Source organism: Paenibacillus tyrphae (genome assembly GCF_000722545.1).
Classification (GTDB): domain Bacteria; phylum Bacillota; class Bacilli; order Paenibacillales; family NBRC-103111; genus Paenibacillus_G; species Paenibacillus_G tyrfis.
On the sequence record NZ_JNVM01000021.1, the window covers coordinates 170563 to 228233 of the forward strand.

Genomic DNA, 57671 nt, shown 5'->3' on the forward strand with positions numbered 1-57671 from the left:
TTCCCGAAACAGCTGCGCAGGCACCGCCCCGCCTGATGTCGTCAAATAATGGGTCTTGTCCGTCTGATCGTACCCAAGCCAAATCGCGGCGGTCAGCTCGGGGGTGAAGCCCACGAACCAGGCATCCTTAGCACCGTTCCGGCCGATCGCCCCGAATTCGGCCGTTGCGGGCAGCTGCGTCGTCCCCGTCTTGCCTGCAGCGGGACGGCCGCTGAGCGCGGCGGCTATCCCCGTACCCTGTGCGACAGTCTCTTGAAGCAGCCTCGTCAACGTATAGGCGTAGACCGGCTCCGTCAGCTTGGTCGGCTGCGGCTTGACCTCGACGAGCGTATGGCCGTCCTTGGTCGTAATTTTGGTGATGGCGTGGGCTTTCTGCATCATGCCATCGTTTGCTATGGCGCCGTACGCCTGCGCCATCTGCAAGGGCGAGACGCCTTCGGACAAGCCGCCGAGCGCGAGGCTTAAGTTGCGGTCCGCCGGAGGCAGAGCGATCCCGGCTTTACGCACGTAGTTCATCCCGGCGTCGATGCCGATTTCATTCAGCAGCCAGACCGCCGGAATATTCCACGAACGGATCACGGCCTCCCGAAGCGAGACTTGTCCTCTCGTCTGTGCGTCCCAATCTTTAGGACGGTAACCCGAAATGTCGAGCTCCCCGTCATACAAGATCGACTCTGGCGTATAGCCAAGCTCAAGCGCAGGCCCGTAGACCGCCAGCGGCTTAAACGACGAGCCGGGCTGCCGCTTCAGCTCGGTGGCCCGGTTGAAGCCGCGATAGGTCTGATCCCCTCGCGCACCGACGATTGCGCGGATGCCGCCGGTTCGCTGGTCCAACACGACCGCTCCGCTCTGCACCGGGCGGTCAGGAGGACTTTGCGGGAAGAGCGCATCGGTGCGGTACACCTCTTCCGCCGCCTGCTGCACCTTAAGGTCCATTGCGGTATAAATCCGCAGGCCGTGCGTCAAAATCTGCTGCTCCGTAAAGCCGTAAAGCTTCTCGGCCTCATCCATGACGTAGTCGACGTAAGAAGGGTGCCGCCCCTTCAGCGACTCTCCGTTGTTCGGCTTTAACGCAATCGGCTCGGCGACGGCCTTGTCGTAGGCGGCATCGCTGATGAAATGCTGCTCTTTCATCAGCGACAGCACGAGGTTTCGCCGCTCCAGCGTCTTGTCCGGATGCCGCACCGGAGAGTAGAGAGAAGGGGCTTTGGGCAGACCGGCCAGCACGGCTGACTCGGCAAGCGTCAGCTGCTGAACGGATTTGCCGAAGTATTGCTGCGCCGCCCCTTCGACGCCCCAGCGCCCTTCGCCGAAGTAAATGCTGTTCAGATACAGTTCCAAAATTTCGTCTTTGCTGTAAGCAAAGTTGATTTTTATCGCGTACCCGAGCTCCTTGAACTTGCGGTTGAACGATTTGTCCGAGTCGAGAAACAAATTTTTGGCAAGCTGCTGCGTGATCGTGCTGCCGCCTTCCTCCATCGCTCCGGCTTTCAAGTCGCGGATCAGCGCGCGGCCGATCGACCATACGTCGAAACCGGCGTGATCGTAAAAACGCCGGTCTTCTACCGCAACGACGGCATTCCGCAAATCCAGCGGAATTTGGCCGAGCGGCACCGGGACGATTCGGGACGAGGACAGCTGCGCCACCGGCTGTCCACCGGCGTCCATGACGAAGCTCGGCTCGGGGAGCGGATGCTCCAGCTTGCTGATATCCAAATCGCGCACCCATACGGCGGCGGCGCCAAGACCAGCCACTCCTGCTACAAAACAGAGCAGCCCTGCCGTCCACAGCCACCGCCGCCCCCGGTAACGACGCGCCTTCTTCGTCTCTCGTGCCGCCGTGCCGCCGCTGCCCGGTACAGGCTCCCGTGCCTCACGTGGCACAGCACGGGGATCGCTCGCTGCGTATTCCCGTTCCTTTCGCACCGCTCCGCCACCGTCACCCGGCGCAGACTTTCGCACCGCATTAGCCGCCTGTCTGCGGCTCGGATCATCCTGCCCCGCGCTGCCGGCTCTGCGCCACGTGGACCGGGCGGCCTGCCTAGCTTCGTCCGCCGCTCGGCTCCCTCCGCCGGAGGCTCTATACGACTGCCCTTCGCGTACACCCTCACGTTTCGGCGAAGAGCCTGTACCTGGCTTTGCTTTCGGCCTCCAACGAAACATCCGGGATAAGCTCATGGCTGGTAGTCCCCCTTTTTGTTTGCCACGGAATGTTCGCTGCTTCAGCGTAAAATATCAATGCTAATAATATTCGCGCCGGATGCCTTGTTTCGGCAGGTGGACAAGCAAAAAAGGAGCTTCCGAAGGAAGCTCCAACAGGCAGTTGAGAAAGTGGTTAATATAAAAATAGAGATAAATACGGAGGTGGGGTATCTACTGGAGGAGCGCTAGCGTTCGCCTTTGTCTGCGGGAAATATCCGCTGTTAAGCGGCTTTAATCAAAATTTCCCGCCGACAACAGCGACCGGAAGTAGATACCCCACCCCCTCGTAACACCTCTATTACCTCAACTGACCACTTTCTCAACCAGCTCCGAAGTCTCCGAAGGAAGCTCTAAGCGGGGGGATCTCATTGCAAAGGGTCCGGCATCATGCCCTTTTCCATTACCTGCGAATTCGTCGGGAGGCTTGCCATCACTTTGCCAAGCTGTCGGACCTCCTTCTCGTTATTGGCCATCTTGCCGTTCATCGCTTTGCCGATCGGCGTCGACTCGGTCGGTTTTGTCTTGGCCGGGCCGTATTCCATATATTGCTGCAGCTCCGCCAACATCTCTTGGGCAGCGGCGGTCGCCGAAACGGGTATATTGTCCTGCGCGACGAAACCGGCCTCGTTCAAGTCAATGTGCGTCTGACCGTTCTCCTGCGTGTGCGTATAGATACGGTACGGATATTCCTGCAGCGAAGCGGAATCGCGAAACGTCAATTCGTACGTGCTTCCTTCCCGGGACGGCAGTTCGGTGAATCCCATCGTTTTGAGTGTAGCGTGCACGTGGGAAAAGGGCTTGGTGATCGACGGCAGCGTTTTTTTACGGGACATAGAGCAACACTCCTCGATTCGTTATTTTCCGTCGGACGGTGTGACACATCCGTGTCCCCCTTTATTACACCGTATTGGATAAGGATGAAACTTTGTATGGTACAAGATCGTCATTTTTATTCGAACAAGTATAGAGCAACTGGGGGTGTTGGTATGCGCGGCAGATCGCTGCGGTTTATTTTATTTCTTATGGTGGCGGTGACCTTATCGGCTCTGGTGTACGGGTACGCGTTTTCCAATAACAATAGCTTTGTCGGTTCCAGCATTGACGAGCAGTTTCCCGTGCCGGCAGAGGCGCGCAAATCGGACGTTCCGTTCTCCAATCCGGGAGTCGTCTATGTCCGCTACAACATGAAAGGGATCGAAGAAAAGGAAAGTATTCCCGACTTCTACGCGAATGAGATTCGCAAGTGGGGGTGGAAGGAAGATAAAGAGGAGCAGGTAGGGGCCCTTCGTGTTTTTGTCAAGGACGGCAAAACGATGAATGTAACGACGCACAGCGGCTTTTTCACTTTGTTTACCAAAAAAAGCACAGCGGTTGCGGGTGCGCCGCACACCGCGGTTTCCAAGCCGCAAAGCCCGCCGAAGCAGTAAAAACCCCCGTACGGCCAATTTCGCTTTTCCGGAGCTTGTCCGTCAGGAGAAGCGCATGGCAGGCGCAAGGGGGCTAGCGTTCGGTTCAACAGGCGGCTTTAATCGACGAGCGGAAGCGAATACCGCGCGAATCCTTCGCCTTCGTAGTTGTATCGCTCGCATATCGTGTAGGTACGGTCGCCGGCGCTTGTTTGAAGTCCCTTTTCGCGCAAATGCGTTTCGACTGCTTGGCCGGCCGCCTCGAAGTTTCCGTCTTTATTCGCCACGACGACGCACCGGTGCGCCGGGACAGTCAGGCGGAGGAACCATTCGGGAATGTCGTCGTACGATTCGACCTCCATGCAAAGGATGTATACGTGCGTGTCCGGATGGCTCTGCGACGGTCCGTGCGGCCACAGGCCGTAATGAATTTGAGGGTTCACGATATGGGGCAAATGCTTGGCGGAGGACAGCAGCGCTTCTTTGGCGTGCCGATACTTGCCTCCCATGTCGTTCAAGCCGATGCACGGAATGCCGATCAGCTTCAACTCCTTGTGCTCCACCATAACAGGCTCCATCTCCGGGAGCTTTGCCGCGTTTTCGATCATACGATTTTCGCCTCTTTTCCTTGTTATTTTCCAAACACAATAAACAAGCAATTATGACTTCACACGTTCCCGCTCCGGCTTCGCCAGAGGCCCCTTCTTTTTCGCAGAGCGCCTCTTGAATTTTTTTGCAACGAAAAACCCGCATGGTATAATGGAGCGATAAAGTCAGGACAAGCGGAGTGAGAACGATGAGAATCAACAAATATATCAGCGAAACGGGAATTTGCTCCCGGCGCGAAGCGGATCAGTTGACTGAGGGAAAGCGCGTCACGATTAACGGCCAGCTGGCCGAGCTCGGAAGCCAGGTGAGCGAAGGAGACGACGTGCGGATCGACGGAAAACCGATCAGCGAGAAGAAAAAGCACGTCTACATTGCGCTCCATAAGCCGGTAGGCATCACCAGCACGACGGAACGGCATGTCCGCGGCAATATCGTGGATTTTGTGGGACACCGCGAGCGCATTTTCCCGATCGGACGGCTGGATAAAGATTCCGAAGGATTGATTTTGCTTACGAATGACGGCGATATCGTCAATAAAATATTACGCTCCGAGCACGAGCATGATAAGGAATACATCGTGACCGTGAACAAACCGGTCACGCCGATGTTTTTGCAGGGAATGGCGAGCGGCGTGCGGATTCTCGGGACCGTCACCAAACCGTGCAAAGTGAGCAGCATCGACGACCGGACGTTTCGGATCGTGCTGACGCAAGGGCTGAACCGTCAAATCCGCCGGATGAGCACCGCCTTCGGCTACGAGGTGCGCCGGTTGAAGCGGGTGCGCATTATGAACATCAAGCTGGCCGGTTTGCCGGTGGGGCAGTGGCGCGATCTGACCCCGGAAGAGCTGGACAAGCTGATGAGCGCCATCGGACATCAGCCGTAAGTTTTATGCTACACGTTGAATTTGTAGCCGATCCCCCGCACGGTATGGATGTATTTCGGATCGGTGGGGTTCGGTTCGATCTTCTTGCGCAGGTTGCTGATGTGAACGAGCAGCGTGCGCGTGTCGCCGTTGCTGTCCACGCCCCAGGTCATTTTATACAGCTGTTCGAGTGGGAGCACCTTGCCGGGCGAGCGGGCGAGATGCAGCAGCAGATCGAATTCCTTGGAAGACAGCGGCACGAGCCCACCGCTTGCTTTCACGGTCCGGCTGAGCAGATCGATCTCCAGTCCCGGAAACGACAGGTATTGAGAATCTTCCTTGTGCTGCTCAAGCAGCTGGCTGCGGCGCAGATGCGCTTTGACCCGGGCGACGAGCTGGCCGGGACTGAACGGCTTCGTAATGTAATCGTCCCCTCCGATGCTGAACCCCAGAATGATATCCATATCCTCGCTTTTGCAGCTCAGAAATAAAATCGGCGTATTATAGGACTTGCGGATCTGCCGGCATACTTCGATGCCGTCCATTTCGGGAAGCAAAATGTCGAGAATCACCAAATCCGGACGGTGCTCCCGCACCATCGCAAGCGCTTCAGCCCCATTCCCGGAATATAGTACGTCATACCCCTCCTTCCGCAAGTAGAGACTGATTAATTCGACAATCTCGGCTTCATCGTCGACGATGAGTATTTTTTCTCCAGGCATCGATTTCTCCTCCAAAAGATGATGCGGCGAAACATGATGTTTCTTTGAAACTATCAGAATCATACCCCGCCGGACTCGATACTGGATTCTGATATGGCAGCACAAACGTCCCGAAATCCCCCAAAGGTGAGCCGTTTATCCCGGTTTCCAAATAATGCAGTTTAAGGTACGATATTAGCAGAGAGGCCCATTTGAGCAACAGGAAAGAAAGTGGTATCGATTTCCAGAAACTATTTCTATTATAAATGGTTTTGGGTGTTTATTTCCATAGTTTTATTGGCCGCCGCGATTGCCGGTGTCGGTTATTATAGTTCCGCTGCCGGGAAGTCCGCGCCCCGTGCCGTTCAAGGCATCATGGATCTGGAGGGCTACGGCTTGGAATCGTATGGAACGGTCCAACTGAACGGCGAATGGGATATGCACTGGATGCGCCTCCTGACGCCGGAAGAGTTGGCTTCCCCGGAGCATGCTGCGGTGGAGCAGGCGACTCCGATTGTTCTCCCCGAGGTATGGAATCGTGTCCTTGTGGACGGCGTGCAGCCGGGCGGTTCGGGTCATGCGACCTTTCACTTAAAAGTGAAGTTGGATGGCCCCGCTTCCGATCTGGGGCTGAAGCTGCCATATATCCGTACGGCCTACAAGGCTTGGGTGAACGGCGAACCGGTCGCAAGCAGCGGCACGGTCGGAGAAGACATTCTGACTTCCAAGCCGCAATATACCCCGAATTTGATCCGGTTCCGTCATCCGGGCGGTCCGCTGGATATCGTCATTCAGGTTTCTAATTACCATCACCGGCTCGGGGGCATCTGGAAACCGGTCGAGCTCGGCTCATGGAGCGCGCTCGACAGCAAGCTCCGGAGAGAGCTTGCGATCGAGACGCTTGTGGTAGGAAGCCTGCTGTCGATGGGGCTGTATCACATCGGATTGATTGCGCTGAGGCGCCAAGAGAAAGGATCGCTTTATTTCGGCCTTTTTTGCTTGTTGATCGGCATACGGGCCTTCTTTACGGGCGAAGGCGTGATGTATTATTTTGTCCCCGAGGTGCATTGGCTGACGGAGCTGCGTATCGAGTACGTATGCTTTTACATGGGCGTGCCCGCCATGATCATGTTCATGCACTCGCTTTACCCGTTGGAGGTGCGTTCCGGCATTGTCCGGCTTATCTTGGCGCTCGGCGTAGCGTTCTCAGCCGCGGCATTTCTGATCCCTCCCCCGTGGGTGACCTATACGACACCGGCGTTCCAGCTCATTACACTGCTCACCAGCGGCTACCTGCTGTTCGGCCTGGGCCGCGCCGTGCTTCGCAAAAGAGACGGGGCGCTGTTCGCCGCGATTGGCGCGAGCGCTTACGTCGCCACGGTGATGCTGGACATTATGTACTATAACCAGTGGATCAAGCTCGGCGAGGTATCGTCGTACGGACTGCTTGTCTGCGTGTTCATGACCTCGTTCATTTTGAGCTCGAAGTCGGCCAAGGCTTACGTGGAAGTGGAGACGCTATCGCGGCAAATGCGCGAGATGAACACCGGTCTGGAGCATAAAATTCGCGAGCGGACCGCCGAACTGGAACGCATCAACCGCAGTCTGGAGCGGATGAACGACGACTTGGCGCGGATGGAAACGTCAAGGCGGCACCTGCTCAGCAATATCTCGCACGATCTGGGAACGCCGATGACGCTGATCCAAGGGTACGTGGAAGCGCTCATCGACGGTGTCGTCTCGCAGCCCGAACAGCAGCAAAAGTATTTAAAGCTCATCCATAACCGGATCACGGGCTTGAACCGGCTCATCGCGGATTTGTTCCAGCTCTCGAAGCTGGAGGCCAGACAGATGGATTTCGATATCCAGCCGGTGAGCACGGACGATTTTATCCGTTATTTCGACGAGCGCTATGAGCTGGAACTGGCCGGCGCCGGGCTCAAGTTCGAGACGGTCGCCTACTCGCTGCGGCCCGAAGCCCACCGGCAGGCCATCGTCAAAATCGACGTGGATCGGATCGATCAGGTGCTGACCAACGTCATTTACAACGCGGTCAAGCATACGCTCCGCGGCGGGTTGATCCAGCTTCATTTTATCGTGGACGAGCATTCGCTTGTCGTGCAGGTGCAGGATAACGGCTCGGGCATCGATCCGGAAGACTTGCCGTATATTTTCGACCGATTCTACAAGAAAGACAAGTCCCGCAACACGGCCGGCGGCGGCAGCGGCCTCGGGCTGGCCATCGCCAAGGAGATCATCGACTACCATGGGGGCCGGATCTGGGCACAAAGCCGCGTCGGTCAAGGCGCCTGCATCGCCTTCATGCTGCCCCTCGCGAAAGGGGGTGAATAGAGACTCGGACGTCAGCGGCGAACCGCTGCGAATCGAATTCGCGAAGCTTAATCGCCGGAGCCCGGAGGATGCAGCAGCGAGCTGCGGTAATCGGTCGGCGAGAGCTGGTAATGCCGCTTGAACTGCTTCGAAAAGTACAGCGGGTCCTGGAAGCCGACCGAAGATGCAATCTGCTCCACGGTCAGCTCCGGGCGCTCCCGCAGCAGATGGCGCGCTTTGTCGAGCCGGAGCCGGAGCAGGAACGTCACGGGCGTCAGCCCGGTCTGCCGCTTGAACAGCGTTGAGAGATAAGCGCGGTTGTAGCCGAGCGACTCGGCCATCAGCTCGATCGTGATCGGCTCCGCATACTGCTTGGATAAATATTGCAGCGCTCGCTGCACCGTTTGCCCTGCGGTGGTCGCCTGCTCCGGCTCGTTCGCGCGAAGGGGGCGAAGCGCTTCCGCGAACTCGGCGAACAGCAGGTGCAGGCAGCCGTTCGCTTTCAGATTGGCGCCTGCGCCGCGGTGTTGAAACGCCAGCTGCACTTGGCGGAACAGGACGCCGATCGAGCGCTTTCGCCCGGTATGGACGACCGGCTGCTGCGAGCTCAGGCCCGTATCCTGCAGCAATTGCTCCGCGAGCCGTCCTTCGAAGGCGACCCAGCGGTAGTGCCACGGGTCAAGCGTATCGGCCATGTAATTGACCAGCTTGCCCGGCTCGATCAGGAAGCTGTCTCCAGCGCCGAGCTCGTAGGTCTGTCCCTGGCAGACGTAGGTGCCTTTGCCGGATAACACATGATGCAGCAAATAATAATCGACCACCTTCGGTCCGGGCTTATGACCCGGCTTCGTCTGGCTGTGGCCAGCGAACAGGACGGTCAAAGGGCTGTCTTCCGGCGTGGGGTACGGGTTGGATACGACAAAGTAGGTATCGGGACGTTTGGCAGGCCCGGACACGGCGCGACTCGCCTCCTTTTGGGGATATCGCCCTGAATACGTTCAGTATAGCACAACCGAGGATGTCTGCGCGTTCATAATCTAACATTTTTCCATGCCATCCTGACATCGTTCCATAGTGAAAACCGGTTGTCCGGGCTATACTTGAAGCAAAAGCTTACTATTGAAATTCGTTATATCGAACGTGTCTTCTTAAATCCATAACGAGGTGAACCGTCATGACGGAAGTCAAAGCATTGCAGGAGCAGTTTGTCGAGCTGTACGGAGATAGCTCCAATCCTATCCGGGCGTTTCATGCGCCGGGGCGCGTCAATCTGATCGGGGAACATACCGACTACAACGGAGGCTACGTTTTCCCGGCCGCTCTGACGTTCGGCACGACGATGCTGATCCGGAAGCGGGAGGACGATCAGGTGGGATTTGCTTCCACCAACTTTCCGCTGCGCAAGCATATTTCCATTCAGCAGGTCGAATTCCGCTCCGAAGACGATTGGATCAATTACCCGAAGGGCATCATTCGCGAGCTGCAAAAGCGGGGGCTATCCGTCGGCGGTTACGATATTTTGTACAGCGGGGCGATTCCGAACGGCTCCGGCCTTTCCTCTTCGGCTTCTATCGAAGTGGTGACGGCTTACGGCCTGCTCACGATGGAAGGGCAGCCGACGGACAAGGTGGAGATCGCGCTGCTGTCGCAAAAGGCCGAGAACGAGTTCATTGGCGTGCAGTGCGGCATCATGGATCAATTTGCGGTAGCGATGGGCAAGAAGGAGCATGCGATTCTGCTCATGTGCGATACGCTGGAATACAAGCACGTGCCGTTCGTCAGCGGCGAATACAAGCTGGTGATCGGCAACACGAACAAAAAGCGCGGGCTCGTCGATTCGGCCTACAATGAACGCCGTTCACAGTGCGAGCAGGCGGTGAAGGATTTGGCTGCCGAATATCCCGAGCTGACGCTGCTAGGCCAGCTGTCGCTGGAGCAGTACCGGAGCGCGCAGCATCTGATCCCGGACGAAACGGTGCGCAAGCGGGCGCAGCACGTCGTCGAGGAGATCGACCGGGTGCTTCAGTCCATCGAGGTGCTGGAACGGGGAGACTTGGCGGCGTTCGGCCAGCTGATGATCGGCTCGCATAACTCGCTGCGCGACTTGTACGAGGTGACCGGCGTCGAGCTTGACACGATGGTGGAAGCGGCGCTCGCCGTTCCCGGCGTGCTTGGCTCGCGGATGACGGGAGCCGGCTTCGGCGGTTGCACGGTATCCTTAGTGCATCAAGATAGCGTGGAGCGGTTTGTCGGCGAAGTGGGCCGCGTGTATAAGGAGAAGACCGGCTTGACCGCAGACTTCTATGTGTGCGACATTGGGAATGGCGTGCAGGAGCTGCAGCTTTAGGCATGATCGTCCGGCGATGAACGGACCGAAGTCTGATGATAAGCACGGAGGGAACGGAATCGTTCTGGAGAAGCTTCAGCGATCGGAAGAACGATCCGTTCGCGCAGTTGCGGTATTCGGAACGGACCGAACCCATAAATACATTTGATTGGCGGAAGGAGAGGCTTGACTATGGCTATTATGGTAACCGGAGGCGCGGGCTACATCGGCTCGCATACGGTAGCGGAGCTGCTGGCAAAAGGCGAAGAGGTGGTTGTCGTCGACAACTTGCAGCAGGGACACCGGGAGGCGGTGCTCGGCGGCAAGCTGTACGTCGGGGACATTCGCGATGCGGACTTTTTAGACACGGTATTCCGCGAAAACGACATCGACGCAGTCATTCATTTTGCAGCGAGCTCGCTCGTCGGCGAAAGTATGCAGCTGCCCGGCAAATATTATCATAACAACGTTTACGGGACGCTCTGCCTGCTGGAGAAGATGAACGAATACGGCGTCAAAAAAATCGTGTTCTCGTCCACGGCGGCGACGTACGGCGAGCCCGAGAACGTTCCGATTCTGGAAACGGACCGGACGCTGCCGACGAACGCATACGGCGAAACGAAGCTCGCCATGGAGAAGATGATGCGTTGGTTCGATACCGCGCACGGCATCAAATACGTCTCGCTGCGCTATTTCAACGCGGCCGGTGCGCACGAAAGCGGCCGGATCGGCGAAGACCATTCGCCGGAGACCCATCTGGTGCCGATCATTCTGCAGGTAGCGCTTGGCAAGCGCGCGCATATCTCGATTTTCGGCGACGACTATGCGACGCCGGACGGCACGTGCATCCGCGACTACATCCATGTAACCGATCTGGCAGACGCGCACATCTTGGCGGTGGAAAAGCTTCGCGCCGGCGGGGATAGCAGCGTGTACAATCTCGGCAACGGCAAAGGCTTCTCCGTCAAAGAAGTGATCGACATCGCTCGCGAAGTGACGGGACATGCGATTCCGGCGGTCGTCGAAGCTCGCAGAGCCGGAGACCCGGCGGTGCTTGTCGCCTCCTCGGAGCGTGGCAGAACAGAGCTTGGCTGGCAGCCGAAGCGGGACAGCCTGCAGCAAATCATCGCCTCCGCATGGGCTTGGCATCAAGCGAATCCGGACGGCTACGGCAAGTAAAATCACGGGTGCAGGCGTTCGGGCCGAAGGCCGGCCGATCCGAAGGAGTGGAGAACAATGGAACAGAGACAGAAAAATACGGCTTTCGGCTCCCCCGACCGGAAGGCGGCCTACCGGATCGAACGGCTGCTTCAGTTCGGTCTGAAGCGCGGACTGCTGGAGCCGCTGGATGTGTATGCGGCCCGCAACGGGCTGCTCGATCTGCTGCGAATCGGCGAGCCGTACGAGGGCGAGCTGACCGAGCCGATGGCGGACAGCGCAGTGGAGCTGCTGGAGCCGCTGCTTGATTACGCGGCCGAGTCGGGCCTGCTCGAAGAGAACAACATGACGGTGCGCGATCTGCTGGATGCCCGTTTGATGGGGCAGCTCATGCCTCGGGCATCCGAGCTTGTGCAACGGTTCTGGATGACCGCGAAGTCTACAGACATCGAAGCGGCGACGGACGCCTTTTACAACCTGTGCATCGATTCGAACTATATCCGGATGGACCGGATCAATAAAAACATGTATTGGCTTGCGCCGACGGAATATGGCGATATAGAAATTACTGTAAACCTGTCGAAGCCGGAGAAAGACCCGAAAGAAATTGCGATGCTCCGAAATGCGCCGCAAAGCCATTACCCCAAATGCCTGCTGTGCATCGAAAACGTGGGCTACGCCGGCAGACTCAATCATCCTGCGCGGCAGAACCTGCGGGTCATTCCGGTTGAACTGGCCGGGGAAACGTGGTACTTTCAATATTCGCCTTACGTGTATTACAACGAGCACAGCATCATTTTCGATCGGGAGCACCGGCCGATGAAGACGTCGAAGGAGACGTTCGTGCGTCTGCTTGATTTCACGGAGCGCTTCCCGCATTATTTCATCGGCTCAAATGCCGACTTGCCGATTGTCGGCGGCTCGATCCTGAACCACGATCATTTTCAAGGCGGACGGCACAAGTTTCCGATGGAAAAGGCGGTCGTCGAAGAAAGCTTCAGTCATCCGGATTATGCCGGTGTGAAGATCGGTATCGTCAAATGGCCGATGTCGGTCATCCGCCTCTCCACGCCTAACCGCGATCAGTTGTTGAAGCTTGCCACGGCGATTCTGGACGCGTGGAAGTCTTACAGCGACCCGTCGCAAGATATCTTCGCGTTTACGGAGCAGGGGGGCGTCCAGGTGCCGCACAATACGATCACCCCCATTGCCCGCAATAATGCGAGCGGGGAATATGAGCTTGATCTGGTGCTGCGCAACAACCGGACCAGCGAGGAGCATCCCGACGGCATTTTTCACCCGCACAAGGAGCTTCACCACATCAAGAAAGAGAACATCGGCTTGATTGAGGTGATGGGGCTCGCCGTGCTGCCGGGTCGTCTTAAGGACGAGCTGGAGCTGGCATCCAGACTGCTGACCGGGGAAGAGAAGCTGGATGGGAAGATTACGCGCGATCCGTCGCATCCGCTGCACAAGCACGCCAAATGGCTGGAGGAGCTTATTGCCCGTTACGGTACGGCTATGCCGGAAGAGGACGCGAGGCAAGCGCTGCAAACGGAGACGGGCCGCAAGTTCGCGGACGTGCTGCGCGACGCTGGCGTGTACAAGCGCAGCGAGCAGGGAATGGAACGGTTCCGGGCGTTTTTGCGGCATCTCGGCGTGCAGGCTTAATGCGGGAACAAGGAACAGTTGTCGGGCAATTTTTTCGGTTCATTCCAGCATTGAGTAATTTAATTTTGCCCTTATTTGCTATAGAGGAACTAGGGTGATTTAAGTTTGTCGAAAAATGTTTGCTTCCCTCAAAATCGGGCCATTAGCGCACTATAGGTTCGTTATTTGTAGAGGAACGTGAATTTTGGACGAGATAAGGCAGGATTAGTTCCGCTAACATTCCCCAAGACAAGCTGGACCACTACAGCTTAATCTAAAAAGACCCCCATCCGGGCACCGTGTTGACGGAGCGCCGAGTGGGGGTCTTGCCACTTCTTCATCGAATTGGGGCTGGGGCTATCCCGCTCGGGAGCCTTCGTCGCCGGAAGGCCGGCGCGTTTTCGGTTCGATCTCGATCAGATCGGGCTTCCGGGTGATCTCTTCGACCTCAATGCCGTTTTTGGCGAGCGTGTTAGTCAAGAAATTTTCATCCTGTGCCGGGAAAATGTACGACGGATGCCGATCGGTGTTGCTTAGCAACTGCTCGGCCACCAGCAGCAGCTTATCCATCGAGAACGGCTTGCGCAAAAACTTCTCGATATCTTTCTCGTGATAATCCTGCGGCGGCTCCAGAGCCGTGGATACGATAACCGGGGTCCGGTAAAACTTCGGATGGCGATACAACTCGCCGATGAAATCCCAGCCGTTCTTCGTTCCCTCCAAATGAATGTCCACGATACACAGTCTCGGACCGCCCTCTTCGATCCGATGCATGGCCAGAATGCCTTCCTCGGCTGAGCGCACATGCATCGTCGGGATATGCAGCTTGGCGAGCGCCACTTGAATCAGCTTCGCCAAATTATCGTCGTCCTCCAAAATCATGATGCTGTTGTCCGCCGTACCGACTCGGTAAGCTTGGAGCGTCACGGTGAAGGTCGAGCCCGCACCCATCTCCGATTCGAACGCGACTGCCCCTTCGTGGCCTTCGACGATTTCACGCACGATGGACAGCCCAAGGCCTGTTCCGCCGATCTGCCTGCGGTCGGAATTGTCGACTCGGTAAAATTTGGAAAATAACTTATCCTTGGCTTCCTCCGGGATGCCGAGGCCGTAATCCTGAACAAGGAATTGCACGGCTTGGCCATCCTGCCGGAGCGTCAGATCGACGCGGTCCGCCTGAGGCGAATATTTGATCGCGTTGCTGAGCAGGTTGTGCGCGACCTGCTTCAGCCGGTCCGCATCGCCGCGCACCCACACTTCATGCTGCGGCAGATGCAGCGAGAGGTCGTGGCTTTGCTTGCCCCGCCACTGGTCGACCACCTCCTGCAGCAATCCTCCCAGCTCCACCGGGGCAAAATGATAAATTTGCTTGCCGGATTCCATCCGCTGCAGATCCAAAAAGTCGTTGATCAGCGTCGAAAGCCGGGTCGCCTCTTTATAGACGGTTTGCAGGTAACGCTGCTGCTTCTCCGGCGTAAGCTGGCGGTTGAGCAAAATCTCGATAAAACCGAGGACGCTCGCAAGCGGCGTCCGCAGCTCGTGCGAGACGATGCTGATGAATTCGTTTTTCATTTCGTCGACTTTCTCTTCCTCGGTCCGGTCGCGGAACACGAACAGGAAGCCGAGCTCCTCGTCGTGACGTTCGACCATCACTCGGATGGCGTACAGCTCCACATATCTTTGTTGCTCCTCCCCGTCGGTGAAGGAGAAGCGTTCCGTCAGCTTGTTCAAGTCGCCGTGCAGCAGACCGCGAATCGATTGGGAAACGCGGGCGAAGCTCGGCGAGCTATCGAGCAGCTCCTGACTGATCTCGGTGATCGATTCGCCGGTGCGTCCGCTAAGCCGAAGGAAATCGTTCATGCGATGATTGAAAAACATCAGCTTTCCTGATGCATCGCACATCATCATGCCCTCGTGAGTCGATTCGAGGATGTTGTTGATCAGGTCGCGCTGCTCCTCCATCGCCGCCTTCTCCTGTTGAAGCTGCTCGTAGAGCGCCTCCAGACGGGCGGATTGACGGCGGCGCTCCTCGTTCATCTGCTGCGCCAGGAAGGCAAGTCCGAACTGGCGGATGAGGCCTTTGGCCAGCCTCGTTTTTTGCTCGTCCGGCGAAGTTAGATAGCCGGTCAGCAGCAGGAAGCCGGTTGCTTCGTGCTCATCGTTGAACATCGGATAATAGCGGTCTACCGCGTGGGTGATGCCTTGATGGAAGCCGCCTTCCTGCGTGGTGGCTTGACGCACGGATTCCAGCGGCATTTTCTCCTTCAGAACGCGCCGTGCGGTGCCGAACAGCTCGCTTTCCAGCATCGTGGGCAGCGTCGACGGATAGCCAATGGAATAAGCGATCTGATAAGACGCTTCCGCCCCGCCGTCATCCGGCGTTTTCAAGACAAGCAAAGCCGCGTTAAGATGCAGCGATTCCAGCAGCGCCGGGAGGGCAGCGTTCAAAAAGTCGGCCATGTCCGTCGAGCCGGTCAGCTTTTCCTGATAGCTGCTGATGGTCTCCAGCTCCAGCTCGCGCTGAGACAGCTTCTCCAGCGTCGCTTCCTGCTCCTCCTGCTGGGCAACGATCTCTTCGTTCTGCACCTCCAAGCTTTCCGCCATGAACCGGTACGTTTCTTCACTTTTGCGCAGCTTGGCTTCCGCCTGATTGGCCCGGTTGAAAATGAAGAACGAGAACAGGCCGACGACAATGGCGATCCCGCCTCCGATGAAAACGATAACGCGCGCCCGTTTCTCTGCGGTTTGTGCCGATGTATACGCTTCCGTTGCAATGAACTCGATCTCGGCGGTCAGCTTCGTATGAATTTGGCGAAAGCGGTCCATCTGGTTTTTGCCCATGGATACCCGCTTGATCGCGTCAGGCAGCTTCCCGTCGCGGATCAGCTCGATTTGGCTGGCATAATGCTCTTGCAGCCGCTGAATTTGCGGGATCGCGTCGCCTTCCATGACGCTGCGCAGGCCGGGGTATTTTTTCTGAAACGCAGCCATGGCGAGCAAGTCGTCCTGAAGCTGCGCTTTGCCGAAGTCGTAGGGCTCCAGGTATTTCTCATCTTGCGTTACTTCGTAGCCCCGCAGCCCGGATTCCATATTGACCAGATCGACCAGCAAGCTTTCGGACAAATTGTTTAGCGGAATCACTTCGTTAACGACGCTCTTCAGTTCCTCCTCCGTACTGGAGGATGCGATAAAGCTGGAGACGCTGATCATGACGAGCAGGGAAATCACGACGATCACGTAACCCAGTGAAATTTTCGATCGAGTCATGTTCATGGCAGAGCCACCTTTTCGGCATATAGACATTCTTTTTTTGTACGTTCCTAGTTCGACAAAAGCTGGGTAAATCCTCTACAGCGAACGGTGCTTTTTGAGCGGGAACGCGAAAAAAATACCGCTGCTTTGCCGGAAAAGAGCGGCTAATGACGGCATGAGTCGAAGGGTGTCAGGAAGCTTTGCATTCCTATTGTCTTTGGGGTCCTGAAGCGAAGAGAAAAAAAGGGAGCGGCTTGCCGCAGGTCTTCGTTTCCTGCCGGCGAGCCGTATTTTAGATGAAGCGGCGGAGCGGCTCAGGCGCGCTCCACCCATTCGCTGCGCAAGGAGAATAGATCTCTTAAGTCGTCCGTCGACAGCTCGGTGATCCACTGCTCGCCGGTGCCGACGATTTGCTGGCTCAGTCCGAGCTTCTTGTCGATCATCTCGTCGATGCGTTCCTCCAGCGTCCCCAGCGTGACGAATTTGTGCACCTGCACATGGCGCGTCTGGCCGATCCGGAAGGCACGGTCCGTCGCCTGGTTTTCCACCGCAGGATTCCACCAGCGGTCGAAATGGAACACGTGATTCGCCGCGGTCAGATTAAGTCCGGTGCCGCCGGCTTTGAGCGACAGCAGGAAAATGCCCGAATCGTCTTCCGCCGGCGGCACTTCGCCTTGGAACGTTTCGATCATGCGGTCCCGCTCCGCCTTGGAGCTGCCTCCGTGAAGAAAGGGCACCTTGCCTCCGAACTCTTCTTGCAGCACCCGCTGCAGCAAATGTCCGGTCTCCACGAATTGGGTGAAAATGAGGCACTTGTCGCCTTCCTGCCGCAGCTCCTGCACCATTTCCAGCAGCCGTTCGACCTTGTTCGACCGTTCGCGCCACGGCGGACGGACGGCATCCTTGGCGAGCAGCGCCGGATGGTTGCAGATCTGCTTTAGCTTCGTCAGCGCGGCGAGAATCATCCCGCGGCGCTCCATGGCCGACAGCTTGTCGATCCGCTCGAACATGTCTTGAATATAGTTCTCGTACAGCGTCGCCTGCTCGGCTGTGAGCGAGACGTATGTTTTGTACTCGTACTTTTCCGGCAGATCGAGCTGAATGGACGGGTCCTTCTTGACGCGCCGCAGCAGAAAGGGTCGGATCAGCCGCTGCACCTTGGCGATGAGCTCCTTGTCCTGCGTACGCTCGATGGCGCCGACGTACCGCTGGGTGAAATCGCGCAGCGTGCCGAGATAGCCCGGGTTGAGAAAATCGAAGATCGACCACAACTCGGTCAGCCGGTTCTCGATCGGGGTCCCGGTCAGGGCGATCCGGTGCCGTCCGGCAAGCTTGCGGATCGATTGCGCCTGCTTCGTGTAGGCGTTCTTAATGTTCTGCGCTTCGTCGAGGCAGATCGATTCCCACGAAACGGAGCCTAGCTCCGCTTCGTCCAGATGCGACAGCGTGTACGTCGTCAGCACGAGGTCGCTTTCGCTGCAGCTCTCGGCGAAGCCGTTTCCTTTGGCCCGTGCCGGCCCGTAATGCAGATGCACGCGCAGGTCCGGCGCGAAGCGCTGCAGTTCCTTCTGCCAGTTGCCCAGCACGGACGTCGGGCAGATCAGCAGGGAAGGGGCGGTTTCGCCCGTCTGCGGCGTGGCGGCCGCTTGGGGATCGGCGGCCAGCCGCTGCTCCTGGAGATGCAGCAAATACGTGATCATCTGGATCGTCTTGCCGAGCCCCATGTCGTCGGCCAGACAGCCGCCGAGGCCGCATTCGCGCAAGAACACGAGCCACGAGATGCCTTCCACCTGATACGGCCGCAGCTTGCCGCGGAAGCTGTCCGGCGGCTCCAGCAGCGGAGGGCGCTTCGCGTGGTTGAGCAGATCGACAAGCTCTTGAAGCTGCTCGTCAAGCTCGACTTCCATGTTGATCGTACGGTGGAAGTCTTTGTCCTCTTCGCCTTCGCTGGAGCCGAGGAGATGAAGCTCCAGCACGTCCCGGAACGACAGCCCCTGCTTCTTCTCCACCTGATGCATGACGCGCTGGAGCTGGGCGAGATGAACCGGATCGAGCTGCACCCATTGCCCGCGGATCTGCACGAGCCGGCGGTTCTGCTCCAGCAGCTCGCGAAATTCGGCTTCGGTCAGCTCGACGTCGCCCAGCGCGATTTTCCAATCGAACTGCATGAGCTGATTCAGACCGAACATCGACTGCGGGCCGGAGCCGACCGATGATTTGATCTTCGCTTTGAGGCGCGGACGCCATCTGCGGATGCGTTCCCACCATGCGGGCAGGATGACCGAATAGCCCGCTTCCATCAGGCGCAGGCTGCCTTTGGCCAGCAGCTCCCACGCCTCGTCCGGCGTCAGCGTGCTGCGCAGCCCGGCTTCGCCCTCGGCCAGCCACGGCAGCATGCGCCGCCATTTTGCCGCATCTCGCGCTGCGCGGCCGAGATGCGCGCGCCACTCGGCGGGGAGCGCCTCAGCTGCTGCGGCCGCCAAGGCCTCGCTATCCGCGGGCGCTTCCGCTTGCGGTTCAGGCGGCGCTATGCCGCCTGCCGCCTCGCTCGCGGCCTCGTCCGTGGCCGTCCCGCCGGACTCCGGCTCCGCCGCGGCCCAACCGGCGACGGCGGACGGGGCCACCTCGCGCTGCACGTCCTTGTCGCTGCGGTCCTGCAGCACGACGCGAAGCGGCCAAGCGCCGCCGGACTCCGCCGGCTCTTCGAGCTTCAGGCACGTGCGGAACGGCGTGCCGTCGGACTGCCAGCCGATGGAGATGAGCCAGTCCTCCTCGTCCATCCACAGCTCGGCCGCTTGCCCACCCCCGCGTCCAAGCAGCGGAAACGAGCGCTCCAGCTGCTCCAGACTCTGGCGCATGACGCCGTCCTCCTGAATCCACGCCGGGATGAGCAGGTCCAGCCAATGCTGCGCAACCGGCGAGGCGGACCAGGCCGCTGCCGACTCGGGCAGCTGCAGCTTCCAGCCGAGCTCTCCGGCCTTCCACTTCGCGAAATCCGGCATGAAGCGGCCGTGCGTCAGCGCTTCCTTGACATGGGGCGCAAGCTGCGTCAGCTCCTTCAGCTCGTGGCCGAAGGCGAGCCGTTGATGCCGAACGACGCCCGGCGCCGCAAAATAGTCAAGCGCTTCCAGCACAGGCAGCAGCAATCCTTCGACGTTTTGCGACTCGACGACTTCGATGAACGTTCCGTAGAAAGAAGGCTCGTGCCAAGCGAACAGCCAGTCCCGCAAATCATAAGCGTCGCAGACGCCACCGTTATAGCGGGCGCCCCACAGGAAGAAGCCGCCCTGCGGCGCCCAACGCACATGGACGTGGGTGAGGCCCGTATCGGTCATGGAATCCATTTTCCTTTCCTCAGCTCTTCCTGCAGCGCGCGCAGGCGCGAATATTTCATCGCCAGCCGGTAAATGAAATCTTCCCAGTCGTTCGACCGGTTCACTTTTTTGTATAGGGTGTGCAGCTTTTTCAGCAAACGCACGGCGTTTTTGTAGGCCGTCCGGTTTTTCTCCGCGATGCAACGCTCTACCGCCTGGTGAAACAGAGGCAGCATCAGCGACGGGTCGTGCTTTTCGACTGCTTGCAAATCCAGCGAGTACAAATCCAGCGGCGAGACGCGATTCGAGAGCTGCAAATCGATCCAAGCCTTGTAGCGCTGCGCCTTCATCAAGTAAGCCGTATAGAAATGGTATGTCCGCGGCAGAAGCGCGATCATAACCGACACCCACTCGCCGTCGTCGGTCTGCTGCTGCACCGCTTCCATCCAATATTGGCAAAACTGCCGTAGCTCCTCCTGCTGAGCCCGCTGCACGACCGGCAATAGCCAGCGCAGCCAAGCCAGCATCCGGTCCCACGCTTTTTCTTCGTAGCAGCGGTGCAGATAGAGGAAGTAGTCCCGCGCTTCCCGCTTGGACAGCGCTTCGAGCTTCTGCCGCGCCGCGTCGTCGTCGCCTTCGATCACGTCAAAATGCGCCTCCGCCAGCAGCAGCGCATCCCGCCGCCTCGGCATCAGATCGGGCGATTCCAGCATGAGCCGCAGCCGGGCGCGTTCCTCCGCCACCCAAGCGGGGTAGCTTGTCATCCGCCACCAGACGCTGCGGTAGACGGTAGACCACGACAAAGGCGATTCCTTCCCTGACAGCGCTGCTTCCGCCAGCAGACCGAGCGTCTCCTTCCAGGGAGCCGAAGCTTTTTCCGCCAGCAGGGCGACATCGAGCCGGGGCACAAGCCGCAGCAGCTCCTCCAGACATTGACGGCCGACCGTTCGGCAGCCCGTTTCGATATAGTAAGAAAGGTAAGACGTTTTCGTCTCCTGATAAAATTGTTCGATTTTCCGCATCACGAAGAACAGCACATGAAGCGAGTACAGCCCCCGCAGCGGCTGCTCCCAGCCTTCGCCGTAGGGCAGCAGCTTTTCCTTGACCGCACTGTAGAACAGCTCGATCGACTGCTGCTGGTTAAGGGAAAAGCCGTAAAACTGCTGGTCGAAAAACTTCTGCCACTGGGCCGGCGTCTGATCCGGAGCCGGAGGCTCGAACCGGTCCTGCCGCTTCTCCGCGGCCTTGGAGACCGCCGTCTGCTTGGCCTGCTGCCGCGAACGCACGGCGATCGCCTGCTTGAGGTGCTGCAGCAGCAGCTCAGGACGGCCGAACGGCGCGTACAGAGCGAAAGCGACTGCGGCCATATGCTTGCAGTTGTCCCCGTCCGGGCAGCTGCATTCGCTTTTGCCGAACTGGTCCAGATCGAGAATCACTTCGTAGCGCTTCGTACCGCGCACCAAAGCATGTACTTCCACGCCATGCTTCAGCTCCAGCTCCGCCACTTGTCCCTTGTGGTAATAAGCCCATCCGCGCTCAAGCCTGGCCGGGTCGAAAGTGTCGCGCAGATGCCCGATCAGTTCATTTATTCGATTTTTCGGAATCTGCAGCTTCAGCATGTTTCGCCCACCGCCCTTTTTGTCTATCCTTATAGTGTACCAGATTTTGCATCGAAATGCGTGCCGGATCAAGGCCGAAATGCGACTTTTTTTCCTCGTATACGGCTTTATTGCTGCGGTTGCGGGCGGTCCGGTTTCCGAGTACAATGAGTCAAAAGGATTGCCAAACATGATTGCCGTTGCCGTCCGCCCGGCCGCGAGCCGCCGTCTCTTCGGAGAGCATGAATATACGGACAAGGGCGAATCAGATACGCGGAAACGATGGTGGCAATGGGAAAGGCGGAGAATGATGGGCATTAAATTCGGCAGGGAATACCGAGATATTATCTACGATTTCACGAATGCGCTGCAAGAAATCGAACGGTGCCACGAATTTCTGGAAATGTCGGCCGAGGACTGGGGCGAATTGAACGAAGGCGAGCGGAAGGAGTGCATCAAGACGCTGGCCGACGACTTGTTCTACGGGCTCGGAACGGAAGTGCAGATGAGCGTCGGCGACTGCACCGTTACGCACGACCCGAAGCGGCATGTCATCCGCATTGATCAAGGGGAAGCGCTAACAAGGGTCATACACTTGGTATAAGAGGGGCGGCAGGGTATGGGGAGCAAGCTGATGGCGGAAGAAGTGAAGGCGAGGCTGTCCGGTCTTGAGGGCTGGACGGTGGAAGAGGGGAAGTGGCTGGTGAAAAAATACCGCTTCCCCGCCTTCACAGGCAGTATCGCGTTTGTGAACCGGATCGCTGACATCGCAGAGGCCATGAACCATCACCCGATGATCGCCATCGATTATCGGATGGTGACGCTCCGTCTGACATCGTGGAATGCGGGCGGGTTGACGGAGCTCGATTTCGCGAGCGTCGCCCGGTATGACGAGGCTTACGCTGGAAGCGCAGACGAGCGCACGCCGTAGCGCTTACTTTAGCCTCCCGCCTCTGCGATGGCTGCAAGCACGCGTGCGCGTACTTCGGCCGGCAGCGGCTGCCGCAAGGCGGCCTCCAGCAGGTCCCGCCGAACGCCCTGCCGCTTCAAGCAGGCTTCGATGAGGTCGACTTTACCGCCTCGTCCGGGCATAAGCATGTACAGCACGAACCAATCTTCCAGCGGCGTCAGCGGGACGGAGACGCCCTCCAGCGGCTCGACCCGTGTGTTTGCGTCCATGCGCCAGTCCAACCGGTATTCGCCTTCCGCATGCCGGATGCTGAGCAAGCCCATGACATCGACTTCCGTACCGAGTATGGTGTAATGGGTGAAGTATTTGGTGCAGAACGGTTCCTTCGGCTGCAGCACCTCGTACGTTCCGAGCCGGCTTAGCAGCTCATGCGTCCGCAGCGCATCGTGCTCCGCGACGAGCAGATCGATGTCGTTGGGGCGGTCGATGAGCCCGTGGAACCAGAGCATGGACGATCCTCCAAGCCCCCACTCAATAGCGTTTCGGTTCAGAATGTCTGCGATCCGGACCAGCGCTTCTTTTTTCATTCGATGATCTCCGATCTTAGCTCGATTGATTCAAAAATTCGCGAATTTGCTTCATATGATGCCGGTCATGCCAGACGAAATCCGGGATGTACTCCGAGATGACGAACGGCTTGCCATCCAAGTCCGGAAACGAACGGCGGAACTCCGTGTCGGGCAACCCTTCCAGTGTATCCGCAAGCCGGCTGCGCCATAATACGAGCTCCTCCACAAGCTTGCCGCCGGATTGATCCCGCCCATACTGCGCCGCCCTGGCGTTAAACACGTCAAAATCCAGATGCTTCAGTGTCAGCGGCTTGCCTTCCGCGATTTTGCCGACCGCCGATTCATAGAAATACTGGTCCCACAGCAGCAGATGCCCGGCCACTTCTTTCATCGTCCACTTGCCTGGCGCCATAGGCTTGTCCCATGTCCGCTCGTCCACGCTGTTAATTTCCTCCGCAAAAGCGAGCAGCCCGCGAAACTCGGCAAGCAGCTCGGCCTTCGGTCGTACGTCATTCCCCATTGTCTTCTCCTCCTTCGTTAATCGTGCCTGTCCATACCATGCAGTGAAACTCGCCGGACCCTTCCGGCGTCGGGCGTTCATACGTATCCGTGATGACAAAGCCTGCCCGCTCGTAGGTCCGGATGGCCCGCTGATTCCACGTCAACACTTCCAGATCGATTTCGTTGCCCGGTGAGCTGCGCTTGGCCTCGCAGACGATGGCGTGAACAAACGCCGTGCCGCTACCCTTGCCGCATAAGTCCGGCTGCAGTTCGAGCCCGAGGCGCGTGACGCCGACCATCGGGAAAAACTGCGCAAAGCCGCACAGCTCCCCGGATTCGTCGAGCACAGACCGGTACTGCGCCGCGCGGATGTGCGGGTCGCCGAATTCCTCGCCGCGCGTCACCATCCACTCCCACGGGTCCCAATGGTACAAATCGTAGGGAGGCGGATACTTCCATGTACAGATGTCGCGTCCGTGATCTTCCTGCATCGGAACGAGACGGAAGCTTTTCGTTTCGTTTTGCATCGTTCCTCCTGTTTTTTACGCCGACGATTGCGCTTCCGCCGGGCATTTTTCCGTTGTATACTGATAACTATACCGTATTTCATCCCATCTAAGGAAGTGATTGGTTTGAAGCATATTATAAGCCAACCGTGGCTCTTCGAACATGGTACGGACGATCACATCGTCATCGCGGACTGCCGGTTCACGCTGGGGAAGTCGGAATCGGGGAAGCAAGGCTACGACATCGATCACATTCCCGGCGCGGTGTATTTTGACCTGGAACAAGACCTGTCGGGCCCGATCACGGAACACGGCGGTCGCCATCCGCTCCCTGACGTGCAGGAGCTTGCGGCGAAGCTGGGGCAAGCGGGCATCCATGCCGGCTCCACCGTCGTCGCTTACGACGATCAGGGCGGAGCGATGGCTTCGCGCTTGTGGTGGCTGCTCACCTATCTTGGTCATGAGAAGGTATATCTTTTGGATGGAGGCTACAGCAAGTGGAAGGAAGCGGGCTACCCTGTCACCGACGAGTCGCCGCTGCTGCGCGAGGCCGTATTTACGCCCCGCGTGCGCGAAGACTTGGCTGTCAGCGTCGAGCAGGTCAAGGAACGGCTGGGCAAGCCCGGCGTGACTTTGATCGATTCCCGCGAAGCGAAGCGCTATCTCGGCATCGAGGAGCCGATCGACAAGGTAGCCGGACATATTCCCGGCGCGAAGTCATATTTTTGGAAGGACGCCTCGGACGAGACCGGTGCTTGGAAGAGCGAAGCTGCGCTGGTCGAGCGTTTCGACGGGCTTCGTCAGGCGGAGGAGATCATCGTTTACTGCGGCTCCGGCGTTACGGCCTGCCCGAATGTGATCGCGCTGAGCGAGGCGGGGCTGAACAATGTGAAGCTGTACCCCGGAAGCTGGAGCGATTGGATTTCGTACGAGGGGAATCCGATCGCGACGGGGGAAGAGTAAGAACCGAGAGGCCGCGTCGGACGCGGGTTGGGGGGCTGTGACAGGTTGCCAATGGGCAGGCTGTTGCGGCCCTCTTTGGGCTTTTCTGTCAACAGCTTGCAAACGAGAATTCGCTGAAAGTAGTTGCAGAAGCCCCGGAACCAGCCACAGTCCGGCAGTCTGGTACTTATTGATCGTGTGCTTTGCCTCCATCCGTACCTGGAAACCATTAATTTACTCTCTGAGGGCAGCAGTCTACTGGCTGAATGAGCATTGGTCCAAACAGGGGCAATCAACGGATACCCTGATCTGACTTTTAAACCGAATAACTCGATTACAAGAGCTGAGTTTGTCTCCATCCTGGTAAAGGCTCTCAAGCTGAAAGCGTCGGAAAGCCGCGCCTTCGACGATACAACCGGCCAATGGGCTAAAGATTCGATCGGGGGGGGGCCGCAGCTTTGGGAATTATCGCCGGTTTTGAAGACCATAACTTCCGTCCGAACGATCTGATCACTCGTGAGCAAATGGCGGTGATCGTAGTCCGTGCGTTGGGGCTGAATGCTTCGAGTAAATCTGTCAGCTTTTTGGACTCTTCGGCGGTTTCCAGTTGGGCAATTGAAGGTATAGCCACTGCAGCCGAAAACGGGCTAATTAACGGTTATGAGGATGGTATAAAAAAACAATACCACTCGTGCAGAGGCTGCTGCGGTTATTCTTAAAGCGATGACCCTAAGAGACGACATATGAAAGTTCGGTAACACATCGCAACAGAGGTAATGACGGCGCTCTCTTTATTTCCAGATAAGCTCCGACTTCTGCAAGCTAAACCGTACCACAAGTAAGGGAGATAGTGTTGGGGCCGAATCCGGCGTTTTGCCCGCTGCCCATGCAATCCCAAATGGAATGACCGCCGTTCCATCCCTGCATCATTCGCAGCATGGCTAACAGCTTGTTCTGGGGAAGCGCCGCTTGTTCATGATATTACAATATAATTACGCAGCGTGAGGTTCAAGACGATCGCGGAGCGCATCGACAGCGTGCATAGTTGATATTGACAATTATAATCAAATGTATATTATATATGTATGTACATACATATATCATGAAGGGGTAGTTTTCATGAAAAAACGTATTCTTGTGATCGGTGGAACGGGAATAATCGGCTCGGCGGTTGCCGAAGTCCTCGAAGTGAAACATGAAGTCATAAGAGCGTCGAGGAAGGGAACTGTGCATGTGGACTTGGACGATGCCAATACGATCCATAAGTTGTTCGGCAGTATAGGCAAACTCGATGCGATCGTTTGCACCGCGCAAAGCGGGAAATTGACACCATGGCATTCAGATCATTGGGAGGCTGATTTTTCCTTTGGCTTGAAGAAGTTGATCGGGCAAATCATGATGCTTAGACGCGCAATCACCAACCTGAATGATGACGGATCCGTTACACTGACAAGCGGAGCTTTCAAAACGCCTTCCCCCGGCAGTTCGGTAGGTCATCTCGTTAATGTGGGACTTGAAGGGTTTGTACGTCATGCAGCAATTGAAATGCCGAGGGGCATCCGTTTAAATATTGTTAGCCCGGGTTGGGTTAGGGAATCCTTAATCCGGTTAGGTATGGATCCAACAAAAGGGACGTTGGCAAGTGAAGTCGCTCGTTCCTATGTGGAGGCGATTGAAGGCTCTGCAAATGGACAAATCCTCATACCTTAATCACAGAAAAGGCGGGTGCTACCGTTGCTCGATAACTATTTTAAAGGCTGCTTATACTTTTCTGCGAACCGCCTTAGCCGACTCATAACGAAAATGGCTGAAGAAGAGTTCTCGCCGACCGGTTTGTCCCCAACTTATGCGTTCATTCTTATGGCTGTCTATGAAAAAGAAGGAATCTCGCAAAAAGAGCTTGCCGAAATCGTCCATCTCCACCAATCTACGATTACTCGTCTTATCGAGAAGCTAGTCGGCAAAGGCTTCTTGACGAACCAGACGAGCGGCAGAACGTCCCTGTTTTTTTCAACTGACAAAGGCAAGCAGCTGCAAGATATAATCGAAACTTGTTGGGGAAATCTGCACAAACGCTACGCCGAGATTCTGGGACAGGAAAAAGGGGATGCATTAACTCTAGAATTGTATGAGACCAGTGATCTTCTTGAAGACCATTTGAAATCGTGAAGCATACAAGGAGGTTGTTTTATGAAAATTCTTGTTATAGTAGCACACCCGAATCTGGATAAATCGATAATCAATAATCGTTGGAAAATGGAACTGGAGACGATTCAAAGCGTCACCGTACATGATCTTTATGAAAAGTATCGGAATCATCCGATTAACGTGCCGTTTGAACAGCAGCTTTTGTCCGAGCATGAACGAATCGTGTTTCAATTTCCATTTTATTGGTACAACTGTCCGCCTTTATTAAAAGTCTGGATGGAAGAAGTACTAACCTATGGATGGGCTTACGGTCCCGGAGGTAACGCATTGCTCGGAAAAGAATTCATGTTGGCCATTTCAGTTGGAGGGCCGCAGCATTCGTATCGAGCAGGAGGCTATAATCACTATACGATCAGTGAGTTGACCAGACCTTTCCAGGCGACTGCCAATGCGATAGGGATGGTATTTCTTCCGCATTTTATACAGTATGGCTCTGTCGGAGTAGATCCTGATAACGCTAATAAGAGCGTCAGAAAATATGTTGATCATCTCATGAAGGAAACTTTGAATCCGCGAAAACAACTGGCCACTCAACTTTCACGTATGGATGATCAAGGTATCGTTCTGTAAAGCCCTTCCGGAGCAATCACTATATACAAAGACTGCCGAGGCTACCGATTGAGTGCTCGTGTCCTATACACATACTCTAAATCAGAAAAAAAGTCCGTCGCCCCGATGGAGACGACGGACCGTAAAACGTATATGTGCACTACTAAGTACGTCTACGAACTATACAACATTACAATCCAAGTACCTCGCGAATCATCTCCGCAACAAGATGATCGGGTGACCTTTCACCACGTCTGCTTTTCATCCGATTACACAGTACCGCTACAGCAAGCTCGCTCGAAGGATCAGCATATCCAATCATGCCCCCTAGGCCTGAATAGCCAAAGGCCTGCGGATTGCCCCCCGTAGCATCGCCGTCGCGGCCCAGCGTATAGCCAAGCCCCAACCGATTGGGTGCGAGCCCAACTTCATCGACACCTTCCCGGCTTATTTTCGTTATCATACAACTTGCGAAGCTTTTGTAACCTCGGTGCCCTCCTTCGGCACCTTATACTAGAGACGGCAATGAAAGGGGGCGAAACTCACAAATGCTGCACTGGGTGGAACGGGCAAAACATGGAGACCGGGAAGCTTTTGACCTTATCGTCCGGCGTTTCGAAGCGATGGCTTATGCGGTTGCGTACGAGAGGCTGCGTGACTCCCATTTGGCGGAGGATGCCGTGCAGGAAGCGTTTGCGGAAGCTTTTATCCATTTGCGCAAGCTGAAGGAAACGGAAGCTTTTCCCGGATGGTTCAAAACGATCGTGATTCGTCAATGTCACCGTCTGGTGCGGAAGAAGCGGCATCCAACGGTGCCGTTCGATCAATTGGCACAAACGATCGGGGGACAGCCAAGCGTACCGGAGATTGTCGAAAAAAGAGAATTGCAGCAGCAGCTACATGATTCCATAGCCGCTTTATCGTCCAGCTTGCGCGTCGCGGTCCAACTGTTTTATTTTCAGGGCTACTCTCTGCAAGAGATTTCCGCGTATTTAGGAACATCGGTTCCGGTGTTGAAAAAGCGGCTGTTCGACGCCCGTGCGAAGCTGAAAGGAACACTCCCCGTAGCCGATTTCGTCTCCGTGTTTCATCAATTGTACGAAGGAGGAAAGCGAATGCTGCACATTGTCAATGGCGATGTCGTTGCGGAAAAGCTGCGGCAGGGCGTCGTCCAAGGCGACATTCTTGTCTGGAGAGAGGTGTACCCCGAAGGACCCGTATTTACCGACCCGGCCGAGGAGGCCAACCGATCGGTTCGGGCGCGCTATTTGGAGCGGGCGCTGGGAATTCCGAGTGCGGAATTTATACATATAAGCGAAGAGCAGGAGAAGGTACGCGCAGACTTTCACAACTACGAGGAAATCGTGCTGTGGTTCGAGCATGATTTGTTCGATCAGACGATGCTGTGCTGCTTGCTGCATTGGTTCGCGCAGCAGTCGTTAGGCGCAACGAAGCTTAGCTTGCTGTGTATCGGGGCCTTCCCGGGAATCGAGCTTTTCCGGGGATTGGGGCAGCTGTCCGTGAACCAAATGGCGACCTTGTCGGGCACCTGGCAATCGGTTGGCAGGGAACAGCTCGAACTGGGCGCCATCGTCTGGGAGGCTTACTGCGCCCCGGAACCGGGCAAGTTAGTTCGCCTGCTTGAAGCGGAGGATATCTCCGCGCTGCCCTATGTGCACGACGCCTTTCGGCTTCATTTATCGCGGTTTCCCTCCATCCGGAACGGACTTGGCATTGTAGAACAAACGACTTTGGAGATGGTCCGCGGCGGCATGACTTCTCCGTTGGACTTGTTCAGGCATATGGGACATAAGCTTCATGGGCTGGGCATGGGGGATCTTCAATACTGGTACCGCTTGGCTAAACTTGCGCAAGGTCCGCACCCGTTGCTGAAGCTCGAAGGTTTGAATGCTTTTCCCGGCTATAAGGACTCAGCGCTGTCATTTCGTCACGGTACAGTTGCATTAACGGAAGCAGGCGGAAGGGTGTTGGACGGGGAAGCGGATTGGATTGCTTTAAACGGCATCGACGAATGGTACGGCGGCGTACATCTGCAGGGACGGTCGATCCCTTGGCGCTGGAATGCGTCTCAAAATACGCTCGTTCCATGGACGGCCGCCGGCGGAAAGTAAGATTTACATACTCTAAATTCCCGATGTCATTGACAGAATACCAAAACCATCCTATAATACCCGAAATGCCCAGTTCATAAGGTGGTTTTGAGAAAAATCGGAATGCACTCGACAATCAAAGGAGAGTATACTATGGCCGCGGTTAAAACCTTCAAAGCGACAGCACATTTGCAAGAGGGCGTGAAAGTGAAGGCTAGTTCCCGACAGTTCGAGCTGACGATCGACGAGCCGAAAAGCTTGGGCGGGACGGATACCGGGATGAATCCGGTAGAAGTGCTGCTGGCTTCGCTAGGCGCTTGCCAATCGATCGTAGCCAGAGTCTATGCACCCAAGTTCGGGGTCAAACTCGACGATTTCCAAGTTGACGTGGAGGGTGATCTTGATCTCGACGGATTTTTCAACCGGTCGGAGGTTCGTCCGGGCTATTCCGAAATCCGCTATACGTTTCGAATTAAAACCGATTCGCCGAAGGACAAAGTAGAGGAATTTATCCGCTTCATCGAGAGCAAATGCCCGGTAGGAGATACGATCGCCAATCCGGTCAGTCTCAAATTAAACAGCATCGTTATCGAGAGCTAAGAGGAACAGGGACGTGGAATGTTAGAGCTGTAGCAGACTGCCGCCCGGCAGCTGCCGCAGCTCTTTTTGCGCTTTATTCCTGCATCTTTTCGGCTCCGGAGCGCTCAACCTACAAGATTACGGACGACCAGCCTCCAACTGCGGATTGCCTTCCGAAGCAAACCGCAGGGTGCGGCTGATCAACACTGGAAGCACCGAGACGTGCCCTTCGCCTTCGAACTCATGGAACTTCACGCGCACTCCGCGGCTCGCGAGGGCGGACAGCCGTTCCGCAAGCTCCTTCGCATTATCGTTCATATGGCTGTGATGATCTTTCTCGCGCTCCCCCACCGCAAGCAGCACTCCGACACTGCAGGGCTCCTTCTCCAAGCGGGAGGCGAACCGACGTTCTTCTTCCAGCAGGATTCTTTTGCCCCAATGAATGGAAGGACTTCCTGCGACATAAGTCTGGAACGTCCCCGGCCTTGTAAAAAGCGCATGCAGCGCGAAGAGACCGCCAAGCGAATGGCCGAAAATCGTTTGTCTGCCACGGTCGATGCTGAACTCGCGTTCGATCTCCGGCTTCAGGTCCTCTTCGATGAAATTCAAAAAAGCATCCGCTCCGCCCAGCTCCGGCCACTCCGTTCCGCGCGGACTTTGAGGCAGCTCCGCTGCGGGTACAGGCATCGTGAAATCGTAATAGCGGGCGTTCGAAAACGGCCCTTCCGTATCGTAGCCGATGCCGACGATCATGGCCGGAACGACTCCGGTCTTCTCGGGCCGCCTCGACTGCAATCGTATCGCCTCGGCCATCGTACCGAATACGGAATTTGCATCAAGCAAATAGATGACCGGATATCCCATAGGAGGCGGCTCAACGTCCGGCTTGGCGACGAAAATGCGATACTCGCGATTCTCGGCCCGCGAACGCATGATCCGCTGTTCGGTCCGAGGAAGGGTCACCAAGCCTTCGGCAGCAGTTTGTCCCTCGGTCGCGGATGATTCTATTGTTTGGTCGACCACCGTGTTCCTTCCTCTCTGATTCTACATTTCTGATCCAATCAAATTTCTGCAAAAGACGATCATGTCCCAAATTATAAAGCACGCCTCCGCTGCAGAGCCATGGACGATATCCGGAAATCCCTTAAGCCCTAATCCGAAAAAAACAGGGAACGCCGCCTGACTCTCTCGGTTGACCGGTACCTGCGCTTATTGACCCCTAGGGACGCGGTCTGAACATGCAGTAGATGGTAACGTCGCCCAATTTTTTTCGCTCTACGAGCCGATATCCGAACCGCTCATACAGGAGAACATTATCCTCGTTTTCCGTGTCTAATCCGATGCCCGCTGATGTCGGGTCCTGATCTACAAGCGCATGAATTTCGTTCAGCAGCAGCTTGCCCAGTCCTGTCCCTTGATGCTCGGGGTCCACACCCACAAATACCAAATAATGATGAGGGGCGGAAGGGCGGACGGATGTCGTGAGCCGCATATACTCATTGATCAAAGCAAACGAACGCGGCGGAACTTGACAGAGCAGCCCGATCGCCCGACAGACAAATCGCGCTTTTGCAAGGAATCCCGCATCCCTATAGCTTGTCGGAAGCTCCACGCATGCGGCGCCCTGCAGCATGCCTTGTTCTTGAACGCCGATCAGCATTTCCTGCAGCAGCAGGCTCTTATGAAATAAAAAGCTAAAAAAATGCCTGATATGGATGGATCGCTTTGCCCCCGGAAACAGTAGGCGGAACATCGGGTCATCGGAGAAGGCTTTCGGCAAAATGTCCATAGCTTGAGCGGCATGTCCGGTTCCCAAACGGATAATATCCCGGTTGCCGGTGGATTGGTCCCGATCCGTCATCTTCTAATTGTCCCTCCGCGCATAATGATCCACCGCGAAGCTGAACACGACTTTAAAGATATAGAACAACAGCATGACGAGAAGAAGCTTGGGGATAGAGCCGAACAACAGCAGCAGACCCGCAAACCCGGTGCAAACGAAAACCGCCGCAATCGTTCGTTGAGCCGGATGCCCTAGGAGGGCATTGACGATAAATGCCGACACGATCGTATAGCCCCAGACGAAAAGGCAAGGGATATAATCTTTCCCCAAGACGGCGGCGAGCAGAATGGGTTGAACATGAATGCCGATAAACACCAGACGCGCCACTGGATGAGCCTGGTAATGGCTGTTGGTCGATAGCGTGAAGTTGGCAATGACTCCGCCATGGATGTCCAGCGCCAAGAGCAGGATGGCAAGCAGCTGCCATAGGACAAGCCCGCTCCACTCGGAATACGTTAGAGCAAGGAGCGCCGCGCTCATGCCGACACCAAAGCCTAAGGTTAGCGCCAACTCCAAGACGGTCGATCTTTTGCCGAACACTTCGTGAAAAAAAGCCGGGATGTTTACAGGTTTCATGACAAATCCTCCTAAGATTTAAAATATGACCGTTCGAACGGTCAGTTTTATGCGAAACGAACCCCGACTTAAACCAGGGAGTCGTCTTCGGCTAAGTGTCGGCAGAGCATGCTAACTTGCAGCTGCCAAGCTTGTTCGTACAGCTGACCGTTCCCATTCAGCAAATAATGCAGGCCCATGCCGTCTATGAGCGAAAAAAGAAGCGCAGTCACGGAATCCAGCATTTTTTCGTCAAGGGGACGGGGAGCCAGCCGGTTAAGCTGATGTCGTAAGAGCTCGGTTATTTTGTCGGTACAGCTTAGGAGGGCTTCCCGATACTCCGAATTAAACATGCCCTCATGATAAAAGGAGAAAAAGGCTTTGAACGCTTTAAGATAAGGTTCGGGCACTCGGAATACGGACTGCCCGAGCTGATGAAGAAACTGTTCCAAGTCCTGATATTCCCGCGCCATCGGCTCAAGGAGCTCGTCGAACAAAATGTGAAGGACGCCGTGAAGGATTTCGTCGATGGATTTGAAATGGTGAAATATATTGCTTTTACTCACGCCTGTCAGCTGCGCGAGCTTGGCCGCCGATACCTCTCTGATGCCGTGCTCCGAAATGATGGCAATCGCAGCGTGTAAGATTCGTATCCGGGTTTGTTCGCCCTTTTCCATGCGCTTATCGTGTACTTTAGGGTCCATGCGAAGCTCCTTTCCGGATCATTATATAACTGACCAACCGGACAGTCAATATACTCCGTTATAACAAAACAATGGTCCAAAAGTGACGTAGGTTGGCAGGGGGACGAAAAAAATAGGTCTAAATTACCAGAAATTTTGACAAATTGTGTCGAAAATCACATTGAAATGCCCTGCTTTTACCAGATATCATATAATACATGCCGAATGGACGGGGAACCGTTGAATGTGCGTAAAAATTTTTTAGTGGGAGTGGAAGTTTTGGTATGTTAACAAATTCAGAGCTTCGCCGAATGGCGAGGGAAAGCTTGCAAGGGAACTGGGTGAACGCGGTTCTTGGCGTTTTCATTTATGGGGTGATTCTTTCCGTAATATCCTACATTCCGTTTATCGGATGGATTGGTACCCTGGTGATTACCGGACCATTGACGTTCGGCCTGTACGGTTATTACCTGGGTACGGTTCGCGGCGAATTGACGTCGATCAGCAATTTTTTCGACGGGTTCAATAACAACCAGTTCGGGAATGCCTTCATTTTAAATCTCGTGTCGGGCATCTTCATTTTCTTGTGGTCGCTGCTTCTTATTGTACCGGGGGTCATTGCGGCTTTGGGCTACTCGCAAGCGTATTTCATTATGCGCGACAATCCGGGAATGCCGGCCCTCGAAGCGATGCGTCAGAGCAAGGAAATGATGAACGGACACAAGACCCGGCTGTTCATGCTGTTCTTGAGCTTTATCGGGTGGATTCTGCTCGGCATGATTCCGTTCGGCCTCGGCTTGCTGTGGGTACAGCCGTATATCTATGCGGCGATGGCTGCTTTCTATGAAGAATTGAAGAACCAGAATGTTGCCGCGCCCTATACGGAAGCGCCTCGCAGCTATACTCTCTAATCTGCCATAACTGGCGGCACAACCTAGCGTGGGCCGCTGTCGCAGAGCGTATGACAAGAAACAGAGCTGTCTCCGTCGAATGACGTCAGGCAGCTCTGTTTTTTTGCGCTTATTCACAACCGTCGTACCGAGGGGGGAGAGCTCTCTATCCGCTAAAGACAGAAAGCCCTGCAGGCTTGTCCGGTCGGCTGTTCGTTGGAACGAACGCAGAGCAGGCAAACGCTGAGGGCTTTCGAAGGTACGGGAAACTTCCGTTCAGGCCATCAAATTAATTGTCAGTCATCACTTGCTTGTACTGCTCGTCCGACAGGACGCGCCGCGCCGTGACGTAACGCTTGGTGTAGTAGGAGTCACTGAGTTTCGTAACGGTGACACCTTGATCCGTAGCGGAGTGATAGAACTTGCCTTCGCCTACGTATACGCCAACGTGGGAGATCCCTTTGCCATCGGTGTTGAAGAACACCAGGTCGCCGGGACGAAGCTGGTCTTTGGCCACCTCGGAACCAAGCTCGGCTTGGCCTTTGGACGTGTGCGGCAGATCGACACCGAATTTGTTGAATACCCAAGAAGTATAGCCCGAGCAATCAAAGCCTTTGGTCGTGGTGCCCGCGTACTTGTAGGGCGTGCCCAAAGCCTCGTTAACCGCTGAGCTTAGTGGGGTTTCTGCAAAAACGCTACCGGCCGAAATGCTGCAAAACAGGGTCAAAGAAAATGCAAAACCTACAAGCTTTTTCAAAGAAGTTTCCCCTTCCGGTGCCTACGAGGTTAGCTTGAGGGTTCGGTTGAAGGTTCCCTATGATCACTCTACTGCGAGATCAATTCACCCAAAAATGGATCCCCCGTTTTCTGCGAACAGAAATTCGGCAAAATTTTCTTTTTTTTAATTCCGAGTACATATATTCGAGCAAACATGACGTTTTCCTTCCTTTGTCACAAAATTGTCACAGAATCAATGGTTATTTATGAAACCTTTTGTTTATAAGCCAAAAAGAACGTCATCTCCCGGCACTTTCGGAAGACGACGTTCCCGTATTTTGGCATTATTTCACTTTATGAGGCGGATTAGGGCTATGCCTTCTCCGCCCAAAGTGCATACTGCGTGCCAATCTCCCATACCTTGAAAAACATTTGCACCAGCCGGTACACCTGCATGAGAACGAGCGCCGCGAAGCCTGCCCACCAGAAAGACGACACTAACACGGCAGCGGACAGCACAATCGATAGAGTGGCGACCGCCAGCGCGGCCAGCGCGATGACCGGCAGATGCCGGAAGGCGAACAGCAGCGTGTACAGCGGGGACCTCCCGGCCGTTTTGCCGATCTGCAGGAACAGGAACAGCAGCTGCAGCAGGAACAGGTAGGCGGCGTACAAGGCCAAGGCGGGCAGCAGCGCTTGCCCCAGCGAAACGTAGGAGGCATGAACGACGTATTGCTTCGCGGCGTGAGGCGCAAGCCAGTAAAGCGGGCCGATCGTCAGAACGAGCTGGAGCGCGTACAGTCCGAGGAACGGGAAGAACAGCTTGCGGATGCCGGCTACAAACCGGTAGCCTGCATTCAGCTCCCCGTGCCGAAGGGAGTAGAAGACTCCGGCGTTCAGCGCGGGATGCAGCAGCATCCGGAGCCCAAGCAGGCCGAGCCCCGTCCATAGGTACGGTACAATTAGGTCGGTCTTCATCAACTGAAATTGGCCCTCTATCCAGAACAGCCGTACCGACTCGCCGGGAAGCGCCCCGCTGGGATACCGGTGAAGGAGGGGAAGCACAACCGACTGAATGAGTTTATACAAGACAACGCCCCAAAGCAGATTGTAGAGGAATAGCGCGAAGACGGCGAACGGTTGGTGCCAGGCAATGGCCCAGCCCTTTTTGATCCGATTCCACATGTTCATCACCTCACCAGACGACCCAGCCGAATAAGGTCTCCAAAAATTTGACGATCCCCATGTTCCATCGAACGGACAGCTTGGTGTCGACCTCCGTTTTCATGAAGTTGTTGATCCGCTTGTTTTCCAGTACAATCGAATGCTGCGGGTCGAGCGATACCCAAGCGAGCGGAGAGGCGTGATTCAGCTTCATGATCACTTCGCTGTCGACACCGTCCCACGTCTTATCCAACTCCGAGCCGTCGGCGAAGTGAAAGCGGATCGGCACATTGTGGTAGGTTCCGCCCAGCTTGCGCAGCTGCACGCTGTTCTCGTAGACCGACTGCCCGGTTTCGGTCGCTTTCTGGACCTTGATTCCAGTGACGGCGTAGTCGACCATCATGCCGTTATAGATGTATTGATGGAAAAATTCCTGCCAGCTTGTTTTCGTCACGTCCTCGACCGTTTTTTGAAAATCGGTCGTACCCGGATGCTTGAACTTCCAGCGCTGGAAGTAGGTGCGCAAAATTTTATCCATCGTCTCCAGCCCGGCCTGCCGTTCCATCGCCTTAAGCACAAGCTTGGAGCGGGTGTAGACATTCTCGGCGTATTGGTTGTGCCCGCCGTAGCTCCACGAATTCAGCTTGAGCGCCGCCGGATTCGTAATGTAGCTCGATTCGACGAGCAGGTTCGGGCGCACGCCGTATTCCGATTCCATGACCCGGTCTTCGGCATACGAGGTAAAGCCTTCGTCGAGCCACGCTTCCTCGAATTCATTGTTGGCCACCATCCCGTACCAGAACTGATGGCCGATCTCATGCACGACGACCCGTTCAAGCTCCAGAGACGGGTTTTCTTCAGCGGCTCCCCAGGCGGTGACGAGCGTCGGATACTCCATGCCTCCGGCCCCGTTGCCGTCTGCGGGGGGTACGACGATCGACAAGGTCGAATACGGGTAGCTGCCGTACCATTGAGAGTAGCGGGCCAGCGCTTTTTTGGCGGCGGTCATGTAGCGGGCCTTGAGGCGCTCGTGCTTCGGATCGAGATACAGCTTGATGCGGACACCGGGCACATGGGGAGTAGCGTAAGGCTCTTCGAAATAAACGAAATGCGGCGAGGCCGACCAGGCGAAATCGTGCACGTCGTCGGCATAGAAGGTATAGGTTCTCGTTTTGCCGTCGTCGGCGACAGGTTTGGTGGGGAAGCCGGTGGCCGCAACGGTATAGGCAGAGGGAACCTTCAGCTTGACGTCGAAGATGCCGAAGTCCGCATAAAATTCCGAGTTGCCGTGATATTGGTGCAGATTCCAGCCTTCGTCCGCCCGACCGCGGACTCCTTTGGGTTCATATACGGCAACTTTCGGAAACCATTGGCCGGCCATGACGAAATCTCCGGCATACCCCATCCGGGCGAACACTTGTGGCAGCTTGACCGAAAAATCGGTGCGAAGCGTCACCTTCTCGCCGGGTCCGACCACTTTGGGCAGCGGCACCTTGATCAGCGTTCTGTCATCCTTGTTGCCGTCGTCCGGCTGGACGTATTCGATCCGGTCGCTGAGCTCGATTTCGTTGCCGTCCAGCGTCTTGATCGAGCTGACGGTCATGTTTCCGAAGCTGCCTTCCTTGCTCGCGTCCTGCCGCAGCTTTCCGCCGGACTCCTTCATGAAGGTCGATTTCTTCGATTCGAAGGCGTTCGGATACAAGTGAAAATACAATTCCTGAACGGGTGTGCTTCCAGGGTTTTTCCAGGTCAATGCCGACGTGCCGCGGATCGATTTGCCTTGCGCGTCCAGCTCCGCACTCAGATGATATTCCACGATTCGCTCGCTAAGCGGTTTCGGAGCCGGCTTCTCCGCCGGGCGCGCCGGTAGGCTGGGCGGCGCGGGCGGAGGTGCGACCGGTTCGTTCAAGCGCGCGCTGACCGGGAGCGCCCCGCCGGAGGGCAGGAAGATACCTGTAGACGAGCCGTCCGCTTGTCCTCTGGCGGAAGGCCAGCGGGGCGCGGCGACGACGGCGCGCCCCGTGGTCGAAGGGACGGGCTTGAGCATCGTCAGCGGGTTCGCCGGTTCGTCTACAGGAAAGACGGAAGGAATGGCGGCATCAGCGGGCAGCATCCACCCTGCTGCCGACTTGATCGGCTGCGGGCCGGATTCCGGCAGGACGTTCGTCAGCAGCGTGGCCGTGAAGGTAAGAGCAAAGATCGAGCCCCATGTTGCGATTCGGTAGCCGAGTCGTATTTTCATCCAATATTCACCCCGTTGACAAGCATCTACAGCATGTATATGTGGGGGGGACGAGGATTATTTCTACCGTCCCGAAAAAGAATCGGCAGCCGTTCGCAAGAGCGGAACTTGCCGGGGGGACCGCTTTTTAGTACAATTTTGATATCCGCAGTTTTAGGTTTCTGCTTGGCTGCAGCGGATCGGGACATTTGGGAATAGCTTATTATCACGTGAAACAGGTGGTGCACGGATGGATATAAATGAACAAAACGCGCAGGCGGCGGACACGAAGAAGAAGCTGCCGACCTTGAACATCGTCAGCAGCAAGGAGACGAAGCACCGCGGCTTCGGGCAGGGTTCGATCGATCTAAGCCAGCTCTCCAGCGTCATTATCGACGGGGCGGAGGCGTATCTCGATCTGGGGGCGCTGCACGCGAAGAGCAAGGTGGAGAAAGGCATCAAGTTTACCGTCAACGCCGAGGAAGTGCCGAACGGCCGTCCGTGTTGGATCGTATGGGTGGCGGTCGATTTTAACGAAGAGGGCAAATACTATGCCGGCGTCACCTCCTGCGAGATGCGGATCGATACCGAGGCGCGCAAGGGCTGGAAGCTGCTCGTCGACCATGTGAACCGCATGGATTATGCGCTCAAACGCCGCATCATGCTGGACAATCTCGGGCCGGAGCAGAAAGCGGTGCTGAAGCAATTGCTGGTGGACAACGATCCGGATATGTGGCAGCGTTCCGATGCCGCGCTGCATGAAGCGCTGGCCAATTAAAATTTTTGTACATTATGTGACGGTCATTGTACCGTTTGCTATATCGATGTATACTAATGGCTAGTATATGCATCATATACTAGGACAGCAAAAAGGCAGACCGTAGGTCTGCCTTTTTGTGTTTCCGCTAACAATAGACTTTCCGTCTGCCTTGCGCCATCCTCTTTCGTCTCCCGGTTTTTAGTTGCTCCACCAGCGCTTCAGGTCTTCCCACCACGAGCGGTTCTGCTTTCCTTTGCCGACTTTGCCCGCGTCGTTCTTCCCGGACTGCTGCGTGCAGTATTCCGTCGGCTCCGTCCCTTGAATGAACGTTTCCACCCGCGAGCCCGGGCAGTCGTCGTTCCCCAGCTTGCCGGTCGCCGGGTCGACATAGACGCTCACGACGCCCTCCGGTACCGGGAACAGCTTCGGCGGTACCGATTCCAGCGTCCGCTCCGTAAACTCTGCGAAGAGCGGAGCGGCCAGGTGCGATTCGACGTTGTTGATGTTGCGCCCTTTGTCATAGCCCACCCAGACGGCGGTCGACAGCTCGGGCGTATAGCCGACGAGCCAGGCGTCCGTATCCGTCGTGCCGGTTTTGCCCGCTACGGGGCGCTTGATCACGCTGGACACTCTGCTGCCCGTGCCGCCCTGGTCGAAGACGCTCTCCATCAGCTGCGTCAGCACGTAGGTATATGCGGGCTCAATGACCGTTTCCTGCTTCGGATGCGCCTCGTACAGCACCCGCCCGCGGCGGTCTTCGATGCGCACGATAGCCGTCGGCTCGACACGCACGCCCTGGTTGGCGAGGATGCCGAAGGCCGAAGCCATCTCGTAAGGGCTGACGGGGAACGTGCCCAGCGCGAGCGAAGGCATCGGCTTCATCGGGCTTGTGATTCCCATCCGGCGGGCCATTTCAATGACACGGTCCGGTCCGGTTTCCAGCACCGTATGCACGGCGTAGATATTGTCCGATTTGGCGATGGCCGTCCTCATATCGATCCAATCGTAATAGGCGTTGCCGAAGTTATTGGGCGTATAGGTTTGCCGTCCCTGATCGTAGGTGAACGTCGTCGGCTCGCTTTTGTAGCGGGTGGCCGGCGTGAATCCCTTTTCCTTCAGCGCCGTCAAATACACGATCGGCTTGAACGACGACCCCGGCTGCCGTGTGCTGGACAGCGCCCGGTTGTATTGGTTTTGGGCGTAATTGCGTCCGCCGACCATCGCTTTGACATATCCGCTGCGCGGATCGATGGCGACAAGCGCCGCCTGCAGCTCCGAATAGTTTTCCAGCTGCTTCGCCACGACCTCCTCGGCAACGGCCTGCGCCTTTAAGTCTAGCGTCGTATAAATCCGCAGGCCGCTTTCGACGAATTCCTTGTCTTCGAGGCCGAGCAGATCGGCTGCCTCGCCTCGCACATAGTCGCGGAAGTAGGGGGCCGTCACCGCTTTTTTATGCTCCTCCAGCGGCAGGATGTGCAGCTTTTCCCGCGCCGCCTGGTCTGCCTCGCTTTGCGAGATGTAGTCGGCTTCCACCATCGTCTGCAGCACTGTTTTTTGCCGGTCTAGCGCACTGTCCATATCGTAATAAGGCGAATAATAACGCGGTCCTTTCGGAATGCCGGCAAGCAGCGCGCTTTCGGCCAGCGTCAGGTCCTTGGCCTCTTTCCCGAAGAAGAGCTTCGCCGCCGCCCCGATGCCGTATGTCGCATGCCCGTAATAAATTTGATTCAAATATTGCTCCAGAATTTGGTCCTTGCCCATTTGCAGTTCCATCTGCACGGCGTAATACGTTTCCTTGATTTTGCGGGTCCACGTCCGCTCGTGCGACAAGTACAGATTGCGCGCGAGCTGCTGCGTGATGGTGCCGGCCCCCTGCACCTTGGACATATGCTGGAGGTTGACCCAGGCCGCCCGGACGATCCCCTTCGGATCGAACCCGTAGTGCTGGTAGAACGTGCGGTCTTCCACCGCCAGCGTCGCATCGAGCAGCTTCGGAGAAATGTCTTTCAGCGGTACGCTCTGCCGGTTTTTCACCGCGCCGTACGCTTCGATCAGCTCGCCGTGCACGTCGTACATCTCCGACGCCGCCTCCGTCTTGGACACGGGAAGCGCCTGCGAGCGCATGAACAGCAGCAGCACGATCATGATTCCGGCGCCGAGCAGCAGGCACGTAAACGAAAACGACAGCCACGCTTTAAGCCGCCGGGCGAAGCGGAGCGCTCCGCCGTCTTCCGGCGCAGGTTGTTTTTTGGGCATGTCCGACACGTTCCGTCAGCTCCTTCCGTCTTTCCGCCGATGCTTTCCGTCTCTATTCCCAGTATGGAAAAACATAGCAGCGCGTATTCACGAGGGGCCGGCGGAAACGTTAATTTTTTTTGAAAAACGGACGGAACGACCCTCTTTGTATTTGCAATTTCGGGGAGATACTCTATAATACAATTTGACATGCCAGAGACAAGCTGAATCCTTGGAAAAAAGCAGATGTCCGCCCGTCTTCCGGCCCTTGTACGGCCGGCCCTAACGAACCGAACGAAAGGTGGAATTACATATGGAATTGTGGTACACGGAGAAGCAGACCGATAACTTCGGCATTACGGCAAAAATCAGCAAAACGCACGTCACCGAAAAAACCGACTTCCAAGATCTTGCAATGATCGAAACGGAAGAATGGGGCACGATGCTCGTGCTCGACGGCATGGTCATGACGACCGTGAAGGACGAGTTCGTCTATCATGAGATGGTTGCGCATCCGGCACTTTATACGCATCCGAATCCGAAGCACGTGCTCGTGGTCGGCGGCGGCGACGGCGGCGTCATCCGCGAAGTGATGAAGCACCCGGAAGTGGAAAAAGCGGTGCTGGTCGACATCGACGGCAAAGTTATCGAGTACTCCAAACAGTACCTGCCGACCATCGCAGGCGAACTGGACAACCCGCGCGTGGAAGTGATCGTGAACGACGGCTACATGCACATCCACGACCATAAGAACACGTACGACGTGATCATGGTCGATTCCACCGAGCCGGTCGGTCCGGCGGTGAACCTGTTCACGCAGGGCTTCTATAAAGGCATTTACGACGCGCTGAAGGAAGACGGCATTTTCGTAGCCCAGACGGACAACCCGTGGTTCAAAGCGGATCTGATCCAAAACGTCAACCGCGACGTGAAGGAAATTTTCCCGATCGTCCGCGTCTACTGTGCGAACATCCCGACGTATCCGAGCGGCCTCTGGACCTTCACTATGGGCAGCAAGAAGCACGATCCGCTCGCCGTTGACGAAACGAAAATTCCGGAAATCGACACGAAGTACTACTCGCCGCGTCTGCATAAGGCGGCTTTCGTACTGCCGAAATTCGTAGAAGATTTGACGAAGTAAGCGGAGGAGACTAGCGACTGATGAAACTTGATCAAAAATATTCCGGCAACGTGTTCATTCTGAGCTCGGACGACTATGCGGCGTCCCGCGCCGTCATTTATGGTATGCCGATGGACTATACCGTCAGCTTCCGTCCCGGCTCCCGGTTCGGCCCTTCGCGTATCCGCGAGGTGTCGATCGGTCTGGAAGAATACAGCCCGTATTTGGATAAAAGCTTGGAAGACATCAATTATTTCGACGCAGGCGACCTGCTGCTGCCGTTCGGCAACCCGGGCCGCAGCCTCGACATCATCGGCGAATACGTCCGCGGACTGCTGGCCGACGGCAAATTTCCGCTCGGCCTTGGCGGCGAGCATCTCGTTTCGTGGCCGGTCATCCAAGAGGTATACAAGAAATACCCGGATCTTGCGCTCATCCACATCGATGCGCATGCTGATCTCCGCGAGCAGTACGAAGGCGAGCCGTTGTCCCACTCGACGCCGGTTCGTAAAGCAGCGCTGCTCATGGGCGGCAAGAACGTGTACCAGTTCGGCATCCGTTCCGGCTCCCGCGAGGAATTCCAGTTCGGACGCGAGAATATTAATTTCTATCCGTTCGAAGTGTTGGAGCCGCTCAAGAAGGTGCTGCCTGAGCTGGCCGGACGTCCGGTTTATTTGACGATCGACATCGACGTGCTTGATCCGATGTGCGCTCCGGGCACCGGTACCGCCGAAGCAGGCGGCATCACGTCCAAGGAGCTGCTCGCGGCGATTCATGCAATGGCCGCCTCCGAGTTGAACTTCGTCGGCGCCGATCTCGTCGAAGTGGCCCCGGCCTACGACCCGACGGAACAGACCCAGATCGTCGCCAGCAAGCTGATTCGTGAAATGCTGCTCGGCTTGGTGAAGTAATCGAATTGCGCGGAAGTGCCGCCGCCATGTTTCCCCTTGCGGGAAGCGTGGCGGCTTTTTGCGTTGGCTGCCCACCCGCCCGGTACTAGTCGAAGTTAGTACTTATCCCCCCGTTGGATGCGGCCTACAAATAGAGCCATAAAAGAGAGGGGGGCTCGCGTTTGAATGCGGCAAAATCATGGGTGGCAACAACAAAACCTGCGTTTCCGCTTTTCGTCCTGCTGGCGTATGGGGGATTCTGGGCATGGATGGCGATAGCGCCAACCAACCGGTTCGACTGGCTGCTGGAAAATTTGCTGATCTTTCTGTGCGTGGGGGGGCTGATCGGAACCTACCGAAGGTTTCCGCTCAGTCACGGTTCTTATGTGGGGATCGCTTTGTTTTTGGCGCTTCATACGTACGGGTCGCATAGCTCCTACGGCGCGACGCCGATCGATCCGCTGCTGCAGCTGCTGTTCGGCGGGGGGCGTCTGCCGTATGACCGGCTGGTGCATCTGGCTTATGGAGTGCTGCTAGCCGGACCGATCCGGGAGGCGCTTAGGAGGCTTGCGGGCTTGAGAGGCTTTGCGGCGGATGCGCTTGCCGTCGCCGTCGTGCTGGCCACCGGCGCGTTTTACGAGTTGATCGAGATGTGGGTCGCCGGACTGGTAGCCCCGGAGATGGGCGCGTTGTTTCTTGGATCGCAAGGCGATCCGTGGGACGCACAGCACGATATGGAGCTTGAATTGTTCGGGGCCGTGGCGGTATTGGGGCTGGGGGTCTTGCTGCGCCGCCTTAACCTCTTCGCAAAGTGAACACCGTCAGCTCCGGACGGCATAGAAAGCGGACGGGATGCTCGGAAACGCCGATGCCCCGATTGACGTACAGCTGCAGCTTGCCGGCGCCAAGAACGTAATGCCCGAGGACATATTTCTTTCCGAATTTCGGCGTAACCACATGCCCGTAGAACGGCAGTCGCACTTGACCCCCATGGCTATGTCCCGACAGTTGGAGGTCAACCGGATACTGTACGGCGATATCGGCAAAATCGGGGCAATGCGATAGCAAAAGGACAAAGTCCTCCGGTTTAACGCGGGCCAGCGCCTTGTCGATGTCAGGGTAGCCTTTCCATTGGTCGTCTACGCCTGCCATGACGAAGCTGCTCCCCTGATGTTGAATCCGGACCATCCTGTTGGTCAGCAGCTCGAAAGCGGCGGTTTCCAATAGAGCTTCAACTTTTGGAGCTTCTTTATAGTAATCGTGATTGCCCAGCACCGCATATTTTCCCAGCGGGGGCCTCAGCTCCGAGAGTACGCGGGCATAGGCGTCGCCGTCGGGTCCGACGGCATAATCCACCAGATCTCCGGTAAAGCATACGATATCCGGTTGAATCCGGTTGATCAGTCCGATCAGTTCCGACAAGTCCTTCGTATCAAAGTTAAAGCCGAGGTGCACGTCGCTGAACTGCACTATTTTTATACCGTCCATCTGTTGGGGCAGTCTTGCAAATGACAGTGTATATTGTGTGACTTCCAGCCATTTCGGCTCGGCGTAACGGGCATATCCGTAGGTGGCCCCGGGCAGGGCAACGAGTCCGGCGCCATTTAACGTCAAAGTTTTCAGAAATGATCTTCTTGACAATTTTTTATTGCGGTTGCTTTCGTTGGAATCCATGGGTATGAGCAATCTCCTAGGGATGGATTGGTGGCTGCCTCTCGCGGCAGCCGAAACTTACTATAACAGACGTAGGAAGTCTTCATTTGGTTTCCATAAATGGAAGTCCGCTCTTCCTATACCATCTTAGCAAGACCCGCCGCCTCCCGTCGAGTCCGGGCTTGTCCGGGAGCGGAAGAAGTCCTGTCCGTGGACTTCTTTTTTTTGTACAATAGGAGGATCAAACAGGACGGGAGAGAAAACGAAGATGACGGAAAAGCAGCAATCCGGTACCGGCAAGCGGACCGTATGCATTACGCTGGAAAGCGACAGCGGCGGGGAACGGATCGTGCGGAGGATGACAGGCGAATGGTTCTCGAAGGGACGGCATGCATACCTCCGGTATGCGGAGCCTCCGGAAGCGGAGATGGGTCGTACGGTAACGACCGTCCGGGTAGAGCAGGGGGAAGTGCGGATTGTCCGGCACGGGGACGTATCGTTCGAGCAGACGTTCGTTCCGGACCGGCGGCATTACGGCTATCTTCAGACCCCTCAAGGGCGTATTGAGCTGGAGACGTTTACCCAAACGCTGGACGTCGCCGCGGATGGACCGGACGCTTTGCTTGCCGTCCGCTGGAGCTATGAGCTGTCGGTGATGGGACAAGCGCCCGAGCGCTGCAGCATATGCCTGACCGCCGTAGCCGTACCGGAGTGACCGGTTATTTGGATACGGCGGATACGCTTCGAAAGGCGTGAATTTCCTTGGCGCCGGTTATCGTTTTGCGCGATTTTATGATATAGCGGGCGTGCTTGCGCAGCAAATTTTTTATTCGCAGCGGCTTGAGACCAGGCTTTTTCGCAAGCATCAGCGCGATAACCCCTGTGACGTGGGAGGTGGCCATGGACGTGCCGCTGAGCTCGTGATACTTGCCCCGCAGCCAGGTGGAGTATACTTTTTCCCCGGGCGCGTAGATGTTGATCTGTTTGCCGATATTGCTGAAGGGGGCAATCCTGCCTTTGCGGGTCGTCGCTCCGACGGCGATCACTTGCCGCAGCCGGGCCGGATAGTCGACCTCGGCCTGATTGCCTTCGTTGCCGGAGGAGGCTACGACGATGATGCCGCTCCGGTAGGCGCTGAGCACCGCCGCTTCCAGCGCTTTGCTGTACGTTTTCATACCGAAGCTCATATTGATGATATCGAGGCCGCTGGAGACGCACCAGTCGATGCCTCCGATAATATCGGAGACGAACGCGCCGCCGTGTTGATCGAAAGCTTTCACCGGATGAATAATGGCCTGCGGCGCCACGCCGATAATGCCCCGGTGCCGGGTGTACGCCGAGATCGTCCCCGCGATATGCGTGCCATGGCCATTGTCGTCAATCGGCGGCAGCTGGCGGTTTAAAATATTGACGCCCCGCGACAAACAGTGGCGAAGGTCGGGGTGCGTATAATCCGCGCCTGTATCGATGACGCCGATGCGGACTCGTTCCCCGCGCGATTTGATCCAAGCCTGCGGGGCGCGAATATGGCGGACTCCCCAAGGGATGACAGCCTTGACGGGCGATTTTTTTTCTTCGCCGGACGGCAGAGCGGACGAAGCATGGCCCAAGACATGCAGCTTAATGCGCGTATCCGGCTCGATCGAACGGATAAAAGGGGCCGAAACCGCTTCGCTGCCGGCCCGAAGCGTGCAGGAGATGGCGCGGATGAGACGGAGCGGCTGAATCTGGTGCAGCCGGGGCAGTGATTTCCGCTGCCGGCCGATTTGCCGGGCGAAAGCGGCATAATCACGGTCGTTCAGAAACCGGATAATATGCCGCTCATCGGCACCCTCGGAGCCTTCCATGGCTTCGTGAAGCCATGACACGAACGTCGACGGATTCATGTCGTTCCCTCCCACAGGCTCGGAAATTCCTTTTTGTATCGTATGAGGGACCGAAAGCTTCTGTATGAGCGCATGGCCTTATTCAAAATAATTAGGTGCGTAACCGTGTCAAAGCGAAAGCGGGCACATACCATAAGTAGGGGAGGGTCTGGCACTCCTCCGTCTTTCATTCAGCAGGGGCAAAAGACAGCGGTCGGTCGGCTCCTTGTCTTTTGCGGATACAGTCGGAACAAGGATCACGCCTGCAGCGGACGGCGCCGAGCGCGAAGGAGCTGCCGGTGCGGTCCTTGTTTCCATTTCGGGAAATGGTGCGCGGCCAGTTGCTTTTTTACATAAAATAAGGTTTACTTATTGGTGATAGTGGATAGTTTAGTGGTAGTTAAAGACGTTGGAAGGGATGTGCCCCGAAATGAGTGCTCAAAACTTACTGCTTAAAATCGGCGCAGAGCAAGCCAAGGAAATGCCTATGGTCGACCTTGCCTTTGAGCTTCTGAAAGCGGCCAATACGCCGTATTACTATCGGGATTTGATGGCGGAGATTGCCAAAATCAAAGGTCTGTCCGATGACGAAGTCATGCAGGTCATTGCGCAATTATATACGGAGATTAATATCGACGGCCGCTTTGCGTGCGTCGGCACCAATCTATGGGGATTGAAACGCTGGTATCCCGTCGAGAAGTCCGAGGATTCGGTGGGCAGCGGCAAGCGTCCGCGCATCATTAACGACGAGGATGACGATCTCGACGACGAGGAGCTGTACGCCGAGGAAGAGGACGTATTCAGCGAAGAAGAAGAATACGATTCGTTCGATGCGCCTCGCGACGACGATTTTGAAGCGGAAGAAGAAGCCGAGGAAGAAACCGAGTTTTTCGAAGACGAAGAGCTCGAAGACGAGGAACTGGACGAAACGCTGGATGAGGAAGAGTCCGAAGAGGATCTGGAAGATTTGGGCGATGACGACGACAGTGCGGACGACGACGAGGACGAAAATAAATAAAACAGGCTTGTCCTTGACAGTCGGGATCGTTCAGAGTAAACTATTTTCTGGGCTTTAGATGGAACGTTACGAACCTTGATGATTTTTGAAAAAAAAGTGCCCCGTATTTACGGGGGCTTTTTCTTTTTTTTTTGTTGGAAAAATTTTATAACTCTTCGTAACTTATCGCTTCGTATCAACCTTGATAAACGTGCTTATCCTTTTAAGATAAGGACGTCGGAGCCGTTTATCCTGGATCGGGATGCAAAACTTTTGGGAGGTATTACAGATGACAAAGTACATTTTCGTGACCGGGGGCGTCGTTTCCTCCTTAGGCAAAGGCATCACGGCCGCATCGCTCGGAAGGCTGCTCAAAAACCGCGGACTGAAAGTCACGATCCAGAAGTTCGATCCTTACATTAACGTGGACCCGGGAACGATGAGCCCTTACCAGCACGGGGAAGTGTTCGTCACCGACGATGGCGCGGAAACGGATCTTGACCTCGGACACTACGAACGTTTTATCGACATCAACCTGTCGAAAAACAGCAATGTCACAACGGGGAAAGTGTATTCCTCCGTCATTGCCAAAGAGCGCCGCGGCGAATATTTGGGTGGAACCGTTCAGGTCATCCCGCACATTACGAACGAAATCAAGGAGCGGGTATTCCGCGCCGGACGCGAAGCGCATTCGGACGTCGTCATTACCGAGATCGGCGGTACGGTGGGCGATATCGAGAGTTTGCCGTTCCTTGAAGCGATTCGTCAGATCAAGAGCGACATCGGCCGTGAGAACGTCATGTACATTCACGTCACGCTCATTCCTTATTTGAAAGCGGCCGGCGAAGTGAAAACGAAGCCGACCCAACACAGCGTCAAAGAGCTGCGCAGCATCGGCATCCAGCCGCATGTGATCGTCTGCCGGACGGAGCATCCGCTGACCGAGGACATGAAGCGCAAGCTGGGGCAGTTCTGCGATGTCGACCCAGGCGCCGTGATCGAGTGCATCGATGCCGAGACGTTATATGAAGTGCCGTTGATGCTGCGCGAGCAAGGACTTGACGATATTGTCGTCAACCACCTGAAGCTGTCCACGAACGAGCCGGACATGACGGAGTGGGAAGCCCTTGTGAACCGGGTGAAGTCGCTTAAGACGACGACCGAAATTGCCATTGTCGGCAAATACGTCGCTCTGCACGACGCTTATCTCAGCATTGTCGAATCGCTCGGCCACGCCGGAATCGACTGCAATACCGAAGTCAAAATCCGCTGGGTCAATGCGGAGGAAGTATCCGACGATAACGTGGATCAGCTGCTCTCCGGCGTTCAAGGCATTCTGGTGCCGGGCGGCTTCGGCGACCGCGGCATCGAAGGCAAGGTGACGGCGATCCGTTACGCGCGCGAGAACAAAGTCCCGTTCTTCGGCATTTGTCTCGGCATGCAGGTGGCTGTTGTCGAATACGCTCGCTCGGTGGTCGGGCTCGAAGGCGCGAACAGCTCGGAGATCCATCCGACGACACCTTATCCGGTTATCGACCTGCTTCCGGAGCAGAAGGATATCGAAGACCTCGGCGGAACGATGCGCCTCGGCCTGTATCCTTGCAAGCTCAAAGAAGGATCGCTCGCGATGCGCTGCTACGACGACGAGCTCGTTTACGAGCGCCATCGCCACCGGTACGAGTTCAACAACGAGTATCGCGACCGCATCGAAGCGGCCGGCTTGCAGATTTCCGGCACAAGCCCGGACGGCCGTTTGGTCGAGATTATCGAATGCCCGGACCATCCTTGGTTCCTAGCCGTGCAATTCCATCCGGAATTCACTTCGAGACCGAACCGTCCGCAACCGCTTTTCAAGCATTTCGTACAAGCGGCCTACGATCATTCCAAATAAATCGCTGTGCGCAGCTATCCAAGCAGGAGACGTATCCGGCATGAACCGGACGCGCTTCCTGTTTTTTTATATCCAAGAAGCGAACGGTTTGTGCATGTCTGCTTAATTTGTAAAAGTTTTCAACTTTTTTTGAAGATACGGCAGGAATCGCGGGGGCGGCAGCGAATACTGTTATTGCGGGCATAGCAGAACGGAATTCTCAACCTCAGGGAAACGGAATAGGAGGATACCTCGATGAAAAAGAAGCTGCTCATAGTTGACGATCAAAACGGCATCCGCATCCTGTTGATGGAGGTTTTCAGCAGTGAAGGCTACGAAACCTATCAGGCTTCCAACGGCAAACTCGCACTCGAGATTGTAAGAAACGTATCGCCCGATCTGGTTTTGCTCGATATGAAGATACCGGGCATGGACGGTCTCGATATCCTCAAGCACATTAAAAGCATTGATGCGTCGATCAAAGTCATCATGATGACGGCATACGGAGAGCTGGACATGATCAAGGAAGCGACCGATCTCGGCGCGATCATGCACTTCACGAAGCCGTTCGACATCGACGAGCTGCGCCAAGCCGTCAACCAGCAGTTGCGAACTCCTAACAATAACTCTTACGCCGTAGGATCCTGATGAGGGTCCTCTTTTTTCTTGAGCGTTTCTTGGAGTCTCTCGTCTTGGGCAGGGTGTGCGATAGATTATTAACGTTTGTCGCGATCTATGATATAATGGGCCAGTATGACAAAAGAGTACAGACAAGCACTCTGGCACGGTCATTAACGACATAGGAGGAGAGAACCACCATGCCACTCGTTTCGATGAACGAATTTTTGCCTAAAGCAAAAGCGAACAAGTATGCAGTAGGTCAGTTCAATATGAATAACTTGGAATTTGCCCAAGCCATTACGGAAGCGGCGGAAGAATTGAAATCCCCGTTTATTTTTGGCGTATCCGAAGGCGCGCTGAAGTATATGGGCATCGAATTTACGGTAGCGATCGCGGAAGCGGCCGCTAAGAAATCCGGTCTTCCGATCGCCCTGCATCTTGACCATGGCAGCAGCTTCGAAGTCGCGATGAAATGTATCCGCGCAGGCTTCAGCTCCGTCATGTTCGACGGCTCGCATTATTCCTTTGAAGAAAATATCCGTCTGACGAAAGAGGTCGTGAAAACTGCGCATGCGATGGGCGTATCCGTCGAAGGCGAGCTTGGAACGATCGGCGGCGTGGAAGACGACATTAGCGTAGATGAGTCCGCTGCCAACCTGGCGAAACCGGAAGAAGCGATCCGCTTCTACGAAGAGACAGGCGTCGACTGCTTGGCGATTGCCGTAGGTACGGCACACGGCATGTATGCCGGCGAACCAAACATCCATTTCGATATTATCGAGAAGGTATCAAAAGCGATTCCGGTTCCGGTCGTATTGCACGGCGGCTCCGGCGTTCCGGACGAAATGATCCGCAAGTCCATCGAAGCCGGCGTAGGCAAAATCAACGTGAACACCGAGAATCAAGTGGCTTGTACGCAAACGATCCGCGAAGTTCTTAATAAAGACGCGAAAGTGTACGATCCTCGCAAATACCTCACTCCTGCCCGCAAAGCCATGGTTGAAGTGGTAAAATCGAAAATCCAGCTGTTCGGAAGCGCCAACCAAGCTTAATCGACCACAGCGGGAAATACACCGGATTTCGGTGTATTTCCCTCTCTTCTTTTGTAAACGTAGGCACGGAACCCAACTTAGACGAGTTTGCACCTGACTGGTAATGCGTTAAAGCAGTGAAGTGGGAGGAAGAACAACGAATGGAGAAATTGATGATCGCCGGTGGGCGCCCGCTGCGGGGAACGGTTCAAATCAGCGGGGCCAAGAATAGCGCGATTGCGCTTATACCGGCCGCCATTTTATCGGAAACGGCAGTTACGCTCGATAATTTGCCTATCCTTAGCGACGTGGCGATTTATACCGAGCTGCTGCAGGAACTCGGCGCATCGGTAGAATGGAGCAAGGATCAGATGATGATCGATCCGAGCCGGCTGTTATCCCGGCCGATGCCTAACGGGAACGTGAAGAAGCTTAGAGCTTCCTATTATTTGATGGGGGCCTTGCTCGGGCGTTTCGGCGAGGCGACAATAGGTTTGCCTGGCGGCTGCAATTTCGAACCGCGGCCGATCGATCAGCATATCAAAGGTTTTGAGGCATTGGGGGCACGAATTACGAACGAAAACGGCGCCCTGCACATCCAGGCGAAAGAATTGCGCGGAGCAAAAATCTATCTGGACGTCGTCAGCGTAGGGGCGACGATTAACATCATGCTGGCGGCCTCGCGGGCCAAAGGCGTCACGACTATTGAAAATGCGGCAAAAGAGCCTGAAATTATAGATGTAGCTACACTTTTGAACTCCATGGGCGCCAAAATCAAAGGCGCAGGAACCGAAACGATTCGAATCGAGGGCGTCGATGCGCTGCACGGCTGCCGTCATTCGATCATTCCGGACCGCATTCAAGCAGGTACTTACATGATTGCCGCAGCGGCAACGCGCGGTGACGTCATTGTCGATAATGTTATCCCGAAACATATGGAAGCCTTAACAGCCAAGCTGCAGGAAATGGGCGTACATATTTACGAAATGGACGAATCGATCCGTGTGGTCGGGCAGCCGGAATACGAAAGTGTGGACGTGAAAGCGCTCGTATATCCCGGGTTTGCGACCGACTTGCAGTCTCCGATGAGCAGTCTGCTTACGCAGACGCGCGGAGTCAGCATTTTGAGCGACTATGTGTACAGCAACCGGTTCAAGCATGTCCCGGAGCTCATGCGTATGGGGGCCAAGATCAAAGTGGAAGGCCGATCCGCCGTCATCGAAGGCAGTCAGCTAAGCGCGGCCAAGGTTAAAGCGACCGATCTTCGCGCAGGTGCATCGCTGGTTATTGCCGGATTGACGGTCGAGGGCGGCGTTACGGAAATTACAGGCGTTGAATATATCGACAGAGGCTACGATCATCTGGTAACCAATCTATCGAATTTAGGAGCGGAAGTTTGGCGGCAGAATGACTAAGAACGGTATAGATTGTTCCGAAATTGGGTAAGGCTAGAGTATATTTTGCACTGGCTAGAAAAATTAATAGTTTGGTGGTTGAAAATTTATGGATATGCATCTCGCTCAGCTTGAAGCGCTTAAGCTCACAGAGCTTTACAAGCTGGCTAAAAAACATCAAATCCCGTACTACGGCCAAATGAAGAAGAAGGAACTTATTTTTGCCATTCTACGCGCACAGGCCGAACAAAGCGGCTTGATGTTCATGGAGGGCGTGCTCGATGTCCTGCCGGAGGGCTTCGGTTTTCTGCGGCCGATCAACTATTTGCCGAGCTCGGAGGATATTTACATCTCCGCTTCGCAGATTCGCAGATTCGATCTGCGTTCCGGCGACGTCGTATCCGGCAAATGTCGGCCTCCCAAGGAGAACGAACGTTACTTCGGGCTGCTGCACGTGGAAGCCGTCAACGGCGAAGACCCGGATACGGCCTCGGAACGGCTGCACTTCGCAGCGCTTACTCCTCTTTATCCGCAAAGGAAACTGGGTCTGGAAACCTCTCCTACGAAACTGTCCACCCGTTTGATGGATCTTCTGGCTCCTGTAGGCTTTGGCCAACGCGGCTTGATCGTAGCCCCGCCGAAAGCGGGAAAAACGCTGCTGCTCAAGGAAATCGCCAACAGCATCTCGACCAATCACCCGGATGTCAAGCTGTTCGTTCTCTTGATCGACGAACGCCCGGAGGAGGTTACCGACATGCAGCGCTCCGTCAACGGGGAAGTGATCGCTTCCACCTTCGACGAGGTGCCGGAAAATCATATCAAGGTCGCTGAGCTTGTGCTGGAACGCGCACAGCGGCTTGTGGAGCATAAGAAGGACGTCGTTATTTTGCTGGACAGCATTACGCGTCTGGCGCGGGCTTACAACCTCGTCGTACCGCCGACGGGCCGGACGCTGTCCGGGGGTATCGATCCCGGGGCCTTCCATCGGCCGAAACGTTTCTTCGGTGCTGCGCGCAATATCGAAGAAGGCGGCAGCCTGACGATTCTCGCGACAGCCTTGATCGAAACCGGCTCGCGGATGGACGACGTCATTTATGAAGAGTTTAAAGGAACCGGGAACCTGGAGCTGCATCTGGACCGCAAGCTGGCGGAACGCCGCATTTTCCCGGCTATCGATATCCGCCGCTCGGGTACGCGCCGCGAAGAAATGCTCCTGACGAAAGAAGAGCTCGACAAGGTATGGGCGATCCGCAAAGGAATGAACGATTCGCACGATTACATCGATGCGTTCCTCAAAAAATTCGCCGAGACGAAAACGAACCAAGAGTTTCTGGATACCCTCGATCCGAACGGCGGCAGCCCGCAATCGGGCGGCAGCGGTGGCACATCCCGTCGGGTCAAGCACTCCGTCTCGTAGAAGGAGGACCTTATGAATCTGGTTTATGCGGACCGTGACGGCAACCTATTCGACCATCCAGAATACACGGGCCTTGGCCGCAGTGGCGAGCTGGTAACGGAAATGATGGAAAACGAGCTAATTCCACTGCCTGAAGGAGCCACTCTCGTCAGCTTGCCGGATACGCGGCCGATCGGCGTTCATAAGCGGACGGGCGAAATGAAGGTCGTGCCGGGGGACTTCTCCGCGGTCGGAGCCTTGCTGCCGCAGAGCTTTACCCGCCTGCTGCTGCCGGGTTACGTGAAGGCTGATCAATCCAAAGTGCTGCCTTTGTTCGGTTATACGGCGGTCGTATGGAAAGACGGCGGCTTCTACGTCGCAGCCGAGGCTTGCGACGATCCGGAGCGCTGGAACCCGCGCAACTGCGATCCCGACGAATTGGAGCTAGGAGTAAAACGGATTCTTGGAGATTACAAGGACAACCGGCTGTTTCAGCATTTGTCCAATTGTGCCCTTGGATACGAGTGCCTGACGGCTTCCAATACGTTTTTGAACCGTTGGGAAGGAGCTGTTCCGGTCTCGTTCTCCTGTAATGCAGGCTGCTTCGGCTGCATCTCCGAGCAGCCGGATGATAGCGGGTTTCCGGCGCCGCAGACCCGGATGAACTTCAAGCCCTCGACGGAAGAAGTCGTGCAGGTCATGCTGGAGCACCTGAAGACGCCGGAGAGCATTATCAGCTTCGGGCAGGGCTGCGAAGGCGAGCCGTCCACCCAAGCCAAGACGATCATCGAAGCGATCCGCGAAGTGCGGAGCCGTACGGATCTGGGCTTTATTAATATCAATACGAATGCCGGCTTAACCGATCATATCCGCGGCATCGTGGACGCCGGACTCGATCTGATGCGCGTCAGCACGATCAGCGCGTTGGACGATCATTACAACGCCTATTACAAGCCGCGCGGCTATACGCTGCGCAATGTCGAGAAATCGCTGCGCTACGCCGCTGACAAAGGGGTTGCCACGTCGATCAACTATCTTATTTTCCCCGGGGTTACCGACCGGGAGGAAGAGATCGAAGCGATGATCGAATTCGCCCGCCGAACCGATCTGAAGCTGATCCAGCTGCGTAACCTGAACATCGACCCGGAGAGTTATTTGAGCCTTATTCCTGAGGCCCGGGGCGAACGATACGGCATGAAGCAGATGCTGGAAATTTTCCGCGAGGAGCTGCCGGATGTCGTGCTTGGTTCGTATACGCACATTCCGGACGAGCTGGCGGAACGGCGCAAGAAACAGTTGCAGCGCGGCTAACGGACGTGTTATAATTGCTCATGTGTGTTTAAATGATAACTCTGATTCACATGGTGTTTCAGGGCAAAAGAGGTGAAAGGGCAATGAAAACAGCGATTCATCCGACTTATCATCAAACGACGGTTACTTGCGCATGCGGTAACACGTTTGAAACGGGATCCATTAAGCAAAATCTTCGTGTAGAGATTTGCTCCGCTTGCCACCCGTTCTTTACCGGGAAGCAAAAATTTGTGGATGCCGGCGGTCGCGTCGATAAATTCAAAAAGAAATATGGCATGTAATTTGTTGCCAGTAGCATAACGGCATAAGCGCGCCTCCTGTGGCTATCCTAAGATCATCCGATCTTAGAGCTGCAGGAGGTGTTTTCATTTGTTAAGATCGCTTGCCGTTCTGCTGAGCGCAGCTTTGGCGTTGTCCGGGATTGCGGCGTGCCAGCAGCAAAAGTTTACCAAAAACTCCGCGACGCATACCCGGGACGGCGCGCTCGGGATTACCGAGACGAACCCGAATATGCCGCTTAGTGCCAGCTTTCGAACATATCCCGATGATCTGCGCGTCATGCAGAATGCGATTAGCCAGAGGTTTCCGAACGTCAGCATCACGAGCATCAGCTTGAACGGGCCGACCGCTTACGTTCGTTTGAATGCTCCCGCCCATACCTCGCCGGAAGAAATCGAACGGATCCGGCAGGGGGCTGCCGAAGCTTTGGCTTTCGCCGCGCCGAGATATAATGCTAACGTTACCGTTACTGCTAAATAACCCCTTGAGGTTGCTATTTGGACACGAATCGACTATACTTATCTATGCCGTGCTAGACGGGGAGGTAGCGGTGCCCTGTAACCCGCAATCCGCTGTAGCGGGGTCGAACGCCTATTCGCGGTATTGCGATGTAAGGTTTGGGTTTTAAAGTTGGTGTTGAGAGTCGGGTCCTCCGCAATGGATGCCTGTGAATTTGGTCAGGTCCGGAAGGAAGCAGCCATAAGCAGGATGTTTCATGTGCCGGAGGGTGGCCTAACTTGAGCTGACGATAAAAATTCCACTTGGATCGTAATATCAAGGTAGGTGCGCGGTTTCCTTCATAACAAAAACAATAACACCAAGATCATGAGCTGTAAAAGCTTGTCGAACTTGGTGTTTTTTTGTATTTGACAGAAGGAAAATGAAAAAATTAGGAGAATTGTATACTAAAGTTAACCAGGCTAAGTAAACCATAATCATACACCCATTGCGCTCGGCTATCCGCTGATTAATGGGGGGAGGAAGACGATGCGGCACGAACTGACCTTGCTTCAACGCTTTGCCGGCATATTCCTTCGGGACGTGAATCTCGGAGTGATGCTGATCAATACCGAATTTGAGCTGATCGATATCAGTGACATGGCTTGCCGCGTGCTGGGGTTAGAAAGAGAAAAGGTACTCCATCAATCGCTGGATTCCATTTTTGCCGATTTGCCTGCCGAGCATTGGCTGGTGCAGCGGAGTATATTGGACGGGATGGTCGTACGCAACCATGCCTTGTCTTGGACCAATAACCAGGAGCGATACGAGCTGCTGGTCGATTCCAGTGTGCTTCGGGATGAAGAAGAGCGGATCGTCGGCGCTTATCTTATTTTCAAGGACGTCACCAACCTGCGTTCCCTGGAGGAACAGGTGCAGCGCAGCGACCGTCTGGCGATGATCGGCCAAATCGCTGCAGGCACGGCCCATGAAATCCGCAACCCGCTCACGTCGATCAAGGGCTTTTTGCAAGTACTGCGCAAAACCTTTCAAGAGCAGGGTATGGAACGTGAAGACGGGTACACCGTGGTGATGCTGAAAGAAATCAATCGGATCAACGAGCTGGTCAACGAATTTTTGCTGCTCGGCAAGCCGAAGAACGTTACATACGATGAAGTGGACATCTCCGAAGTGCTGCGGGACATTTTGCCTATTATCAATAACGAAGCGATCCTGCACCGGGTCGTTGTTCAATATGAGTCGCACTACGGATTGCCGCATGTGGTCGCGGACCGTGAGATGCTGAAGCAGGTGTTTCTCAATATAAGCAAAAATGGAATCGAAGCGATGGGAGAAGGGGGTATCTTGACGGTAAGCGAGAAAGTCGATTTGGAGGAACGCTTGGTCAATATCGAAATTCATGATACCGGTCCGGGCATCCCTGCCTATGT

Annotated in this window: 54 protein-coding genes, 1 other RNA gene and 1 riboswitch (2 of these 56 only partly in view); of the genes, 33 read left to right on the forward strand and 22 right to left on the reverse strand. The window is 55.8% G+C overall.

Annotation, left to right across the window (positions count from 1 at the left end; translation table 11 throughout):
- Together ET33_RS24785 and ET33_RS24795 are read right to left on the reverse strand one after the other, a co-directional pair.
- Positions 1–2178 carry the 5' portion of a transglycosylase domain-containing protein gene (locus ET33_RS24785; RefSeq protein WP_036688265.1) on the reverse strand. Its footprint begins 201 nt before the window's first position, so 2178 of the gene's 2379 nt are visible here — the first part of the coding sequence; it begins with the start codon at positions 2176–2178; the stop codon falls past the left edge of the window.
- 389 nt (positions 2179–2567) lie between these two features.
- A complete protein-coding gene (locus ET33_RS24795; protein WP_036688271.1) occupies positions 2568–3035 on the reverse strand; it encodes a hypothetical protein in 468 nt (155 codons plus the stop codon).
- A 153-nt stretch (positions 3036–3188) separates the two neighbouring features.
- Here ET33_RS24795 and ET33_RS24800 point away from each other — a divergent pair, with 153 nt between their 5' ends.
- Positions 3189–3629 (forward strand): hypothetical protein, encoded by a 441-nt coding sequence (locus tag ET33_RS24800; RefSeq protein WP_036688274.1) that lies wholly within the window; start codon positions 3189–3191, stop codon positions 3627–3629.
- 98 nt (positions 3630–3727) lie between these two features.
- Here the strand turns inward: ET33_RS24800 and ET33_RS24805 are convergent, their stop codons facing one another.
- A complete protein-coding gene (locus tag ET33_RS24805; RefSeq protein ID WP_036688276.1) occupies positions 3728–4216 on the reverse strand; it encodes a GyrI-like domain-containing protein in 489 nt (162 codons plus the stop codon).
- A gap of 188 nt (positions 4217–4404) precedes the next feature.
- On the opposite strand from ET33_RS24805, the gene rluF reads away from it, so the two are divergent.
- Positions 4405–5103, forward strand: a complete 699-nt coding sequence (gene rluF / locus ET33_RS24810) for a 23S rRNA pseudouridine(2604) synthase RluF (RefSeq protein WP_036688278.1) — start codon at positions 4405–4407, stop codon at positions 5101–5103.
- A gap of 8 nt (positions 5104–5111) precedes the next feature.
- On the opposite strand, the gene ET33_RS24815 is transcribed toward rluF, so the two are convergent.
- Positions 5112–5804 carry a response regulator transcription factor gene (locus tag ET33_RS24815; protein ID WP_036688281.1) on the reverse strand — a complete coding sequence of 231 codons (693 nt, stop codon included), beginning with the start codon at positions 5802–5804 and terminating at the stop codon, positions 5112–5114.
- Positions 5805–6059: 255 nt separating this feature from the next.
- On the opposite strand from ET33_RS24815, the gene ET33_RS24820 reads away from it, so the two are divergent.
- Positions 6060–8135 (forward strand): sensor histidine kinase, encoded by a 2076-nt coding sequence (locus ET33_RS24820; RefSeq protein ID WP_235206806.1) that lies wholly within the window; start codon positions 6060–6062, stop codon positions 8133–8135.
- Positions 8136–8182: 47 nt separating this feature from the next.
- Here the strand turns inward: ET33_RS24820 and ET33_RS24825 are convergent, their stop codons facing one another.
- The gene (locus tag ET33_RS24825) at positions 8183–9070 is read right to left on the reverse strand and encodes an AraC family transcriptional regulator (protein WP_036688287.1); all 888 of its coding nucleotides are present in this window, start codon (positions 9068–9070) and stop codon (positions 8183–8185) included.
- 218 nt (positions 9071–9288) lie between these two features.
- Here ET33_RS24825 and ET33_RS24830 point away from each other — a divergent pair, with 218 nt between their 5' ends.
- From ET33_RS24830 to ET33_RS24840, 3 genes are all read left to right on the forward strand, one after another.
- Positions 9289–10461: a galactokinase gene (locus ET33_RS24830; RefSeq protein ID WP_036688290.1), complete on the forward strand. Its 1173-nt coding sequence runs from the start codon at positions 9289–9291 to the stop codon at positions 10459–10461.
- 171 nt (positions 10462–10632) lie between these two features.
- Positions 10633–11619, forward strand: coding sequence for a UDP-glucose 4-epimerase GalE (gene galE / locus ET33_RS24835; RefSeq protein WP_036688293.1), 987 nt, complete (start codon positions 10633–10635; stop codon positions 11617–11619).
- A 57-nt stretch (positions 11620–11676) separates the two neighbouring features.
- Positions 11677–13269, forward strand: a complete 1593-nt coding sequence (locus tag ET33_RS24840; RefSeq protein WP_036688296.1) for a UDP-glucose--hexose-1-phosphate uridylyltransferase — start codon at positions 11677–11679, stop codon at positions 13267–13269.
- 336 nt (positions 13270–13605) lie between these two features.
- Here the strand turns inward: ET33_RS24840 and ET33_RS24845 are convergent, their stop codons facing one another.
- The 3 genes from ET33_RS24845 to ET33_RS24855 form a co-directional block, all read right to left on the reverse strand.
- Complete coding sequence (locus ET33_RS24845) at positions 13606–16521, reverse strand: ATP-binding protein (protein ID WP_036688300.1); 2916 nt, start codon at positions 16519–16521, stop codon at positions 13606–13608.
- Positions 16522–16814: 293 nt separating this feature from the next.
- Positions 16815–19844 (reverse strand): DEAD/DEAH box helicase, encoded by a 3030-nt coding sequence (locus ET33_RS24850; protein ID WP_081890477.1) that lies wholly within the window; start codon positions 19842–19844, stop codon positions 16815–16817.
- The gene (locus ET33_RS24855; protein WP_036688307.1) at positions 19832–21433 is read right to left on the reverse strand and encodes an SWIM zinc finger family protein; all 1602 of its coding nucleotides are present in this window, start codon (positions 21431–21433) and stop codon (positions 19832–19834) included. Before ET33_RS24855 ends, ET33_RS24850 begins: the two co-directional genes overlap by 13 nt.
- 169 nt (positions 21434–21602) lie before the next feature.
- Here ET33_RS24855 and ET33_RS24860 point away from each other — a divergent pair, with 169 nt between their 5' ends.
- The gene (locus ET33_RS24860; RefSeq protein WP_235206807.1) at positions 21603–22016 is read left to right on the forward strand and encodes a hypothetical protein; all 414 of its coding nucleotides are present in this window, start codon (positions 21603–21605) and stop codon (positions 22014–22016) included.
- A 15-nt stretch (positions 22017–22031) separates the two neighbouring features.
- Positions 22032–22343 carry a 4a-hydroxytetrahydrobiopterin dehydratase gene (locus ET33_RS24865; RefSeq protein WP_036688311.1) on the forward strand — a complete coding sequence of 104 codons (312 nt, stop codon included), beginning with the start codon at positions 22032–22034 and terminating at the stop codon, positions 22341–22343.
- A gap of 8 nt (positions 22344–22351) precedes the next feature.
- Here the strand turns inward: ET33_RS24865 and ET33_RS24870 are convergent, their stop codons facing one another.
- From ET33_RS24870 to ET33_RS24880, 3 genes are read right to left on the reverse strand one after another with little or no spacing between them, the layout of a single operon-like run.
- Entirely contained in the window at positions 22352–22909 is a 558-nt protein-coding gene (locus tag ET33_RS24870; RefSeq protein ID WP_051775577.1) for a nucleotidyltransferase family protein, read from the reverse strand.
- Positions 22910–22925: 16 nt separating this feature from the next.
- Positions 22926–23411, reverse strand: coding sequence for a DinB family protein (locus tag ET33_RS24875; RefSeq protein ID WP_036688315.1), 486 nt, complete (start codon positions 23409–23411; stop codon positions 22926–22928).
- Complete coding sequence (locus ET33_RS24880) at positions 23401–23919, reverse strand: GNAT family N-acetyltransferase (protein ID WP_036688320.1); 519 nt, start codon at positions 23917–23919, stop codon at positions 23401–23403. Before ET33_RS24880 ends, ET33_RS24875 begins: the two co-directional genes overlap by 11 nt.
- Positions 23920–24024: 105 nt before the next feature.
- Here ET33_RS24880 and ET33_RS24885 point away from each other — a divergent pair, with 105 nt between their 5' ends.
- The 6 genes from ET33_RS24885 to ET33_RS24905 all read left to right on the forward strand — a co-directional run bounded on the left by ET33_RS24885 (position 24025) and on the right by ET33_RS24905 (position 27618).
- Positions 24025–24861, forward strand: coding sequence for a sulfurtransferase (locus tag ET33_RS24885; protein WP_036688323.1), 837 nt, complete (start codon positions 24025–24027; stop codon positions 24859–24861).
- Between the two features lie 252 nt (positions 24862–25113).
- Positions 25114–25350, forward strand: a complete 237-nt coding sequence (locus ET33_RS24890; protein ID WP_051775578.1) for an S-layer homology domain-containing protein — start codon at positions 25114–25116, stop codon at positions 25348–25350.
- Positions 25299–25559 (forward strand): S-layer homology domain-containing protein, encoded by a 261-nt coding sequence (locus tag ET33_RS37730; RefSeq protein WP_081890479.1) that lies wholly within the window; start codon positions 25299–25301, stop codon positions 25557–25559. Before ET33_RS24890 ends, ET33_RS37730 begins: the two co-directional genes overlap by 52 nt.
- A 400-nt stretch (positions 25560–25959) precedes the next feature.
- The gene (locus ET33_RS24895) at positions 25960–26550 is read left to right on the forward strand and encodes a short chain dehydrogenase (protein WP_036688327.1); all 591 of its coding nucleotides are present in this window, start codon (positions 25960–25962) and stop codon (positions 26548–26550) included.
- Between the two features lie 24 nt (positions 26551–26574).
- A complete protein-coding gene (locus ET33_RS24900; protein ID WP_036688331.1) occupies positions 26575–27009 on the forward strand; it encodes a MarR family winged helix-turn-helix transcriptional regulator in 435 nt (144 codons plus the stop codon).
- A gap of 21 nt (positions 27010–27030) precedes the next feature.
- Positions 27031–27618, forward strand: a complete 588-nt coding sequence (locus ET33_RS24905) for an NAD(P)H-dependent oxidoreductase (RefSeq protein ID WP_036688335.1) — start codon at positions 27031–27033, stop codon at positions 27616–27618.
- A 169-nt stretch (positions 27619–27787) separates the two neighbouring features.
- Here ET33_RS24905 and ET33_RS40670 read toward each other — a convergent pair whose 3' ends face one another.
- Complete coding sequence (locus tag ET33_RS40670) at positions 27788–28060, reverse strand: serine hydrolase (RefSeq protein ID WP_036688338.1); 273 nt, start codon at positions 28058–28060, stop codon at positions 27788–27790.
- A gap of 85 nt (positions 28061–28145) precedes the next feature.
- On the opposite strand from ET33_RS40670, the gene ET33_RS24915 reads away from it, so the two are divergent.
- Both ET33_RS24915 and ET33_RS24920 read left to right on the forward strand, forming a co-directional pair.
- On the forward strand, positions 28146–29729 hold the full coding sequence (locus ET33_RS24915; RefSeq protein WP_036688342.1) for a sigma-70 family RNA polymerase sigma factor: 1584 nt from the start codon (positions 28146–28148) through the stop codon (positions 29727–29729).
- Positions 29730–29861: 132 nt separating this feature from the next.
- Positions 29862–30308, forward strand: a complete 447-nt coding sequence (locus ET33_RS24920) for an OsmC family protein (protein WP_036688346.1) — start codon at positions 29862–29864, stop codon at positions 30306–30308.
- 117 nt (positions 30309–30425) lie between these two features.
- Here ET33_RS24920 and ET33_RS24925 read toward each other — a convergent pair whose 3' ends face one another.
- From ET33_RS24925 to ET33_RS24940, 4 genes are all read right to left on the reverse strand, one after another.
- Positions 30426–31295 (reverse strand): alpha/beta hydrolase, encoded by an 870-nt coding sequence (locus ET33_RS24925; protein WP_051775582.1) that lies wholly within the window; start codon positions 31293–31295, stop codon positions 30426–30428.
- Between the two features lie 211 nt (positions 31296–31506).
- Positions 31507–32148 (reverse strand): GNAT family N-acetyltransferase, encoded by a 642-nt coding sequence (locus ET33_RS24930; RefSeq protein ID WP_051775579.1) that lies wholly within the window; start codon positions 32146–32148, stop codon positions 31507–31509.
- A 3-nt stretch (positions 32149–32151) separates the two neighbouring features.
- Positions 32152–32706: a hypothetical protein gene (locus ET33_RS24935; RefSeq protein ID WP_036688355.1), complete on the reverse strand. Its 555-nt coding sequence runs from the start codon at positions 32704–32706 to the stop codon at positions 32152–32154.
- A gap of 68 nt (positions 32707–32774) precedes the next feature.
- Positions 32775–33389, reverse strand: coding sequence for a TetR/AcrR family transcriptional regulator (locus ET33_RS24940; protein ID WP_036688358.1), 615 nt, complete (start codon positions 33387–33389; stop codon positions 32775–32777).
- Between the two features lie 263 nt (positions 33390–33652).
- On the opposite strand from ET33_RS24940, the gene ET33_RS24945 reads away from it, so the two are divergent.
- Positions 33653–34279, forward strand: a complete 627-nt coding sequence (locus ET33_RS24945) for a DUF975 family protein (RefSeq protein WP_036688360.1) — start codon at positions 33653–33655, stop codon at positions 34277–34279.
- Between the two features lie 268 nt (positions 34280–34547).
- Here ET33_RS24945 and ET33_RS24950 read toward each other — a convergent pair whose 3' ends face one another.
- The 3 genes from ET33_RS24950 to ET33_RS24960 all read right to left on the reverse strand — a co-directional run bounded on the left by ET33_RS24950 (position 34548) and on the right by ET33_RS24960 (position 38186).
- Positions 34548–35015 (reverse strand): C40 family peptidase, encoded by a 468-nt coding sequence (locus ET33_RS24950; RefSeq protein ID WP_036688362.1) that lies wholly within the window; start codon positions 35013–35015, stop codon positions 34548–34550.
- Between the two features lie 3 nt (positions 35016–35018).
- A riboswitch (cyclic di-AMP (ydaO/yuaA leader) is annotated at positions 35019–35155 on the reverse strand.
- 192 nt (positions 35156–35347) lie between these two features.
- Positions 35348–36160, reverse strand: a complete 813-nt coding sequence (locus tag ET33_RS24955) for a hypothetical protein (RefSeq protein ID WP_200879237.1) — start codon at positions 36158–36160, stop codon at positions 35348–35350.
- A gap of 10 nt (positions 36161–36170) precedes the next feature.
- Positions 36171–38186, reverse strand: a complete 2016-nt coding sequence (locus tag ET33_RS24960) for a M1 family metallopeptidase (protein ID WP_407668114.1) — start codon at positions 38184–38186, stop codon at positions 36171–36173.
- Between the two features lie 424 nt (positions 38187–38610).
- On the opposite strand from ET33_RS24960, the gene ET33_RS24965 reads away from it, so the two are divergent.
- Positions 38611–39138, forward strand: coding sequence for a YwhD family protein (locus ET33_RS24965; RefSeq protein ID WP_036688369.1), 528 nt, complete (start codon positions 38611–38613; stop codon positions 39136–39138).
- Positions 39139–39318: 180 nt separating this feature from the next.
- On the opposite strand, the gene ET33_RS24970 is transcribed toward ET33_RS24965, so the two are convergent.
- Positions 39319–41376, reverse strand: a complete 2058-nt coding sequence (locus ET33_RS24970) for a transglycosylase domain-containing protein (protein WP_036688481.1) — start codon at positions 41374–41376, stop codon at positions 39319–39321.
- A 292-nt stretch (positions 41377–41668) separates the two neighbouring features.
- Here ET33_RS24970 and speE point away from each other — a divergent pair, with 292 nt between their 5' ends.
- The 3 genes from speE to ET33_RS24985 all read left to right on the forward strand — a co-directional run bounded on the left by speE (position 41669) and on the right by ET33_RS24985 (position 44180).
- Positions 41669–42496, forward strand: a complete 828-nt coding sequence (speE, locus tag ET33_RS24975) for a polyamine aminopropyltransferase (protein ID WP_036688371.1) — start codon at positions 41669–41671, stop codon at positions 42494–42496.
- A gap of 20 nt (positions 42497–42516) precedes the next feature.
- Positions 42517–43386 (forward strand): agmatinase, encoded by an 870-nt coding sequence (speB, locus tag ET33_RS24980; RefSeq protein WP_036688373.1) that lies wholly within the window; start codon positions 42517–42519, stop codon positions 43384–43386.
- A gap of 161 nt (positions 43387–43547) precedes the next feature.
- Entirely contained in the window at positions 43548–44180 is a 633-nt protein-coding gene (locus ET33_RS24985) for a DUF2238 domain-containing protein (RefSeq protein WP_081890480.1), read from the forward strand.
- Here the strand turns inward: ET33_RS24985 and ET33_RS24990 are convergent.
- The gene (locus tag ET33_RS24990) at positions 44161–45039 is read right to left on the reverse strand and encodes a metallophosphoesterase (protein WP_036688376.1); all 879 of its coding nucleotides are present in this window, start codon (positions 45037–45039) and stop codon (positions 44161–44163) included. The two genes, ET33_RS24985 and ET33_RS24990, sit on opposite strands and share 20 nt — an antisense overlap.
- A gap of 247 nt (positions 45040–45286) precedes the next feature.
- Between ET33_RS24990 and ET33_RS24995 the strand changes: the two genes are divergently transcribed.
- The gene (locus ET33_RS24995) at positions 45287–45733 is read left to right on the forward strand and encodes a DUF1934 domain-containing protein (protein ID WP_036688379.1); all 447 of its coding nucleotides are present in this window, start codon (positions 45287–45289) and stop codon (positions 45731–45733) included.
- Positions 45734–45737: 4 nt separating this feature from the next.
- On the opposite strand, the gene ET33_RS25000 is transcribed toward ET33_RS24995, so the two are convergent.
- Complete coding sequence (locus ET33_RS25000; protein WP_036688382.1) at positions 45738–46904, reverse strand: S8 family peptidase; 1167 nt, start codon at positions 46902–46904, stop codon at positions 45738–45740.
- Positions 46905–47313: 409 nt separating this feature from the next.
- Here ET33_RS25000 and rpoE point away from each other — a divergent pair, with 409 nt between their 5' ends.
- From rpoE to ET33_RS25050, 11 genes are all read left to right on the forward strand, one after another.
- Positions 47314–47901 (forward strand): DNA-directed RNA polymerase subunit delta, encoded by a 588-nt coding sequence (gene rpoE, locus ET33_RS25005; protein WP_036688384.1) that lies wholly within the window; start codon positions 47314–47316, stop codon positions 47899–47901.
- A 268-nt stretch (positions 47902–48169) separates the two neighbouring features.
- Entirely contained in the window at positions 48170–49771 is a 1602-nt protein-coding gene (locus ET33_RS25010) for a CTP synthase (protein WP_036688387.1), read from the forward strand.
- 234 nt (positions 49772–50005) lie between these two features.
- The gene (locus tag ET33_RS25015) at positions 50006–50398 is read left to right on the forward strand and encodes a response regulator (protein ID WP_010500317.1); all 393 of its coding nucleotides are present in this window, start codon (positions 50006–50008) and stop codon (positions 50396–50398) included.
- A gap of 170 nt (positions 50399–50568) precedes the next feature.
- On the forward strand, positions 50569–51423 hold the full coding sequence (fba, locus tag ET33_RS25020) for a class II fructose-1,6-bisphosphate aldolase (protein WP_010500318.1): 855 nt from the start codon (positions 50569–50571) through the stop codon (positions 51421–51423).
- 140 nt (positions 51424–51563) lie between these two features.
- On the forward strand, positions 51564–52817 hold the full coding sequence (locus tag ET33_RS25025; RefSeq protein ID WP_036688390.1) for a UDP-N-acetylglucosamine 1-carboxyvinyltransferase: 1254 nt from the start codon (positions 51564–51566) through the stop codon (positions 52815–52817).
- An 88-nt stretch (positions 52818–52905) separates the two neighbouring features.
- Positions 52906–54213: a transcription termination factor Rho gene (gene rho, locus ET33_RS25030; RefSeq protein ID WP_036688394.1), complete on the forward strand. Its 1308-nt coding sequence runs from the start codon at positions 52906–52908 to the stop codon at positions 54211–54213.
- 12 nt (positions 54214–54225) lie between these two features.
- On the forward strand, positions 54226–55503 hold the full coding sequence (locus tag ET33_RS25035) for a radical SAM protein (RefSeq protein WP_036688396.1): 1278 nt from the start codon (positions 54226–54228) through the stop codon (positions 55501–55503).
- Positions 55504–55586: 83 nt separating this feature from the next.
- The gene (gene rpmE / locus ET33_RS25040) at positions 55587–55784 is read left to right on the forward strand and encodes a 50S ribosomal protein L31 (RefSeq protein ID WP_010500323.1); all 198 of its coding nucleotides are present in this window, start codon (positions 55587–55589) and stop codon (positions 55782–55784) included.
- Between the two features lie 88 nt (positions 55785–55872).
- Entirely contained in the window at positions 55873–56262 is a 390-nt protein-coding gene (locus tag ET33_RS25045; RefSeq protein ID WP_036688399.1) for a hypothetical protein, read from the forward strand.
- A gap of 47 nt (positions 56263–56309) precedes the next feature.
- An RNA gene (gene ffs / locus ET33_RS37055) (signal recognition particle sRNA large type) lies at positions 56310–56573 on the forward strand.
- Between the two features lie 196 nt (positions 56574–56769).
- Positions 56770–57671: the 5' portion of an ATP-binding protein gene (locus ET33_RS25050; RefSeq protein WP_036688402.1), read on the forward strand. The gene runs 160 nt beyond the window's last position; 902 of the gene's 1062 nt are visible here — the first part of the coding sequence; the start codon lies at positions 56770–56772; its stop codon lies off the right edge, out of view.

What these genes read in the sequence shown, in the direction of transcription:
- ET33_RS24795 (WP_036688271.1), bottom strand. Translation starts at nt 3,035, where the DNA reads ATGTCCCGTAAAAAAACGCTGCCGTCGATCACCAAGCCCTTTTCCCAC.
- ET33_RS24800 (WP_036688274.1), top strand. Translation starts at nt 3,189, where the DNA reads ATGCGCGGCAGATCGCTGCGGTTTATTTTATTTCTTATGGTGGCGGTG.
- ET33_RS24805 (WP_036688276.1), bottom strand. Translation starts at nt 4,216, where the DNA reads ATGATCGAAAACGCGGCAAAGCTCCCGGAGATGGAGCCTGTTATGGTG.
- rluF (WP_036688278.1), top strand. Translation starts at nt 4,405, where the DNA reads ATGAGAATCAACAAATATATCAGCGAAACGGGAATTTGCTCCCGGCGC.
- ET33_RS24815 (WP_036688281.1), bottom strand. Translation starts at nt 5,804, where the DNA reads ATGCCTGGAGAAAAAATACTCATCGTCGACGATGAAGCCGAGATTGTC.
- ET33_RS24830 (WP_036688290.1), top strand. Translation starts at nt 9,289, where the DNA reads ATGACGGAAGTCAAAGCATTGCAGGAGCAGTTTGTCGAGCTGTACGGA.
- galE (WP_036688293.1), top strand. Translation starts at nt 10,633, where the DNA reads ATGGCTATTATGGTAACCGGAGGCGCGGGCTACATCGGCTCGCATACG.
- ET33_RS24840 (WP_036688296.1), top strand. Translation starts at nt 11,677, where the DNA reads ATGGAACAGAGACAGAAAAATACGGCTTTCGGCTCCCCCGACCGGAAG.
- ET33_RS24845 (WP_036688300.1), bottom strand. Translation starts at nt 16,521, where the DNA reads ATGAACATGACTCGATCGAAAATTTCACTGGGTTACGTGATCGTCGTG.
- ET33_RS24850 (WP_081890477.1), bottom strand. Translation starts at nt 19,844, where the DNA reads ATGGATTCCATGACCGATACGGGCCTCACCCACGTCCATGTGCGTTGG.
- ET33_RS24855 (WP_036688307.1), bottom strand. Translation starts at nt 21,433, where the DNA reads ATGCTGAAGCTGCAGATTCCGAAAAATCGAATAAATGAACTGATCGGG.
- ET33_RS24860 (WP_235206807.1), top strand. Translation starts at nt 21,603, where the DNA reads ATGATTGCCGTTGCCGTCCGCCCGGCCGCGAGCCGCCGTCTCTTCGGA.
- ET33_RS24865 (WP_036688311.1), top strand. Translation starts at nt 22,032, where the DNA reads ATGGGGAGCAAGCTGATGGCGGAAGAAGTGAAGGCGAGGCTGTCCGGT.
- ET33_RS24870 (WP_051775577.1), bottom strand. Translation starts at nt 22,909, where the DNA reads ATGAAAAAAGAAGCGCTGGTCCGGATCGCAGACATTCTGAACCGAAAC.
- ET33_RS24875 (WP_036688315.1), bottom strand. Translation starts at nt 23,411, where the DNA reads ATGGGGAATGACGTACGACCGAAGGCCGAGCTGCTTGCCGAGTTTCGC.
- ET33_RS24880 (WP_036688320.1), bottom strand. Translation starts at nt 23,919, where the DNA reads ATGCAAAACGAAACGAAAAGCTTCCGTCTCGTTCCGATGCAGGAAGAT.
- ET33_RS24895 (WP_036688327.1), top strand. Translation starts at nt 25,960, where the DNA reads ATGAAAAAACGTATTCTTGTGATCGGTGGAACGGGAATAATCGGCTCG.
- ET33_RS24905 (WP_036688335.1), top strand. Translation starts at nt 27,031, where the DNA reads ATGAAAATTCTTGTTATAGTAGCACACCCGAATCTGGATAAATCGATA.
- ET33_RS40670 (WP_036688338.1), bottom strand. Translation starts at nt 28,060, where the DNA reads ATGATAACGAAAATAAGCCGGGAAGGTGTCGATGAAGTTGGGCTCGCA.
- ET33_RS24915 (WP_036688342.1), top strand. Translation starts at nt 28,146, where the DNA reads ATGCTGCACTGGGTGGAACGGGCAAAACATGGAGACCGGGAAGCTTTT.
- ET33_RS24920 (WP_036688346.1), top strand. Translation starts at nt 29,862, where the DNA reads ATGGCCGCGGTTAAAACCTTCAAAGCGACAGCACATTTGCAAGAGGGC.
- ET33_RS24930 (WP_051775579.1), bottom strand. Translation starts at nt 32,148, where the DNA reads ATGACGGATCGGGACCAATCCACCGGCAACCGGGATATTATCCGTTTG.
- ET33_RS24935 (WP_036688355.1), bottom strand. Translation starts at nt 32,706, where the DNA reads ATGAAACCTGTAAACATCCCGGCTTTTTTTCACGAAGTGTTCGGCAAA.
- ET33_RS24940 (WP_036688358.1), bottom strand. Translation starts at nt 33,389, where the DNA reads ATGGACCCTAAAGTACACGATAAGCGCATGGAAAAGGGCGAACAAACC.
- ET33_RS24945 (WP_036688360.1), top strand. Translation starts at nt 33,653, where the DNA reads ATGTTAACAAATTCAGAGCTTCGCCGAATGGCGAGGGAAAGCTTGCAA.
- ET33_RS24955 (WP_200879237.1), bottom strand. Translation starts at nt 36,160, where the DNA reads ATGTGGAATCGGATCAAAAAGGGCTGGGCCATTGCCTGGCACCAACCG.
- ET33_RS24960 (WP_407668114.1), bottom strand. Translation starts at nt 38,186, where the DNA reads ATGCTCAAGCCCGTCCCTTCGACCACGGGGCGCGCCGTCGTCGCCGCG.
- ET33_RS24965 (WP_036688369.1), top strand. Translation starts at nt 38,611, where the DNA reads ATGGATATAAATGAACAAAACGCGCAGGCGGCGGACACGAAGAAGAAG.
- ET33_RS24970 (WP_036688481.1), bottom strand. Translation starts at nt 41,376, where the DNA reads ATGCCCAAAAAACAACCTGCGCCGGAAGACGGCGGAGCGCTCCGCTTC.
- speE (WP_036688371.1), top strand. Translation starts at nt 41,669, where the DNA reads ATGGAATTGTGGTACACGGAGAAGCAGACCGATAACTTCGGCATTACG.
- speB (WP_036688373.1), top strand. Translation starts at nt 42,517, where the DNA reads ATGAAACTTGATCAAAAATATTCCGGCAACGTGTTCATTCTGAGCTCG.
- ET33_RS24990 (WP_036688376.1), bottom strand. Translation starts at nt 45,039, where the DNA reads ATGGATTCCAACGAAAGCAACCGCAATAAAAAATTGTCAAGAAGATCA.
- ET33_RS24995 (WP_036688379.1), top strand. Translation starts at nt 45,287, where the DNA reads ATGACGGAAAAGCAGCAATCCGGTACCGGCAAGCGGACCGTATGCATT.
- ET33_RS25000 (WP_036688382.1), bottom strand. Translation starts at nt 46,904, where the DNA reads ATGAATCCGTCGACGTTCGTGTCATGGCTTCACGAAGCCATGGAAGGC.
- rpoE (WP_036688384.1), top strand. Translation starts at nt 47,314, where the DNA reads ATGAGTGCTCAAAACTTACTGCTTAAAATCGGCGCAGAGCAAGCCAAG.
- ET33_RS25010 (WP_036688387.1), top strand. Translation starts at nt 48,170, where the DNA reads ATGACAAAGTACATTTTCGTGACCGGGGGCGTCGTTTCCTCCTTAGGC.
- ET33_RS25015 (WP_010500317.1), top strand. Translation starts at nt 50,006, where the DNA reads ATGAAAAAGAAGCTGCTCATAGTTGACGATCAAAACGGCATCCGCATC.
- fba (WP_010500318.1), top strand. Translation starts at nt 50,569, where the DNA reads ATGCCACTCGTTTCGATGAACGAATTTTTGCCTAAAGCAAAAGCGAAC.
- ET33_RS25025 (WP_036688390.1), top strand. Translation starts at nt 51,564, where the DNA reads ATGGAGAAATTGATGATCGCCGGTGGGCGCCCGCTGCGGGGAACGGTT.
- rho (WP_036688394.1), top strand. Translation starts at nt 52,906, where the DNA reads ATGGATATGCATCTCGCTCAGCTTGAAGCGCTTAAGCTCACAGAGCTT.
- ET33_RS25035 (WP_036688396.1), top strand. Translation starts at nt 54,226, where the DNA reads ATGAATCTGGTTTATGCGGACCGTGACGGCAACCTATTCGACCATCCA.
- rpmE (WP_010500323.1), top strand. Translation starts at nt 55,587, where the DNA reads ATGAAAACAGCGATTCATCCGACTTATCATCAAACGACGGTTACTTGC.